This window comes from Paraburkholderia fungorum (genome assembly GCF_003610895.1).
In the GTDB taxonomy this organism is placed as follows: domain Bacteria; phylum Pseudomonadota; class Gammaproteobacteria; order Burkholderiales; family Burkholderiaceae; genus Paraburkholderia; species Paraburkholderia fungorum_B.
The window spans coordinates 54,494-108,446 of record NZ_MCAS01000015.1; the positions used below are offsets into that span (position 1 = coordinate 54,494).

Genomic DNA, 53,953 nt, shown 5'->3' on the forward strand with positions numbered 1-53,953 from the left:
CGAGTCGTAAGAACCGCCGGAAAGCGCGCGTTCCTTCGTGCATCGCCACCGCGGGTGCGGCGAGATGATTCGTCGTGCAGTACGTTGCGTCGCATGTCGAAAACAGCCTAACGCCTTGGGCCCACGGCAAGCGGCGTGAAATCGAAACCTAGCGCCACGCGAGGCTCATCATGACCGTTCACAGCCATCTCAGTTCAACCCGCTTTTCTTCGCTCGCACCCATGCCGGCGGCGGAAAAGCCCGCCACTTCAAACACCGCAGCGGTGACGCCGCAGGCACCGGAGTCGGTGAGCGAGGCGCAGCCGCCATCGGCACTGCCATCGCTGCCGTCGGGGCTCGTCGGGCATCACGTCAACACCACCGCCTGACGCATCGAGGCCCGTGTGTCGACCCCAAGCATTCCTGACCGTTTCATCCGTGTCACTGCGTGGTTGACGCTCGGCGCGGTGCTGCTGCCACTCGGCGGCTGCGCCGTCGCCGCGCTGCCGTGCCGGCTGACGTCGGCCACGCTGAAAGTCATCCCGGTCGTCGGCCATGCCGCGGCTACACCGTTCGACATGTGTTCATCCGCCATCGACTGAATCATGACACTCAAACGGACTGTCTTCGCGCTGGCGCTATTGGGCTTCATGTTTTCGCTGGGTGCCCATACCCAGGCCCATGCGCAGCCCGTTGCACGCGCCGCGAATGCGGCCAGCGCCGTGTCAAAGGGCACGCTCCCCGAGACACGCCGGCGTTCGCAGGACACGCCGTTTGCGTTTCGCGGCATCGCGCTCGGCACCACGCTGGACGAATTTCGCGCCGGCTCGACCGTGCGCGCCACGCCGCTCGGCAGTGTGCCCGTGTGCGAGACGGACGTGCAGGCGGGCGCGCTTGGCATGCGGCTGAAATCGCGCGAGAGTCTGACGGTTGCGTGCCGCTGGGCCCATCGCGCCGACGACGGCTGGGCCGTGTCACAAGCGGTCGTCGACGGTGCGCCGGCTCTGGAGCATGTGCTGCGCTTTGCGCGTATCGACGGCCAGAGCGCCCTGCGCCTGTATGAGATTTCTTTCGTGATCGACGAGATCACCGCCGAAGATTTGCGCGACGCGCTCGCGGATCGTTATGGCGCGCCGCGGCTGGTGACGCAAAGCGTGTCGTCGCCGGGTGCGTTGCCGGTCTACGTGTGGGACAACGCCGTGAGTTCGATCACCTTGTGCTTTCTGCCTGGCACTCGCAACGGCACGCTCACCTATCTGCTGAAGGGCTCGGACGCATGGGTGAAATCGGTCGTGCGGCAATGGCAGGCAAGCGGTGCCGAGGCGGGTTGATGTGCCGCCTCATGTGCCGCTCTGGTTGCGGGTTCATGCGCGGTCCTGATTGCGTCGTTGAGCGAAGCATCGGCAGCGCGACCGCACGGTCCGCTTTCAATCCGGCCAATCCGGCCAAGGAGCATGTATGACTGCGCTACGTCTCACTGTCGCGCTAGGCGCGGCGTCCTGTCTTGCGGCTTGCGGCAGCAGCCAGCAGCCGTCGATCGTTGAAACGCCGATGTCGCCGCCAATTGCATCGGCGCCGCTGAACGTCAATACGCAGGGTGCGATCTATCAGGCCGGCGCGCCGTTGCTGCTTTACGAAACGCCGCGTGCCCAGCATATCGGCGACGTGCTGACGATCCGTCTGTCGGAGTCATACAGCGGCAACAATAGTTCGACTGCGGCCGCGAGCCGTTCGAGCAGCATCACCGCGACCGCGGCCGATCAATCGACCAACGCCGCCGCGCGGCTTGCGAGGCTGTTCAACGTCGGCTCGGCCAGTACCGACTACAAAGGGCAGGGCAGTCTCACCGATACCAGCGGTATGACCGGCACACTGGCCGTGACCGTGATCGGCACGATGTCGACCGGCAATCTGGTGGTGTCGGGTGAGAAGGTGATCGCGATGAGCGGCAACCGCGACCGCTTGCGCCTGTCGGGTATCGTCAATCCGAAGGATATCGAAGCAGGTAACTATGTGGCGTCGAGCAAGGTCGCCAATGCACGCATCGAACAGGCCGGCGTGGGGATGGTGTCCGACGCGACCACGATGGGCTGGCTGCAGAGGATGTTTCTGAGCGTGCTGACTTTCTGAACCGGATTGCGGCGTGCACGCGAACTGCGCGACACGCCGGCCACCTTCTCCCTTGTGTATTACGCAAGCGGCGGCGCGTTGCGTTCCGCCGCACCGATTTCACCGTCCGGTACGAACACATAGCCGCGTCCCCAGACCGTTTGCACATAGCGCGGCTCGGACGGATCCACCTCGATCAGCCGCCGCAAACGCCAGATCGATACATCAAGGCTGCGATTGCGGTGCGCCTCGCTATTGCCGTGCAGTTTTTCCAGCAACTGCGCGCGGGTGAGCACCGTCATCGCATGCGTGACGAACACCTTGAGCATCGCGAATTCGCTCGAACGCAGCGGAATGCGCTCGCCGTCGCGACGCAATTCGCGCGCCGGAAAATTGACCTCGAAACGGCCGAAGCGGTAGGGCGCGCGTTGCTCCGGCGCACTCGGCGCAATCGCGCCACGGCGGCGCAGCACCGTGCGAATCCGCGCGACCAGTTCGCTCGGTTCGAATGGCTTGCCGAGATAGTCGTCGGCGCCGAGTTCGAGGCCGATCACGCGGTCGATCGGATCGGCGCGCGCGGTCAGCAGGATCACGGGAATGTCGTCGCCGGCGACGCGCAATGCGCGCAGCGCGCTGATGCCGTCGAGCTCCGGCATCATGATGTCGAGCACGACCAGCGCGGGACGCTCGTTCTGCAACGCGCGCTGCAGCGCCATGCCGTGTTCGAGCGTGGACACCTGGAAGCCACGCCCCAGCAGATATTCGCTGACGAGCTCGCGTACGACGGGGTCGTCGTCGACGACCAGAATGGATTGGTTCATCCAGGTCATCTTAGTCATCCGCGCGAGCAGCGCAAAGCGCGTAACGCTTTCGAATCCTTTCTCGCGTAAGAGAAAGCAAGCAGGCGCGAGGCCTGTTTCCTCTAGTTTGCGAGTGATGTCTGCATGGTCTGCATCGGTTGCGGGCCGAGGTCGGTTTGATCGACCACCATCTTGTCGATCAGACCATTGAGCTTGGTCGATGCCGTGGAGAAGCGGTCGGTGTTGAGACCGCCGGTCTGGTAGCGCGCGGTGACGAGAATGCGCCCATGCTGGATCAGCGTCAGATCGATGATCGACAGATACTGGATCGTTTCATCGCTAAACGAGCGGCGGCCGTAGTCGATCGCTGCGTTGTAGACGAGGCGCGCCTCGCATCCAGCGGGCGAGGTGCCCGGATTGTAGACGTCCGAACGAATGCCGCGCCGCTCGAGCGCGAGCTGCAGTGCCGGCACGAAATCGCCGACCGACACCGTTTGATTCACTTCGATGCAGACGTTGTGCACGTCCGCCCGCCGGCCGTTGATGAAGGTCGGCGACGAGTAGTTCGCCGCGATCGCGTAGCCCGCCTGAATCACGGAGCCGGTGGCGTCGGCCGCGGAGATCAGCGTCCATGCGCAGCCGTTCAGGCTCAATGCGAGGGTAGCCGAGGCGGCAAGCCGGGCGCCGGGCCGCCGCAACATGACCCACGCGGCCAGAGATGTTCGCGTGAAAGCGTAAGCGCGCAAGCTCGGCATAGAGGTCATGATGCGGTGCCTGGTGGCGGTGAAGATGTGCAGCGTCACGAAGGAGCGTGACGGATAGCGGCGGCCGGCGGCAAGCGAGGTCCGCGCTCAGCGGGTCACGCGCAGGCGCAATTCGTTTTGCCCTTGCACGCTTGCGGTGACGCTCACGCGCCGGTCGTCGGTGGTCACGATGAAATGCTGACGCGTCGGCGTGTTGACGTCGTGCACGACGTTCGGAAAGCAGGCGGCGATATCGGCGCCAAATTCCTCGAGCGGATCGTTGACCACGCCGTCGGCTTGCCAGTGCGCGCGCCAGTGGCAATCGTAGGCGTGCGTGTTGGCGCGGCAGTCGTCCGCGGCCGACACGCCCGGCAGTTGCGCGGCGGGTTGTGCGTGCAGTTGCTTGAAGTCGGGTGCGCCGACGATGTGTTTGAGCGCGGGGCAAACGTCCGCTGGCTCGTTGGGCTGGGCGGCAAGCGCTGCGTGCGTGGCGCTCGCGAGCAGCAGCGCGGCGCCAAGAGCGAGCGCTGCGCGCTGGGTCAAAGGATGGGAGCGGCGATCGAATGACATGTGCGGAGAGTCCGGTAGCAGTGAGGGGCGTGGCGGACCGGAGGTGGTACGGCCCGCACGACTATCGTCGCTGCTACGAGGGTTTTTCAAAGCGGCGAACAGCTTGCCCGCTTCGCAAATGCTTCCGAACTCTTTTCGCGTGTTTCCGGATGTTGCGGCGTGCCGTTTAGCCGAGCGTGAGGCCGCCGTCGATATGGATCACCTGGCCGGTGATGTGACGCGCTTCGTCGGAGAGCAGGAACGCGATCAGCGCGGCGATATCCGCGGGCTCGGCGACGTGACCGAGCGGCGTTGCTTCGGCGGCGCGGGTCCATACCGATGCATTATCGGCACTTGGGCCGCGATCTTTACGGGTGTAGCCAGGCGCCACGCAATTGACTGTCACGCCATGCGCCGCCAGTTCGGCGGCTGCGGTTTTGGCCAGCGATTCGAGCGCCGCTTTCGCGGCCGCCGTAGCGGCGAATGGTGCGTCCACGCGATAGCGATGGGCGACGAACGAACTGAGCGCCACCACACGACCCCGCTCCGAGGTGGCCAATGCGGGCGTTGCACGCTTGACGAGCGCGGCGAATGCGGCCGGCATAGCGGCGAAGGCGGCGCTGAATGCATCCGCATCGAGTGCGTTGAGCGTTTGCCGTTGCGCGTGGCCGGCGTTCGCGACCAGTTGATCCAGCGCGCCGAAATTCGCGAGCGTTTGATGAACGACGTGTTCGGCGGCGCCGCGTTCGGCCAGATCGGCGAACACCGTCGCGCAGCGCGCGCCGTTCGCGCCGCAATCGGCGGCGACTTGTGCGAGACGCCGGCGCGCTTCGTCGTCGGCGCCGCGTGCGTGCAGCATGAGCGCGGTGCCCGGCGCGGCGATGCGCCGGGCCAGTGCCGCGCCGATGCCGGAGCCCGCGCCGGTGATCAGGACGACCCGCTCGAACCCGGCGCCGCCCGTGCCAATCGTGCTGCTCGCGTCATCGGTGCTGCTCATGTCGCTCTCGCTGTACGGGTTGCTGATGCTGTTTGTGCTGTTCGTGCTGCTTAAGCGGCGATCGGTTCGCCCGAGCGCTCGACGTCGAGTGTATCGGCATGGAACACCGCCAGCGATTCACGATGCGCGACACTGACGATCGCCGCCTTCGGCAGACGCTCAGTGAACAGGTGATAGAGACGCGCTTCGTTTTCAGCATCGAGCGCGCTGGTTGCTTCGTCGAGGAACAGGTAGTCCGGCTTGTGCAACAGCACGCGGGCACCGGCGAGACGCTGTTGTTCGCCCGGCGAGAGGATGCGCGTCCAGTGTCCTGATTCCTGCAGACGCTCGGCGTATTCCGACAGGCGGCAGGTGACGAGCGCTTCACGGCATTCCTCGTCAGTGTAGGTGTCCGCAGAAGACGGATAGGTGAGCGCGGCCTTCAGCGTGCCGATCGGCATGTAGCTGACCTGCGGGATGAACATCATGCGCGCGTTGACCGGTGCATCGATCGAGCCGTCACCGAACGGCCACAAGCCGGCGAGCGCGCGCATCAGCGTGCTCTTGCCCGAGCCGGACGGACCCCGCACCAGCCAGCGCGAGCCCGGCGTGATCGCGATATCGCGGATACGCGACAGCGGGTTGCCGTTCGGCAGCGCAAGCTGGAGGCCGTCCGTGGTCAGCTTGTCTTCGTCGACGAAATGCAGGTTGATGCCGCCATGCGCGGTGGCGGGCGAGACCGATTCCTTCAGACGCGGCGCGTGCACGATGCGCTTGAATTCACGCAACCGGTTCACGGTGGCGCGCCATTCGACCAGGGTGCCGTAACTATTGATGAACCACGAAAACGAATCGCTGACGGTGCCGAATGCACTCGAAATCTGCATCAGTACGCCGAACGAGAAAGCGCCCGCGAAGTAGCGCGGCGCGGCCACGACGATCGGAAAGATGATCGCGATCTGACCATAGAAGCTCAGCACGAAGGTGAGCCGCTTGGTGTACTTCATCACCTGCCACCAGTTGTCGCGGATGCGGCCGAACAGCGAGTGCGCGTTCGTCTTCTCCGTTTCCATGCCGTTGTAGAAGGCAATCTGCTCGGCGTTTTCACGCAGACGGATCAGGCCGAAACGGAAATCCGCCTCGACTTTCTGCGCCTGGTAGTTGATCGGCACGAGCGGGTGGCCGACCTTCTGGATGATCAGCGAGCCGACCACGGCGTAGAGCGCGGCGGCCCAAACCATGTAGCCCGGAATCTGTATCGGCATGCCGCCGAGCGAAATGGTCAGCGCGCCGGCCAGCGACCACAGGATGGTAATGAACGAGACCAGCGTGACGACCGTGGAGAGCAGATCGAGCGTCAGCGAGAGCGTGGTGGTGGCGAACGATTGCAGGTCGTCGCTGATCCGCTGGTCGGGGTTGTCGGCGAGCCGGTCGCGCTCGATCCGGTAGAAGGCGCTGTCGCGCAGCCATTCGTCGAGATAGCGCGTGGTCAGCCACTGGCGCCAGCGGAAGCCGAGCATCTGGCGCAGATAGCGGCCATACACGGCAAGAATGATGAAGCCGAACGCGAGCCCCGTGAACACCATCAGCAGGTGCGGGAAGTCGTGCACATTCTTGGTCTGCAGCGCGTTGTAGAAGTCGGCGCTCCAGCGGTTCAGGCGCACGTTGATCCACACGACGAGCAGATTCATCACGATGATCGCGATGAGCAGCCCCCACGCCGTTTTTCGTTCTTCGGAGACCCAATAAGGTTTGATCAGGCTCCAGGCGGAGACTTTTTCGTCCGGCGGCAGCGCGGGGCTGGAAGCGGTATTCGATGTCATGAGCATCCTGATGAAGTGCTGGCCCATCTGGCCGGCCCATCTCGGGCCGACCCCACGGCGGTTTGCGGTACGTGCCCCGGGCGTCGTGCTCGACGAACCCACGCCCGGGTGAGCGCCTGATTCTGGCGTGAAGCCCTTAAATGAAAATTAATTTCCGCCCAGCGGTCTCGCCTTGATGCCGCTGTCGCGCATGCGGCGAGGCGACGCTCGCGGCATCCGGTGGAGGCATTGTGCCAGAGCGCTGGCTTCGGCCATATTGGCTGATTGAAAGAGGGGGCTGGATCAAATGCGCCCGGGTTGCGTGGGCCGCTGGTTTGCGGGTGCCGCGCCTTTTATGGTCTAATGACCTTCGACGAAACAGGGGTGCTTTGCCCACAGGCTGCGTGATTCTCATGCAGCGGCGGCGAGGCTGAGAGAGACCCTTTGCACCCGATCCGGGTAATACCGGCGCGGGAAGTTTCCGGAAGCAGCCACTCTTCCATTCCCCGCTGGGCGGCGTCCGTCATATTTGACGCGCGTTGTGCCCGGCCGGCCTCACCCGCCGGTTTCGTCCTGGGTACGTGCGTTTTGGGCCGTACAGAAAGGACTCGATGACCGCCTATTCTTCAGACATGTGTTTTGCTTCTCGCCACGTTGCCGTCGATCGCGTCGGCGCGCCGTGCTGGTGTAGCCTTGCTTGCCGTTGCAGCTCGGAGTGGGCGCGATGAATCGCCACGCTCAACCCGATTTCGCGGTGCTCGGCGGTGGACTGTGCGGGCGTCTGGTCGCTTGGCGTCTCGCCGGGGCTGGGCATCGCGTGGCGCTCTATGAGCGTGGCGATGCCGCAGGCTCACAAGCCGCGGCCTGGGTTGCCGCCGCCATGCTGGCGCCGCTGGCCGAAGCCGCCAGCGCCGAACTGCTGATTACACGCCTTGGTGCAAGTTCGCTCGAGACGTGGCCGCAAGTGCTGGCCGAATTGCCCGAACCGGTGTTCTTTCAGCGCAATGGCACGCTCGTCGTGTGGCATCACGCCGACCGGACCGAAGCACCCTTGTTCGAACGCCGTGTGCGCTCGAACGCGCCTGCCGAATTGCTCGACGGCGGCTTCGTGACGCTGGCCGGCGCTCAGCTGGGCGCCGCCGAACCCGCGCTGGCGGGCCGCTTCAATCAGGGCTGGCTGCTGCCGCGTGAAGGCCAGCTGGATAACCGTCAGGTGCTGTCCGCGCTTGCAGCGGGCCTGGCCCAGCGTGGCGTCGAAACACACTGGAACACGCCCGTCGACGATCACGCGTTGCCGCCCGCGCGCGTCACGATCGACTGCCGGGGTTTGGGCGCGAAGCCCGTGCTGCCCACGCTGCGTGGCATTCGTGGCGAAGTCGCCCGCGTGCACGCGCCCGGTATCAAGCTGACGCGGCCGGTGCGGCTGCTGCATCCGCGCTATCCGCTGTATATCGCGCCGAAGCAGGATGATCTCTACGTGATCGGCGCAACCGAGGTGGAAGGCGAGGACATGTCGCCGGTCAGCGTGCGCTCGGCGCTCGAGTTATTGAGCGCGGCGTTCTCGGTGCATCCCGGTTTCGGCGAGGCACGTATCCTCGAACTGAATTCGCAGTGCCGCCCGACTTTGCCGGACCACCGTCCGGCTTTGCTGTGGGATGGCGCGCAGACGCTGCGCGTGAACGGCCTGTACCGGCACGGTTACATGATCGTGCCCGAAGTCGCCGACGAAGCCGCGCGCTTTGCCGCGGCGCTGCTCGACGGCCGCATCGGCGACGCCGACGCCTTCGCCGACTGGCAAAGCGCCGCGCGCTGGAGCGAGCTGTTTCAACTGGACTCCACGCGGGAACCGGCATGAGCGCCGCGCCGCTCCCGCTATCGATTGAACCGTATTCGAACACCATGGACATTCATATCAATCAGAAGCCGTTGTCGTTGCCCGAAGGCGCGACTGTCGCCGATGCGCTCGCCGCGTTCGGCGCGCGTCCGCCGTTCGCGGTCGCACTGAACGGCGATTTTGTCGCGCGCACCCAGCATGCGGCGCGCGCGCTGCAGCCGGGCGACAAGCTCGATGTCGTGCAACCCGTGGCCGGCGGTTAAGCCCGCGCCACGCTTTGCCGGAGAACAGGACTATGCAAATGACTGCCCCCCAAACCGCCGACGCGCTTACGCTCTACGGCCAAACTTTCGCGAGCCGCGTGCTGCTTGGCACGTCGCGCTATCCGTCGCTGCAATCGCTGTCCGACTCGATCGACGCGGCGCGGCCCGGCATGGTGACCGTTGCGCTGCGCCGGCAAATGAACGAAGGCGGCGCCGAAGCCGGCTTCTTCGACCTGCTCAAGCGCCACGGTGTGCCGCTTTTGCCCAACACCGCCGGCTGTCTGACGATCGGCGAGGCGGTGACGACCGCGCACATGGCGCGTGAAATCTTCGAAACCGACTGGATCAAGCTCGAACTGATCGGCGACGACTACACGTTGCAGCCCGATCCGGTCGGCCTGATCGAAGCGGCCACGCGGTTGATCAAGGACGGCTTCAAGGTGCTGCCGTACTGCACCGAAGATCTCGTGATCGGCCGCCGTCTGCTGGATGCGGGCTGCGAGGCGCTGATGCCGTGGGGCGCGCCGATCGGCACCGGCAAGGGCGTCATCAATCCGTACGGCCTGCGTGTGTTGCGTGAACGCCTGCCGGATGTGCCGCTGATCGTCGACGCCGGCCTCGGCGTGCCGTCGCACGCGGCGCAAGTGATGGAGTGGGGCTTCGACGGCGTGTTGCTGAACACCGCCGTTTCGCAGGCAACCCACCCTGACGCGATGGCGCGTGCTTTCGCGCTGGGCGTCGAAGCGGGTCGCCAGGCTTTTCTGGCGGGGCCGATGGCCGAGCGCGAAAGCGCGCACGCGAGCACGCCGGTGGTCGGCATGCCGTTCTGGCATCAAGACGGGAGCGCCGCATGACACAAACTCTGCCTTTGACCGGCCGCGACCTGTTCTGGCCGCCTGCCGATGAGCTCACCGAGGCCGCCGAGCGGATCCGCGCCCGCCTGGGCGACTGGCCGCCAACGCATGCGCCGTGGCGCATCTGCCTGACTGCGCCGGACCAGCCGAATGGCGGAGACCTGATCGTTGTCGCTGACGCGCAGCAGCACGGCGAGCAGGTGGCGCGCTGGCTGGTGCAGGGCGCCGGCGTGATCGTCGCCGCCGAGAACACGGCAACGCTTCATCTGGGCGGCGAGAAGTACGGCCTGGAAGGCCGTCTGGCGGAAGACTGGATACCCGCGCTGGCGGCGTTTCTGGACTGCGGTTTCGATCCGCACGACGCGCTGGTGCTGGCGCTGGCGTGGCGCGACGGCGACGAAACCAGGGCGGACGACGCATTTCCGGCCGATATCGCCCATTTCCCGCGTCTCCTCGGCCTGCCGGCTGCCCCGGCTCAAGCGTTCGCGCGTTGTCCGGAGCGGCTCGGCCTGTATCCGGTGCTGCCGAGCGCGGAATGGGTCGAACGGGTGGCGGCCTTCGGCGTAAAAACGATCCAGTTGCGCCGCAAATCGGCCGAGCCCGCCGAAGAACTGAAGCGCGAAGTCGCTCGCTCGGTCGCTGCCGGCCGCGAGCACGATGCCCAGGTTTTCATCAACGATCACTGGCAAGCCGCGTTGGAAGCGGGTGCTTATGGCGTTCACCTTGGCCAGGAAGACGTGCACACGGCCGATTTGCCGGCGCTTGCCAGCGCCGGCATCCGGCTCGGCCTGTCGACACACGGTTTCTACGAGATTCTGAAAGCACTGCACTTCCGGCCCAGCTATATTGCTTTGGGCGCCGTGTTCCCAACAACCACCAAGGTTATGCCGACCGCGCCGCAGGGTCTCAAGCGTCTGGTGCGGTATGTCCGCCTGCTCGACGGCGTCGTGCCGCTGGTGGCGATCGGCGGGATCGATCTGCAGGTGCTGCCCCAGGTGCTGGCGACGGGCGTGGGCTGTGCGGCCGTGGTGCGCGCCGTGACCGAGGCCGCCGACCCGGCTGCCGCGGTTTCTGCGTTGCAACATGCGTTTACGCAATAATCGTCAAGTTCAGTAAAGGGACAGGGCACCTCACGGCAGCTTTTGCATGATGGCCCTATAATTCGGCCTTCCGTGTAAAAGGACTGTCAGTTTCGTGTCTTCCTCCCCCGAGACCTTACTCGAGCTGCGCGACGTCGACTTCGGTTATGGCGACCGGCTCGTCCTGTCGAACCTGAATCTGCGCTTCAAGCGCGGCCAGGTCGTCGCGGTCATGGGCGGCTCGGGTTGCGGCAAAACCACGGTGCTGCGCCTGATCGGCGGTCTGGTGCGCGCGCAGCGCGGCCAGATCCTGTTTCAAGGCCAGGACATCGGCCAGCAAACACGCGACGGCCTCTACGCGCTGCGCCGCAAGATGGGCATGCTGTTCCAGTTCGGCGCGCTGTTCACCGACATGTCGGTGTTCGAAAACGTCGCGTTCGCGCTGCGCGAGCACACCGACCTTCCCGAGGAGCTGATCCGCGACCTCGTCTTGATGAAACTCAACGCAGTCGGGCTGCGTGGCGCGCGCGATCTGGCGCCGTCGGAGATTTCGGGCGGTATGGCGCGGCGTGTGGCGCTGGCGCGGGCGATTGCGCTCGACCCCGAGCTCATGATGTACGACGAGCCGTTCGCCGGCCTCGATCCCATCTCGCTCGGCATTACCGCGAACCTGATTCGCGCGCTGAATCAGGCACTTGGTGCTACGTCGATCCTGGTCACGCACGACGTGCCGGAGTCGTTCGCCATTGCCGACTATGTTTATTTCCTCGCCAATGGCGGGGTGCATGCCGAAGGCACGCCGGCCGAGCTGCGCGCCTCGACCGATGCGACCGTGCGCCAGTTCATCGACGGCGCGCCGGACGGCCCGTTCAAATTCCACTACCCCAGTCAGACGCCGCTCGCGGCGGACTTCGGCATTGGCGGAGGTCAGTCATGATCAGTGCGTTGGGCCGCTCGGTGATCGACGGGCTGGGCACGGCCGGCTATGCCACGCGTTTCTTCTTCCGGCTGCTGCTCGAGTTTTTCCCACTATTGCGCCGGCCGCGTCTTGTCACGAAGCAGATCCACTTCGTGGGTAATTATTCGCTGGTGATCATCGCCGTGTCGGGGCTGTTTGTCGGCTTCGTGCTCGGCTTGCAGGGCTACTACACGCTGAACCGTTACGGTTCGGAGCAGGCGTTGGGGCTGCTGGTCGCGCTTTCGCTGGTGCGCGAACTCGGGCCGGTGGTCACGGCGCTGCTGTTCGCGGGCCGCGCCGGCACGTCGCTCACGGCCGAGATCGGTTTGATGAAGGCGGGCGAGCAACTCACCGCAATGGAAATGATGGCGGTGGACCCGGTGAAGGTGGTGGTGGCGCCGCGGTTGTGGGCCGGCATCATTTCCATGCCGATTCTGGCCGCGATTTTCAGCGCGGTCGGCGTGCTTGGCGGTTATGTGGTCGGCGTGCTGCTGATCGGCGTCGACTCAGGCGCGTTCTGGTCGCAGATGCAAGGCGGTGTCGATGTCTGGCGCGATGTGGGCGCCGGGGTCATCAAGAGCGTGGTGTTCGGCCTTGCGGTGACCTTCGTGGCGCTGTTTCAGGGCTACGAAGCCAAGCCGACGCCGGAAGGTGTGTCGCGCGCCACGACCAAGACCGTCGTGTACGCGTCGCTTGCGGTGCTCGGCCTCGATTTTCTGTTGACCGCACTGATGTTCAGCTAAAACTGCGCTGTGCGTTTTCGCTCAGCGGGCGCGCCTTGGCTTGCGCGTGAGCGGAGCGGCAGCAGCGTGGCGGATTCACTTTGGGATGACGATGAAAAAGACTGCTCTCGACTTCTGGGTCGGCCTGTTCGTGGTGTTGGGTTTCGTGGCGTTGCTGTTTCTCGCGCTGAAGGCCGGCAACATGAGCTCGTTGTCGTTTCAGGCAACGTACCCGGTCAAGCTCAAATTCGACAATATCGGCGGATTGAAAGCGCGCGCACCGGTGAAGAGCGCGGGCGTGACGGTCGGCCGGGTCGATTCGATCGGCTTTGACAGCAATTCCTATCAGGCTGTTGTCACGATCGACATCGACAAGCAATACCCGTTTCCGAAAGACACGTCGGCGAAGATCCTGACTTCGGGTCTGCTCGGCGAGCAATACATCGGGCTCGAACCCGGTGGCGATAGCGAGATGCTTAAGGCAGGTGACACGATTTCGATGACGCAATCGGCGATCGTGCTGGAAAACCTGATCGGACAATTCCTGTATAGCAAGGCCGCGGATTCGGGTGCGTCCAAGCCGGGCACGGGTTCGGCTGCTCCGGCGGCCGCTCCGGCCACGGCGCCCGCGCCGGTGGCGCCGACTTCGCCCGCCTCCGGCGCGGCCGGTCAATAAGGAGAATAAGAATGCAGACCTTACGAAAACGAGGCGTGCGCACCGTCCAGATAGCAACGTTCGCGCTGGCGGCCGCTACGCTCGCCGGCTGTTCGACCGTGCAGACGCCGACCAAGGGCGACCCGCTCGAGGGCTTGAACCGCACCATCTTCACCGTCAACGACAAGCTCGACCAGTACGCGTTGAAGCCGGTCGCCAAGGGTTACGTCTTTATCACGCCGCAGCCGGTGCGCGACAGCGTCACCAACTTCTTCTCGAATATCGGCGACGTCTACATTGCGGCGAACAACCTGCTGCAATTGAAGATCACCGATGGCGTCGAAGACATCATGCGGATCGTGATCAACACGGTGTTCGGCGTCGGCGGTCTGTTCGATGTGGCGACGCTCGCCAAGCTGCCCAAGCACGACAACGACCTGGGTCTGACGCTTGGCCACTACGGCGTGCCGGCGGGGCCGTACCTCGTGCTGCCGCTGTTCGGGCCAAGCACGGTGCGCGACGCGGTCGGCTCCATCGGCAATTACTATGTGAATCCGCTCAGCTACATTCATCCGGACGGTCTGAGCTGGGCGCTGTACGGCCTGAACGTGGTCAACACGCGCGCCAATCTGTTGAGCGCGAGCGACGTGCTGGAAGGCGCCGCGCTGGACAAGTACTCGTTCGTGCGCAACGCGTATCTGCAACGCCGTCAGTATCTGTTGTCGGACAGCAAGCATTCGCAGGCGCTGCCTAACTACGGGGATGAAGCACCGTTGCCGAAGTATGAGGACGTGGACAGCGGCGCGGCCGCGACGCCGCCGCAAGGCGCTTCGGCCACTGGCGCCGCCACGGGTGCGACCGGCACGGCGGCAGCACCGGAAGCCGCGTCCGGCAGCTCCGGAACGCCGCCGCTCGATCTGAACGGCGGTCCGGAAACCACGCAGATTCCGGCTGGCCAGTTGGTGCCGCCGCAGCGTTTCAACTTCCCGTCATTCAAATTGCGTTGATCGTGCAGCCGTAACACCTCGAAACGACTCTCGCAGTTTGCGCATGGATTGCTGCTGAACTCGCGTGTTAATGTCGGCTCAAACGGTTGCACTATTTTTAAGGCAAGGCTCGATATGAAAAAATTCTTCCTGATTCCGTTGTTTGCCGCGCTGTTTTCGTTCGTCAGTGCCGGTGCCTCGGCACAAACGGTCGACTCCAGTTCGCCCGACACCCTGATCAAGACCGTCACGCAGCAAGTGGTCGATGCGGTGCGCGCCGACAAGTCGATCCAGCAAGGCGACATTTCTCACATTACCCAGCTCGTCAACGAAAAGATCCTGCCGTACACCGATTTCCGCCGCACCACGCAACTGGCGATGGGCCGGAACTGGCGCACCGCGACGCCGGAGCAGCAGAACGCCGTGGTCGAGCAGTTCAAGATGCTGCTGATCCGCACGTACTCGGGCGCGCTCGCCCAGGTCCGCGACCAGCAGATCCAGTACAAGCCGTTCCGCATGAATCCTGACGACACCGATACGGTGGTGCGCTCGGTGGTCATGAACAACGGCTCGCCGATCGAACTCGACTACCGTCTGTACAAGACGCCGCAAGGCTGGCGCGTGTATGACATCAATGTGCTTGGCGCATGGCTGATCCAGGCGTATCAGCAGCAGTTCAACGAGCAGATCCAGCAGAAGGGCGTGGACGGACTGATCCAGTTCCTCACGCAGCGTAACCAGCAACTCGCCGCGGGCAAGCAGTCGTGAGCGAAGTGCTGAACGCCGTCGCAAGCCGCTTCGAAAGCGGCGCGACGCTGACCCACGAGAGCGCGAAGGCCGCGTTCGAGGCGGGTTTGCAGCGTATCGCCGCAGGCGCGACCGGCGTGGATTGCGCGCCGCTCGCGCAATTCGATTCGACCGCGCTTGCCGTCCTGCTCGCATGGGAGCGTGCCGCCCAGGCACGCGGCGTCGTGTTCGAGATCGTCAACCTGCCGGCTGGTCTCGCCAGCCTCGCACAAGCCTACGGCGTCGACACCCTGTTGGGTCGACCGCAGTGAGCGCTCTAGCGCTTACGCGGGTCCCATGCCGCTTGCAGCGCGCGCGACATTGACGCTTTCATAGCGTCACTTCCAATCGCCCCGGCTCAGCCGGGGCTGCCGATTTTTGCCCTATAATCAAACGTTTTTCGGGGCACATAACCGGCCCCAATTTCGTCCCTTCCAGCATTTTTGCGCCCCCTCAGGGCTCCTTTAGGCGCCGCGACGCACGCGGCCCATAGTCATGTCAGCCATAGAAATTCGTAACGTCAAGAAGCGCTACAAGGACTTGCAAGCGCTCAAGGGCGTCAGCCTCACGGTGGAAGAAGGCGAGTTCTTCGGACTGCTCGGTCCGAACGGCGCGGGCAAGACGACGCTTATCAGCATACTTGCCGGTCTCGCGCGCGCGGACGAAGGCAGCATCGCGGTGCGCGGACACGACGTAGTTCGCGACTTCCGCGACGCGCGTCGCGCGCTCGGCGTGGTGCCGCAGGAGCTCGTGTTCGATCCGTTCTTCACCGTGCGCGAAACCTTGCGCATCCAGTCTGGCTACTACGGGCTGCGCAATAACGACGCGTGGATCGACGAGATCATGGCCAATCTCGACCTCACCGACAAAGCCGACGCCAACATGCGCGCGCTGTCGGGCGGCATGAAGCGCCGTGTGCTCGTGGCGCAGGCGCTGGTGCACCGGCCGCCCGTGATCGTGCTGGATGAGCCGACTGCGGGCGTCGACGTCGAATTGCGTCAAACCTTGTGGAAATTCATCTCGCGCCTGAACCGCGAGGGCCACACGATCGTGCTGACCACGCACTACCTGGAAGAAGCCGAATCGCTGTGCGACCGCATCGCCATGTTGCGGCGCGGCGAGGTCGTGGCGCTTGAGCGCACGAGCGCGCTGTTGCAACGCTTTGCCGGCATGCAGTTGTTCCTGCGCTTTACTGAAGGCGTGTTGCCAGCCGAGCTGCGTCCCCTCGAAGTGGACAGCGGTACGGGTAACGGCAATGGCCGCCAGCATCTGCTGCGCCTCGCGAGCTATGACGACGTTGAGCGGATCCTCGCGCAGTGCCGTGCGGCGGGCTGTACATTCGAAGAAATCGAGGTCCGCAAGGCCGACCTCGAAGACGTGTTCGTTCAGGTGATGAACGGTCCGGAAGTGATCGAGGGGCTTGCATGAGCGGCTACAGTGGTTTCAGCACGCTGTTTTACAAGGAAATTCTGCGGTTCTGGAAGGTCGCGTTCCAGACCGTGCTGGCGCCGGTCATCACCGCGTTGCTGTATCTGACGATTTTCGGCCACGCGTTGCGCGGTCACGTTCAGGTCTATCCGGGTGTCGAATACACGAGCTTCCTGATTCCCGGCCTCGTGATGATGAGCGTATTGCAGAATGCCTTTGCGAATAGCTCGTCCTCGCTGATCCAGTCGAAGATCACCGGCAACCTGGTGTTCGTTCTGCTGCCACCGCTCTCGCACTACGAAATGTTCGGCGCGTATGTGCTCGCCGCTGTGGCGCGGGGTCTGGCCGTCGGCTTCGGCGTATTCATCGTGACGATCTGGTTCGTGCCGGTCAGCTTCAGCGTGCCGCTTTACATCATCGCGTTCGCCATTTTCGGCGCGGCGATCCTCGGCACGCTCGGTTTGATTGCCGGCATCTGGGCCGAAAAATTCGATCAGCTTGCGGCATTTCAAAACTTTCTGATTATGCCGCTCACGTTCCTCTCGGGCGTGTTCTACTCGACGCACACGCTGCCGCCGGTGTGGCGCGAAGTGTCGCGGCTCAATCCCTTTTTCTACATGATCGACGGCTTTCGCTACGGTTTCTTCGGGATGTCGGATATCGATCCGCTCGAAAGCCTTGCGATCGTTGCCGGTTTCTTTGTGGTGCTGGCCGTGGTGGCGATGCGCATGCTCGCCTCCGGCTACAAACTGCGCCACTGATCAGGAGCTTCTCTCATGTTGCCGACTCCCGAACAGGTCAAGCAATACATCGCGGCAGGGCTTGCTTGCCAGCATCTCGAAGTCGAGGGCGACGGTCAGCATTTCTTCGCGACCATCGTTTCGCCGAGCTTCGAAGGCAAGCGTTTGATCGCGCGCCATCAACTCGTGTATGCGGCGCTCGGCGACCGCATGCGCGAAGAAATCCACGCGCTCAGCATGAAGACGCTGACGCCCGCCGAATGGCAGAACGCGTAATCTGGAAATTTAGTGCGAATTACTCAAGAAGGGCGCGACGCCGGTAGCGGCGCGTCGAACACAGTCAAAGCGGGCCCGGCTGAAGTCCGGGTCAATCAGGAAGTGACAGGCATGGATAAACTCGTCATTGAAGGTGGCTTCCCGCTGTCGGGGGAAGTCGTCGTCTCAGGCGCGAAGAACGCGGCGTTGCCGATCCTGTGCGCGAGTTTGCTCAGCGCGGAACCGGTGCATCTGGACAACGTGCCCGATTTGCAGGACGTGCGCACGATGCTGAAGCTGCTCGCCCAGATGGGCGTGCGCATCGAGAGCGGCGCGGGGTGCGTGTCGCTGGATGCATCGAAGGTCGATAACCTCGTCGCACCGTACGAAATGGTGAAGACCATGCGGGCGTCGATTCTGGTGCTCGGCCCGCTGGTGGCGCGCTTCGGTCACGCCAAGGTATCGCTGCCGGGCGGCTGCGCAATCGGCGCGCGTCCGGTGGATCAGCACATCAAGGGCCTGCAGGCCATGGGCGCTGAAATCACGATCGAGCACGGCTTTATCGAAGCGCGTGCGAAGCGTCTGAAGGGCGCCCGCATCGTGACCGACATGATTACGGTGACGGGTACCGAAAACCTGCTGATGGCGGCGGTGCTTGCCGAGGGCGAGACAGTCATCGAAAACGCCGCGCGTGAGCCGGAAGTGGGTGACCTCGCGCATCTGCTGGTCGCGATGGGCGCGAAGATCGAAGGCATCGGCACCGACCGTCTGGTGATTCAGGGCGTCGACAAGCTGCACGGCGCGAAGCACACGGTGATTCCGGATCGGATCGAAGCCGGTACGTTCCTGTGCGCGGTGGCTGCTGCCGGCGGCGACGTCACCTTGCGTAAAGTGCGTCCGCTGATCCTTGAAGCCGTGACCGAAAAGCTGCGCGAAGCCGGCGTCACGATCGAAGAGGGCGACGACTGGATGCGCGTGCGCATGGACAAGCGTCCGAGCGCCGTGAGCTTTCGCACCTCCGAATACCCCGCATTCCCGACCGACATGCAGGCGCAGTTCATGGCGCTCAATACGATCGCGGACGGCACCTCGCAAGTCGTCGAGACGATCTTCGAGAACCGCTATATGCACGTGCAGGAATTGAACCGCCTGGGCGCGAGCATCACGATCGACGGCAACGCCGCACTCGTGACCGGCGTCGAAAAGCTATCCGGCGCGAAGGTGATGGCAACCGACCTGCGGGCCTCGGCAAGCCTCGTGATCGCTGCGCTGCGTGCGGAAGGCGAAACGCTGATCGACCGTATCTATCACCTGGATCGCGGCTACGACCGCATGGAGACCAAGCTCAACGCCATTGGCGCCAAGGTGCGCCGTATCGCCGGGAGCCAGGCATGAGCGCAATGCCGCAAACCTCGTCTTCGCCGGCCGTGAGCGCGCCGCTTACGCTGGCTTTGTCGAAAGGGCGTATCTTCGAAGAGACGCTGCCGTTGCTCGCCGCCGCGGGCATTGAAGTTGCTGAAGATCCGGAAACCTCGCGCAAGCTGATTCTGCCCACCACGGACGCGAACCTGCGCGTGATCATCGTGCGCGCCACGGACGTGCCGACCTATGTCGAATACGGCGCGGCCGACTTCGGCGTGGCAGGCAAAGACGTATTGCTCGAGCACGGCGGCAGCGGCCTCTATCAGCCGGTTGACCTGGACATCGCGCGGTGCCGGATGTCGGTCGCGGTGGCGGCCGGTTTCGATTACGCGAACGCGGTGCGCCAAGGTGCCCGCCTGCGTGTGGCGACCAAGTACGTTGAAACCGCGCGTGAGCATTTCGCCGCCAAGGGCGTGCACGTCGACCTGATCAAGCTGTACGGTTCGATGGAACTGGCGCCGCTGGTCGGCCTCGCCGACGCGATCGTCGACCTGGTGAGTTCGGGCAATACTTTGCGCGCCAACAATCTTGTCGAGGTGGAGGAGATCATGCAGATTTCGTCGCGCCTCGTTGTGAACCAGGCGGCGCTGAAGCTCAAGCGCGCCGCGCTGCGGCCGATCCTCGACGCGTTCGAACGCGCGTCGAAGGCCGGCTCAGCGGCGGCCTGAATCGTTTGACCACGTGGGTGGTCAAACTTTTAACGCGCGCCTTACCGAAACGGATACCCGTATGTCTATCAAGATTCGCAAACTCGATTCCAGCGCGCCCGACTTTCACAAGGCGCTGCACGCGGTGCTCGCGTTCGAGGCGAGCGAGGACGAAGCAATCGAGCGCTCGGTTGCGCAGATTCTGAACGACGTGAAGGCACGTGGCGACGCCGCGGTGCTCGAGTACACGACCCGCTTCGACCGTGTCGAGGCGAAGAGCGTCGAGGCGCTCGAGTTGCCGATGTCCGAACTCGAAGCTGCGCTCGAAAGCCTGGAGCCGAAGCGCCGCGCGGCGCTCGAAGCGGCGGCGGCGCGCGTGCGCGGTTACCACGAGAAGCAGAAGATCGAGTGCGGCAGCCATAGCTGGCAGTACACGGAAGCCGACGGCACCGTGCTCGGCCAGAAGGTCACGCCGCTGGACCGCGCCGGTATCTACGTGCCGGGTGGCAAGGCGGCGTATCCGTCGTCGGTGCTGATGAACGCGATTCCGGCGCGCGTGGCCGGCGTGCGCGAAATCGTCATGGTCGTGCCTACGCCGGATGGCGTGAAGAATCCGCTGGTGCTGGCGGCTGCGTTGCTGGGCGGCGTGGATCGCGTGTTTACGATCGGCGGCGCGCAGGCGGTGGCCGCATTGGCGTACGGCACGGAAACGGTGCCCGCGGTCGACAAGATCTGCGGTCCGGGCAACGCCTATGTCGCGTCGGCCAAGCGCCGCGTGTTCGGCACGGTCGGGATCGACATGATCGCCGGACCGTCGGAAATTCTCGTGCTGTGCGACGGCACGACGGACCCGCGCTGGATCGCGATGGACCTGTTCTCGCAAGCCGAGCACGACGAGCTCGCGCAATCCATCCTGCTCTGCCCGGACGACGCATTCATCGCCCGTGTGCGCGACGCGATCAACGAACTGCTGCCTACCATGCCGCGTCAGGACGTGATCCGCGCGTCGCTCGAAGGCCGTGGTGCGCTGATCAAGGTGCGCGATATGGCCGAAGCCTGCGCGATCGCCAACGACATCGCCCCGGAACACCTGGAAATCTCCGCGCTGGAGCCGCATCAATGGGGCCAGTTGATCCGCCATGCCGGCGCGATCTTCCTCGGCCGCTACACCAGCGAAAGTCTCGGCGACTACTGCGCCGGGCCGAATCACGTGTTGCCTACGTCGCGTACCGCACGGTTCTCGTCGCCGTTGGGCGTCTATGATTTTTTCAAGCGTTCGAGCGTGATCGAAGTCAGTGCGGACGGTGCGCAGACGCTTGGCGAGATTGCCGCCGAACTCGCTTACGGCGAAGGCCTGCAGGCGCACGCCCGCAGCGCCGAATACCGGATGCGGCAAGGCAGTGGCGAGCGTGGCTGACCGGTCAGGCGCCGGGCGGGCATCGAAGCGGTGCCCGCGAACTTCACCGACGGATTTCGCGCGGTTTTCCGTTAAATAACGACAATACAGACCAATCCGGTGCAATCCGCAGGCCGCCGATACCCGGCCGGCGTCGTTCATGCGGCCCGGTCCACTGACTTATGACGACACCTCAAGACATCATCCGCCGCGACGTGCTCGCGATGACGAGCTACCCGGTTCCTGACGCCACGGGCTACATCAAGCTCGATGCGATGGAAAATCCGTTTCCGCTGCCGCCGGTGCTTGCCGCGCATCTGGGCGAGCATCTGGCCGGCGTGGCGCTGAACCGCTACCCGGCGCCGCGCCCGGAAGCGCTGATCGAAAAGATCAAGCGTGTCATGGGCGTGCCCGCGGGGTGTGAGGTGCTGCTCGGCAACGGCTCGGATGAAATCATCAGCATGGTGTCGGTAGCGTGCGCGAAGCCGGGCGCCAAGGTGCTTGCGCCGGTGCCGGGTTTCGTGATGTATCAGATGTCGGCGAAGCTGGCGAACCTGGAATTCATCGGCGTGCCGCTGAAGCCCGATTTCACGCTCGACACCGAAGCGATGCTGGCGGCGATCGCCGAGCATGAACCGGCGATCGTCTATCTGGCCTATCCGAACAACCCGACCGGCACGCTGTACGACGACGCGGACATGGAGCGCATCATCGCCGCGGCGAGCAAAAGCCTGGTGGTGATCGACGAGGCGTACCAGCCGTTTGCGCAGCAAAGCTGGTTGCCGCGCGCCGATACGTTCGACAACGTCGTGGTGATGCGTACCGTCTCCAAGCTCGGTCTGGCCGGCATCCGCCTCGGTTATCTGGTCGGCAAGCCGGCCTGGCTTACCGAATTCGACAAGGTGCGGCCGCCCTACAACACCAACGTGCTGACGCAAGCCGCCGCCGATTTCCTGCTCGACCACGTCGACGTGCTTGACACCCAGGCCGCGCAATTGCGCGAAGAACGTACCAGACTCGCGCAAGCCGTGGCCCAATTGCCGGGTGCCGAAGTGTTCCCGAGCGCCGGCAACTTCCTGCTGGTGCGGGTGCCTGACGCATCCGTTATGTTCGAAACGCTGCTGGCAGCACGGGTTTTGATCAAAAACGTGAGTAAAATGCACCCATTGCTGGTCAATTGCGTGCGTTTGACCGTCGGTTCGCCCGAAGAAAACGCCCAGTTGATCGCCGGACTGAAACTCGTGTTGCACTGAACGGCACGCTAAATGGCCGCGTGAGTGCTTTTCCCCCAGGGCGAAAAGCGCGCGCGGCCCGCCGTTTTCCTATCCCACATACCTATCGCTTTCTAGCTAGATTCGAGGAATTACCATGCGCCTTGCGGAAGTCGTTCGCAACACCAGCGAAACGCAGATCCGTGTGAAGATCAATCTGGACGGCACCGGTCAGCAGAAGCTGGCCACCGGTGTGCCGTTTCTTGATCACATGCTCGACCAGATCGCACGGCATGGCCTGTTCGATCTCGACATCGAAGCGCATGGCGACCTCGAAATCGACGACCACCATACGGTCGAAGACGTCGGCATCACGCTCGGCCAGGCGGTCGCGAAGGCAATCGGAGACCGTAAGGGCATTCGCCGCTACGGTCATTCCTACGTGCCGCTCGACGAAGCGCTGTCGCGCGTTGTGATCGACTTTTCCGGCCGTCCGGGCCTCGAATTCCACGTGCCGTTCACGCGCGCGCGCATTGGTACGTTCGACGTCGATCTCTCCATCGAATTTTTCCGCGGCTTCGTGAATCACGCCGGCGTCACGCTGCATATCGACAATCTGCGCGGCCTGAACGCCCATCATCAGATGGAAACGGTGTTCAAGGCGTTCGGGCGCGCGTTGCGCATGGCCGTCGAGATGGACGAACGCGCGGCGGGACAGATTCCGTCGACCAAGGGCAGCCTTTAAGCGCCCATTTACCAGCCTCGAGACCAGGACCGGCTGCGCTTGCCCGCATCCGGTGTGCGATGGACATTCTGAAGTCGTTTATTTCGCTGCTGGCGCTGATCAATCCGGTCGGCGCCATCCCGTTCTTCATGAGCCTGACGGCGCATCAGAGCGATGTGGAGCGGCGCAGAACCATCCGTATCGCAGCGATTTCGGTGTTTTGCGTGATTGCGGTGACCACGCTGCTCGGGCAGCAGATCATCAGTTTCTTTGGCATTTCGGTCGGGTCGCTCGAGGTCGGCGGCGGAATCATCATGCTGCTGATGGCGATCAACATGCTGAACGCGCAGATCGGCAACAGCCGTTCGACCCCGGAAGAGCGTCACGAAGCCGAGCAGAAGGACAACATCGCGGTCGTGCCGCTGGCGATTCCGCTGTTGACCGGTCCAGGCGCGATCAGCACCACGATCATTTATGCGGCCGGTTCGGCGCACTGGTACGACCGGTTGAGCCTCGTGGCGATCGGCGCGGTATTGGCGGCGATCTGCTTTTTTTCGCTGCGCCTTGCTGAACCGATTGCCCGCTGGGTAGGTCGCACGGGGATCAACATCGGCACGCGGCTCATGGGTTTGATGTTATCGGCGCTGGCGGTGGAATTCATCGTCGATGGATTGAAGGCATTGCTGCCTAACTTGAAATGAAAACTTCGATAGCGATTGTGGATTACGGAATGGGCAACCTGCGCTCGGTTGCGCAGGCATTGCGCAAAGCTGCGCCGGAGGCGGACGTGGCGATCGTCGATCAGCCCGAAGCGATCCGCTCGGCCGACCGTGTGGTGCTGCCCGGTCAGGGCGCCATGCCCGACTGCATGCGCAGTCTGGCCGAATCCGGCCTGCAGGAAGCGGTCATTGAAGCCTCGCGCAGCAAGCCGCTGATGGGCGTATGCGTGGGCGAGCAGATGTTGTTCGACTGGAGCGCCGAGGGCGATACGCCCGGTTTGGGCCTGTTGCCGGGTAAAGTGCTGCGCTTCGACCTGGAAGGCCAGGTGCAGGACGACGGTTCGCGCTTCAAGGTGCCGCAAATGGGCTGGAACCGCGTGCGTCAGGCGCTGCCGCATCCGTTGTGGGACGGCGTCGCGGATAACGCATTTTTCTACTTCGTGCACAGCTATTACGTCGTGCCGGACAACGCCGCCCATACCACGGGCGAAACGGTGTACGGTGTGCCCTTTACCTCGGCGGTGGCGCGGGATAACATCTTCGCGACCCAATTTCACCCGGAAAAGAGCGCCGAGGCGGGGCTGCGCGTGTATCGCAACTTCGTGCACTGGAACCCGTGAGCGCCTTTTTTCGTTTCGTTGCCGTGCGCCGTTCCGCGACATGCGGAGCGGCTGCCGCGCGCCAACACCGCAGCACGACGAATTCCTCGCGCGAGGGCGCCCGGCAAGGGTGCCGAAAGAGTTGTACTAAACTAGCGGAACGGCGTTACGGCGAGCTGGCTGACCAGCCGCTGTCGCCAACCTTCAACCACCTCCCAGACAACACCCGATTGCTATGCTGCTGATTCCCGCCATCGACCTGAAAGATGGTCAGTGTGTACGCCTCAAACAGGGCGATATGGACCAGGCGACGATATTTTCCGAGGAACCGGCGGCAATGGCCCGACATTGGGTCGACCGCGGCGCTCGCCGTCTGCATCTCGTCGATCTGAATGGCGCATTCGCCGGCAAGCCAAAGAACGAAGACGCGATTCGCGCGATCATCGAGGAAGTGGGCGGCGAGATTCCCGTCCAGCTGGGCGGCGGTATCCGCGACCTGAACACGATCGAGCGCTATCTGGACGACGGTTTGTCCTACGTCATCATCGGCACGGCTGCGGTGAAGAATCCGGGTTTCCTGCAGGATGCGTGCACGGCTTTCGGCGGCCACATCATCGTCGGGCTGGATGCGAAAGACGGCAAGGTTGCCACCGACGGCTGGAGCAAGCTGACCGGCCATGAAGTGGCCGATCTGGCGCGCAAGTTCGAGGATTACGGCTGCGAGTCGATCATCTACACGGACATCGGCCGTGACGGCATGCTGCAAGGCATCAACATCGAAGCAACGGTGCGTCTCGCGCGCGCGGTGAAGATTCCGGTGATCGCGAGCGGCGGCTTGTCGAACCTCACAGACATCGAGTCGCTGTGCGAAGTCGAAGGCGAGGGCATCGAAGGCGTGATCTGCGGCCGGGCGATCTACTCGGGCGATCTGGATTTCGCCGCGGCGCAAACCCTCGCGGACCGCTTGCGCGAATCGGACGACGCTTAAGGTTCAAGGCCTGAAGCGTCGCGATCAACCCGGAATCGACGCGGCAGCGGACCTGAAAGCGGACGCGGCGGTGCGTTCCGGCGGCGCGTCAAACCGCATCTTGTGTTTGCACAGTTGCGGCCTGACGCGCGTCGCCGCGCCGGCACAGCGCCGCTCGTGAAGCATCAGACGAGCGGCCTCATCAGCGGTATTGGCAGAATTGCAAGATCATGGCTCTAGCTAAACGCATCATCCCCTGTCTCGACGTCACGGCTGGCCGCGTGGTCAAGGGCGTCAACTTCGTTGAACTGCGCGACGCCGGCGACCCGGTCGAAATCGCGCGCCGTTACGACGACCAGGGCGCCGACGAACTCACCTTCCTCGACATCACCGCCACCTCCGACCAGCGCGATCTGATCCTGCCGATCATCGAAGCGGTTGCCTCCCAGGTGTTCATTCCGTTGACGGTCGGCGGCGGCGTGCGCGCTGTCGAAGACGTGCGGCGGCTGTTGAACGCGGGCGCGGACAAGATCAGCATGAACTCGTCGGCGGTCGCGAATCCGCAACTCGTGCGCGACGCGACGGACAAATACGGCTCGCAATGCATCGTCGTTGCCATCGACGCGAAGCGCGTTTCCGCGGCGGGCGAGGCGCCGCGCTGGGAAGTCTTCACGCATGGCGGGCGCAAGGCTACCGGCCTCGAAGCTGTCGAATGGGCGCGCAAGATGGCCGAACTGGGCGCCGGTGAAATCCTGCTGACCAGCATGGACCGCGACGGCACCAAGAGCGGCTTCGATCTCGCGCTCACGCGCGCCGTATCCGATGCGGTGTCGGTTCCGGTGATCGCCTCGGGCGGTGTCGGGTCGTTGCAGCATCTGGCCGACGGCATTAAGGACGGTCACGCGGATGCCGTACTGGCCGCCAGCATCTTCCACTACGGTGAGCACACCGTGGGCGAGGCCAAGCGCTTCATGGCCGATCAAGGCATTTCGGTGAGGTTGTGACGTGGTGAATTCCTCGGCAGCAGATTGGCTCGACAAGGTCAGGTGGGACGCGAACGGCCTCGTGCCGGTGATCGCGCAGGAGGCGTCGAGCAACGACGTTCTGATGTTCGCGTGGATGAACCGCGAAGCCCTGGCGAAAACCATTGAATTGGGCCGCGCGGTGTACTTTTCGCGCTCGCGCCAGCGCCTGTGGTTCAAGGGCGAAGAATCCGGCCACGTTCAGCATGTGCATGAAGTGCGGCTCGATTGCGACGAAGACGTCGTGCTGTTGAAGGTCGAGCAGGTGTCGGGCATTGCGTGCCACACCGGCCGTCACTCGTGCTTTTTCCAGAAATTCGAAGGCACGGTTGAAGATGGCGGCTGGGTCGCCGTCGATCCCGTGTTGAAAGATCCCGAACACATCTACAAATGACGCAATCCACGGAATCATCCTCGTCCACCGGGGACACGCTGCTGCGCCTCGCGGCCATCATCGACAGCCGCAAGGGCGGCGATCCGGATATCTCGTACGTGTCGCGCCTGTTCCACAAGGGCGACGACGCGATTCTCAAGAAGATCGGCGAAGAGGCCACCGAAGTCGTGCTGGCCGCCAAAGACACACGCCACGGCGGTGCACCGAAAGCGCTGGTCGGCGAAGTGGCGGACCTCTGGTTTCACTGCCTCGTCATGCTGTCGCACTTCGACCTGAGTCCGGCCGACGTGCTGGCCGAACTCGAGCGCCGCGAAGGCTTGTCCGGCATCGAGGAAAAGGCGCTGCGCAAGAGCCGCGAGCGCGAGGAGAACGGCGACTGATTGTCGCCACCTTGTCGCAAGCGTCTTGAAGTGGCGAGCGTCGGCACCCACATTGCACTGAACACATAGGATCGCATCCTCGGGAGGACGCAAGCATGGAACAGTCGCAAGGAAATTATCCGCCGCCGGTCTACCGCAACGCGATCGAGCCCGAGCGCGAACGCAGTCTGCGCACGCTCACACATGTGCTGTATGCGCTGTACGCGGTGCACTGGTTGACGGGTGGTCTGACGATTCTGATCGCGATCATCATCAACTATGTGAAGCGGCCCGATGTGGCGGGTACGCCTTACGAGGCGCATTTCGAGTGGCAGATCCGCTCATTCTGGATGGCCTTGCTGGGTTATGCGATCGGCGGCCTGCTGCTGTTCGTGTTGATCGGCATTCCGGTTCTGTGGGCCGTCAGCATCTGGATGTTGTACCGTATTATCAAAGGCTGGTTGTATCTGTACGATAACAAGCCGTTCGCGAATCCGCGTGGGTGGGTTTGAGTCGAGTCCGGTTACGGCCGGCGGGACCGCACCGCGCTGGGTGAGCTAGCCACACTGTGTCAGGAATACGATGAGCCACGACCCAAACTGCCTGTTCTGCAAGATCGCCACCGGCGAGATCCCGTCGACCAAAGTTCACGAAGACGAAGAGTTTGTTGCCTTCCGCGACATCCGTCCGGCCGCTGAAACGCATGTACTGGTGATTCCTCGCAAGCACGTCGCCACGTTGTCGAATTGCACCGAAAGCGAGGCACCGCTGCTTGGTAGAATGCTTATTTTAGTAGCGCGTTTGGCTGAACAGCTGGGTGTGGCATACACCGGCGGCGAAACCGGGTTTCGCACGGTAATCAACACGGGGCCGGGCGGCGGGCAAGAGGTGTATCACCTGCACGCGCACATCCTCGCGGGGCCGCGTCCGTGGCAGCGAATGGGCTGACAAAAAACGCGCGTTGCGAAGCGCACGGCGAGTTTTGGCGGTCGACACTTGCAGCGCATGATTTTTACTGAACTGTAATGATGGCGACCTGATCGCCGGGTCAGAATGACACACCGTGTCGCGGGTTGAATCGAAACAGCTCGCGGCAACGTATAGATGGAGCGTACGCGCTTCGATTCACGCCGCAAGGCGCACGAGTTTTGCCGCATCACGGTGCGGTGTCGGGGTTAAGGAGAGTAGTCATGGGTTCGTTGAGTATTTGGCATTGGCTGATCGTGTTGTTGATCGTAGCGCTCGTGTTTGGCACGAAGAAGCTGCGCAATATCGGTACCGATCTGGGTGGCGCGGTGAAGGGCTTCAAGGAAGGCATGAAGGAAGCCGAAACGCCCGCAGGCGAAGCGCAGCAGCGCGAACTGCCGCGTAACGGCACCGTGGATGTGGATGCGAAGGAAAAGACGCCGCGTTCCGGCGATTACCGCTAAGCCGCGGCCCAACCGCGTTACTGACGGACACTCCACTTCATGCTGGACCTCGGTCTAACCAAGATGGCGCTGATCGGCGTCGTCGCGCTGGTCGTACTCGGGCCTGAGCGCCTGCCTCGCGTCGCCCGCACGGCCGGCGCGTTGTTCGGCCGCGCACAGCGGTATATCAACGACGTGAAGGCGGAAGTTACCCGCGAAATCGAACTCGACGAATTGCGCCGCATGAAAACCGAGTTCGAAACGGCGGCGAGCAACGTCGAAACCGGCGTTCAGGAGAGTCTGCGCAAGCATGAGTCCGAGCTGAACGACGCGTGGAATAGCGGCACGTCGGTGTCGCCGAGCATTGCTGGCGGCGCGTTTGAGGATGCCGGCAATTCACCCTGGCAGACCAGTACACCGCCGTCAGGCCCCAAACGCAAGAACTGGCGCGTCAAGCAGACCGCCATGCCTACGTGGTACAAACGCGCCACCGCGCGCCGCACGCGCGTGCAATCAGGCGCTGCGCGCGTGGCGCGGCATACACCGGCCACCATGCGTCGTCCGACGCGGTTCTTCTGATGATCAGAACGACAATCTCTAACCGAGGGCCGGTGTGAGCGACCCCCAGCAAACCCAGGACGAAGGCACTGAAGAGACCTTCATTTCCCACCTCGTTGAATTGCGCGACCGGATCATCCGCGCTGGCCTTGCCGTCATCGTGGTGTTTGTCGGACTCGTATATTGGGCACCGGATATCTTCCGGCTGTTGGCGCGGCCCTTGATGCAGAATCTGCCGAAGGACGGCAAGATGATCGTCACCGACGTCACCGGCTCGTTCTTCGTGCCGATGAAGGTGACCATGCTGGTCGCCTTCGTGATCGCGCTGCCAATCGTGCTGTACCAGATCTGGGCGTTTGTCGCGCCGGGTCTGTATCAGCATGAGAAGAAGCTGGTCGGGCCGCTGGTGGGCAGCAGTTACACGCTGTTCCTGTGCGGCATGGCGTTCGCGTATTTCGTGGTGTTTCCGACCATCTTTCGTGTGATGGCGCATTACAACGCGCCGCTCGGCGCGGAGATGACCACCGACATCGACAACTATCTGAGCTTCGTGCTCACCATGTTCCTTGCATTCGGCGTGACGTTTGAAGTGCCGATTGTCGTGGTGCTGCTGGTCCGCATGAACGTGCTGACCATCAAGAAGCTCAAGGAAATCCGTCCGTATGTGATCGTGGGCGCGTTCGTGATCTCGGCGGTAGTGACGCCGCCGGATGTGTTCTCTCAGCTGATCCTGGCGATTCCGCTGATCGTGCTGTACGAGGCGGGCATCATCGCGGCGCGGTTGATTGTCGGCAAGCAGAAACCGGTGGTTGCCGACGAGAGTCCGCCGGGTTGAGCGCCTCCAGATAAAACAAAAAAGGGCAGTCCATCACGGACTGCCCTTTTTGTTTTGTGGTGCGCCGGTGTTGGCCGCTATCTCTTTCTCAACCGCCGTCGTCGTCCTGGTCGCCGCCGCCGCCGTTATCTTCCGCCGGTTGCTTCGGCGGTGGCGGGCGCTTGCCGATGGTTACGTCCAGGTCCATGTCGCGGCTCTTGCGCACCAGGTGAACCTTCGCTGCCGTACCTGGCTTGATCTGCGCGATGACATTCAGGAGGCGCGTGGTGTCGGTGATTTCCTGGCCGTTCACGCTCACCAGGATATCGCCCGGCTTGATGCCGGCACGGTCGGCCGGACCGTTCTTCAGGACACCCGCGACAATCGCCCCCGATTTCTGCTGAAGCCCAAACGATTCGGCGATCTCCGGCGTCACGTCTTGTGGCTCCACACCGATCCAGCCGCGCGTGACGGAGCCCGTTGTGATGATGCTCTCCAGCACGCTGCGCGCGGTCGAGACGGGAATCGCAAAGCCGATGCCGAGCGAGCCGCCCGAGCGCGAATAGATGGCGGTATTGATGCCGAGCAAATTGCCGTTCACATCGACCAGCGCACCGCCGGAGTTGCCCGGATTGATGGCCGCGTCGGTCTGAATGAAGTTTTCGAACGTATTGATGCCGAGGTGATTGCGTCCGAGCGCGCTGACAATGCCCATGGTCACTGTCTGGCCGACACCGAACGGGTTGCCGATCGCCAGCACCACATCGCCCACGCGCGTCTGGTCCATACGACCGAGCGTGATGGTAGGCAGATCGGTCATGTTGACCTTCAGCACAGCCAGATCCGTCTCAGGATCGACGCCAATTACCTTCGCCTCGGTGGTGCGACCATCGGCCAGGGCGATTTCGATCTGATCGGCGCCGTCCACGACGTGCTGGTTCGTTAGAATGTAACCTTCCGAACTCACTATCACACCCGAGCCAAGATTCGATGCGGGTTGTTCCTGCTGCTTGCCTTTGTTCTTGTCACCAAAGAAGTAGCGGAACAGCGGATCTTTCGCGCGCGGATCGGGCGGCAGTGAGCCATCCTTGCTGGAGAACACGTTGACCACCGCGGGCATGGCTTTTTGCGCCGCGTCTGCATACGACGCCTGGGCGGGGCCCGTGCCGATGCCTGGCGCCACTTCCCGAAGGGCGACGATCGGTTCGGCAAGCTGCTTGCCGAATTGCCCTTGACGCTGGAGCCACTGCGGTTTGAGGGTCGCAATGATGAACATCAGCGCCAACAGCACAGTCACCGCTTGGGCAAAGAACAGCCAAAAGCGTCTAAGCATCTGAAGACTAGAGGTTTATATGGATCGGATCGAACTTGAATTGTACTTGAACAATCTTCTTGAAACCGCGCGCTTCAAGGACTATTGCCCCAATGGATTGCAGGTGGAGGGGCGTCGCAAAATCAACAAGCTCGCGACCGGCGTGACGGCTTCAGTGGCCTTCCTCGAGGCCGCGCTCGACTGGGGCGCGGACGCGGTGCTGGTCCATCACGGCTACTTCTGGCGCAACGAGGCGCCGCAAATCACCGGGCGCAAACACGCGCGCCTGAAGCTGCTGATCGCCAACGACCTGAGCCTGTTCGCCTATCACCTGCCGCTCGACGACCATCCCGAGTTCGGCAACAACGCGCAGATCGGCGAAAAAATGGGCTGGATCAGCGACGCGCGCTTCGGCGAGAACGATCTCGGCTGGCTCGCCACCTTCCCGATGCCGATCACGCTCGCGCATTTCACCGCGCAAGTCGAGCAGACGCTCGGGCGCACGCCGCTCGTATTCGGCGACCCGGATCGCGAACTGCGCCGGGTGGGCTGGTGCACGGGCGCCGCGCAAGGCATGTTCGAGGCCGCGATCAATGCCGGCGCCGACGTCTACCTGACGGGCGAAGTGTCGGAGTCGGTGATGCATACCGCGGCGGAAAGCGGCGTGGCGTTTCTCGCAGCCGGCCATCACGCCACCGAGCGTTTCGGCGTGCAGGCGGTGGGCAAGCATCTATCCGAGCAGTTCGATATCGAACACCTGTTTATCGATATCCCTAATCCGGTTTGAATTGAAAATCGGCATTAGATAAGAAAAAGGCACGAATAACGCAGAGGACGCTTAAAAGGAGGTGTAAAAAAGTTTGCGATCCGTACGGAGAAACCCTGAGTTATCAAGGGGTTCGCACGGTTTTTGGCAATCGGCCCTTGTAAATGGCGACTCCATTCGCGCAAACTAGCGGCGGTAGAAGAGACGTGAAGGAAAAATCCAACTCAGAAGTGGGGCGTGTGATGCGAGACAAGGAAGATGAACGCGTCGACGGCAGCCGCCGTACCTGGCTGATAGCGACGACCGTAGCAGGTGGCATAGGAGGCGTTGCCACTGTCGTACCCTTTGTTAGTTCGTTTGCACCATCTGAAAAGGCCAAGGCAGCCGGAGCCCCGGTCGAAGTCGATATCAGTGATCTCAAACCCGGCGACATGAAAACCGTTGCCTGGCGCGGCAAGCCGGTGTGGATCATCAATCGCACCGACCGGATGCTTGCCGATGTCCAGAAAGCCGATAACGAAGTAGCGGATCCCCACACCAAGAATCCTTTTTCGATGCCGTTGCCGGAGTACTGCAACAACGAATACCGTTCACGCACCGATCACAAGAATCTTTTCGTCGCCGTCGCCGTGTGCACCCATCTGGGCTGCACGCCGACGCCGCGCTTCCAGGAGGGGCCGCAGCCCAATCTTCCAGACGACTGGCCAGGCGGTTTCCTGTGCCCTTGCCACGGCTCGACCTATGACATGGCCGGCCGCGTCTTCAAGAACAAACCTGCGCCGCAGAACCTCGACATCCCGCCTTATATGTTCACGTCGGCCACCAGCCTCGTGATCGGCAAGGACGAGAAAGGAGAAGCGTAATGGCGATCGAGCATGAAGTAGAGACAACCGGGCTGGTTGGCTGGATCGACCGGCGCTTCCCCATGACGTCCACATGGAAGAAGCACGTTTCCGAGTACTACGCGCCGAAGAACTTCAACTTCTGGTACTTCTTCGGTTCGCTCGCGCTGCTGGTGCTGGTCAATCAGATCGTCACCGGCATTTTCCTCACCATGAACTACAAGCCCGACTCGACGCTCGCGTTTGCGTCGGTCGAGTACATCATGCGCGAGGTGCCGTGGGGCTGGCTGATCCGTTACATGCACTCCACGGGCGCGTCGATGTTCTTCGTCGTCGTGTATCTGCACATGTTCCGCGGGCTGATGTACGGCTCGTACCGCAAACCGCGCGAACTGGTGTGGGTGTTTGGCTGCGCGATCTTTCTGTGCCTGATGGCGGAGGCGTTTTTCGGCTACCTGCTGCCGTGGGGCCAGATGTCGTTCTGGGGCGCGCAGGTGATCGTGAACCTGTTCTCGGCGATTCCGTTTATCGGGCCGGATCTGTCGCTGTGGATTCGCGGCGACTATGTCGTGTCGGACGTGACGCTGAACCGCTTCTTCGCGTTTCACGTGATCGCGATTCCGCTGGTGCTGATCGGCCTCGTGGTCGCTCACCTGGTGGCGCTGCATGAGGTGGGTTCGAACAACCCCGACGGCATCGAGATCAAGGCGAAGAAGGGCGCGGACGGCATTCCGCTCGACGGCATTCCGTTCCACCCGTACTACTCCGTGCACGACTTCATGGGCGTGTCGGTGTTCCTCCTGATCTTCGCGGCGATTATTTTCTTCGCGCCGGAGATGGGTGGGTATTTCCTTGAAGCCAATAACTTCATTCCCGCCAATCCGCTGCAAACACCGCAGGAAATTGCGCCGGTGTGGTACTTCACGGCGTTCTATGCGATGCTGCGCGCCACCACCGATCCGTTCAAGATCGTGCTGATGATCATCGTCGCGTTGCTCGGCCTGTATGCGCTGGTGCGCGCGCGCGGCAAGTGGAAGCTCGGCTTGCCGGTGCTCGCGGTGCTGGTGGTGCTGGCCATGGCGTTCACCGAATCGAAGTTCTGGGGCGTGGTGGTGATGGGCGGCGCGGTGATCTCGCTGTTCTTCCTGCCGTGGCTCGACCGCTCGCCGGTGAAGTCGATCCGTTACCGGCCGTTTTTTCACAAGGTGTTCTACGGGATCTTCGTGCTCGCTTTCCTGACGTTGGGCTTCCTCGGCACTAAACCGCCGTCACCCGCCTCGACGTTGATTGCTCAGGTGTGCGCGCTGATCTACTTCGCGTTTTTCCTCGGTATGCCCGTCTGGACGCGGCTTGGCACGTTCAAGCAGCCGCCCGAGCGGGTGCGGTTCAAGCCCCACTAATCGCGAGCCAGGAGAACACGAAGATGAAAAAACTGCTTTCGACGTGCGCGCTGATCGGCGCGACACTGCTCGCGGTGCTGGCCGGACCGGCGCACGCGGACGAGAATTTCCCTCTCGACCGCGCGCCCGATAACGCGGAGAATTTTGCTTCGTTGCAGCACGGCGCACAATTGTTTGTAAACTACTGCCTGAATTGTCACAGCGCGAATCTGATGCGCTACAGCCGGCTGACCGACCTCGGCATTACGCCGAGCGAAATCCAGTCGAACCTGTTGTTCAGCACGGACAAGATCGGCAACACCATGACCGTGGCGATGCGTCCGGACGACGCAAAAGCGTGGTTCGGCGCGGCTCCGCCGGACTTGTCGGTGGAAGCGCGGGCGCGTGGCAAGGACTGGCTGTACACGTATCTGCGCAGTTTCTACCGCGACAATACGCGGCCGACCGGCTGGAACAATCTGGTGTATGAAAACGTGAGCATGCCTCACGTGTTGTGGCAACTTCAGGGGCAACGTACTGCGAAGTTCGGTGACGAAGTCGACGAAAAAACAGGCGAGACGGTGCACAAATTTGTTGGCTACCAACAGGTCACGCCGGGGACGATGTCGCCGGTAGATTATGATTCTGCTGTGGCCGACCTCGTGTCGTACCTGTCATGGATGTCCGAACCGACTCAGAAAACCCGCAAGCAGCTTGGCGTGTGGGTACTGATGTTCCTCGGCGTCCTGAGCTTTTTCGCCTGGCGACTGAACGCCGCGTACTGGAAAGATATCAAATAATCACGCCGTCATCCGGCGTGGGGCCGGCGCCAGGAAAAGCCTGTTGAACGGTTTTTCCGCGCGCTGGCCTTTCAGCTTTTTGAGGAAACGTAAATATGATGGTTCTGTATTCCGGCACAACTTGCCCGTTCTCCCAGCGCTGCCGGCTGGTGTTGTTCGAAAAGGGCATGGACTTCGAGATCCGCGACGTCGACCTGTTTAACAAGCCGGAAGACATCGCCGTGATGAATCCGTACGGTCAGGTGCCGATTCTCGTCGAACGGGACCTGATTCTGTACGAATCGAACATCATCAACGAGTACATCGACGAGCGCTTCCCGCACCCGCAACTGATGCCGGCCGATCCGGTCCAGCGCGCGCGTGCCCGTCTGTTCCTGCTCAACTTCGAAAAGGAACTGTTTGTTCACGTCGGCACGCTCGAGAACGAAAAGGGCAAGGCCGCTGAGAAGAATCACGAGAAGGCGCGTCTCGCCATCCGTGATCGTCTGACGCAGCTTGCGCCGATCTTCCTGAAGAACAAGTACATGCTCGGCGAAGAGTTCTCCATGCTCGACGTCGCGATCGCGCCGTTGCTGTGGCGTCTGGATCACTACGGCATCGAGTTGTCGAAGAACGCTGCTCCGCTCATGAAGTACGCCGAGCGCATTTTCAGCCGCCCGGCCTATATCGAAGCGCTGACGCCTTCGGAAAAGGTGATGCGTCGTTGAGTTTGGCTTTGGGGTGAGGGCGCCGCGTCTCGATTGTTTTCCGTGCGCGCCCAAACCCGGTAAGAGGACTGTTGATGCAAGAGATTTCCACCAAGCCGTATCTGTTGCGCGCGCTGTACGAGTGGTGCACGGATAACGGTTACACGCCGCATATTGCGGTCCGGGTCGACAATCAGACGCGCGTGCCGCGTCAGTTCGTCCGTGACAACGAGATCGTGTTGAACATCAGCTTCGAGGCGACCAGCCAGTTGCAGATGGGCAACGAATGGATCGAGTTCAGCGCGCGCTTCTCCGGCAAGTCGCACAAGATCGAAGTGCCGATCACGAATATTCTCGCGATCTACGCACGCGAAAATGGCCAGGGCATGGCGTTCCCGGTCGAATCGGCGGGCGGCGAGGCGCAGGATTCAGGCGCGGACGCGGAACTGGCGGACGAAGCCGAATCGCCGGTGGCGCCCATCAGCGCGGGGCCGCGCGCCGTCGAGACGTCGTCTTCCGCTGCGGATGCGGCTGCCGCGAAGGCGGATAGCGTTGCCGACGAGCCGCAGCCTGACGATGACGGTTCGAAAGGTGGCGGAAGGGCTCGCCTCAAGATCGTGAAATGAAGTAGAATCACGGCCTCATGCCGGCTTAGCTCATCAGGTAGAGCGCTTGACTTGTAATCATGAGGTGGCGGGTTCGAGTCCTGCAGCCGGCACCAGTAGTGCGAAAACGGGTTTCTGAAGAATTTCAGAAACCCGTTTTTTATTTGGGGCGGGAATCAGGCGAGCTGGCTGGGTTCGCGCTCTGCGGTCCTTGCTGCACGCGGCAGAAGAGGCGAGCGCTTGCTGAACGGGGATGTTGGGTGAGACCGGAAAAGGGCTCATTTTCACCATATCTCATTCACCTTGTCGATTGTGGACATTTCAGTCTACGTCGATCTGGTTATTTCCTCTCAGACCAGGTCAGACGGCCCGTTCCGGGCGATCGCCGACAGATACCGTCCCGCGAACCCGGCCGGGAGAGGTACTATTCGGGCGTCAGTCGGCATCACAATCAGTCACTCCGGCGGGCAACGCCCCCGAGGCGCGAGAAGTTTCACCGCGTCACTCCTGCAACACAGACCCCACCTTCATCATGACCAGCCCCGCAACCATCACCTGGCCCGAAGCCGACGGCCCCCGTTCCGCGCGTTGGCGCTCCGAAGCCGCAGTGCCGCCGCCCAAGCGTGTCGTCGTCGCGGATGACCGCACGACCGCCGACTCGGCCTATCGCCTCGCGTGCGAGGGTACGGCGTTGCTGTGGAATGGCGACTTCCAGAACGCCCGCCAACTGTTGCAGGCGGTCACGCGCCGGCTGGAACGCAAACCGCGCAAGCAGGGCGAAACGCCGCTCGACGCGTTCAACCTGCATCGTCAGGCGCAGTCGCAACGTGCCCGTACGCTCGGCATGATTCTGATCCCGCTCGACGCCGCTTACGGCATCCCGCTGCGCCGTGCGCCTGAAGTGCAGCAAGCCTGCGTCGAAACCTACGGGCCGTCCGCCGACGAACCTTCGGTCGTGTCGCTGCGCGAATTGCTTGGGCTGATCGGTGCGCACGAGTGGCGCAAGAAGGGCGTCGAAATCCCGGCGCTCGGCGAGCGCATCCATCCGCACTACGGCGTGTTTTCGCCGGTGCGCGGTGAGTATGTGGATCTGGTTGCGCGCACACCCCTGCCGTCTTTGAACAAGGCGTTCGATATCGGCACCGGTACCGGCGTGCTGGCCGCGCTGCTCGCCAGGCGCGGCGTGAAGAAAATCGTCGCAACCGACCAGGACCCGCGTGCGCTTGCCTGCGCGCGCGAGAACATCACGCGGCTTGGCTACGATCAGCAAGTGGAGATCGTGCAGGCCGATCTGTTTCCGGAGGGCCGCGCACCGCTGGTGGTCTGCAATCCGCCGTGGGTGCCGGCGCGACCCGCATCGCCGATTGAATACGCCATCTACGATTCGGAAAGCCGCATGCTGCTCGGTTTTCTGAACGGCCTGGCGGAGCATTTGTCGCCGGGCGGTGAAGGCTGGCTAATCATGTCGGATTTCGCTGAGCATCTCGGTTTGCGTACGCGCGAGTGGCTGCTTGCCGCGATCGAAAAGGCCGGCTTGACTGTGGTCGGCCGCGAGGATATCCGTCCGCGGCACCCGAAGTCGACCGACGAAAGCGACGCGCTGCACGCGGCGCGGGTGGCTGAACTGACGTCGCTCTGGCGTCTGAAGGCGCGCTAAAGACCACCACTGAGTGATGACGCGCAATCGGGGTGCGATCACGCTCGGCAATCACGCGCTGCCAAAGCGTGGCGCATCAGATCGGCACGCCGCGCGCCTCGAGATAGGCCAGCGCGCCGCGTCCGGCGACGAGTCCGCTGGCGAAGCAGGCGGTGAGCAGATAGCCGCCGGTCGGCGCTTCCCAGTCGAGCATCTCGCCCGCGCAAAACACACCAGGCAGGCGCTCGATCATCAAATGCTTGTCCAGGGCTTCAAACGGCACCCCACCCGCCGTGCTGATCGCTTCTGCGATCGGCCGGGCGCGCGTGAGCCGGACCGGCAGCGCCTTGATCGCGTGCGCCAGACCGTGCGCGTCGGCAAAGGCTTCCTTCGACAGCATCTCGTGCAGCAAAGCCAGTTTTACGCCGCTTATACCGATTCTGCCGTGCAGGTGAGTCGACATGGAACGCGAGCCGCGCGGTCGCGTGACTTCGGCGATGACACGCTCCAACGTCAAGCCTGGCGCCAGGTCCAGAGCGATCGTGACGTCGCCGTCGGCGAGAATTCGCTCCCGGATAGCGGCAGACAGCGCGTAAATCAGGCTCCCTTCAAGGCCCGTTTCGGTCAGAAGTATTTCACCTTGTCGATTGTGGACTTTATTGTCTACGTCGGTGAGCGTGATGGCCACGGATTTCACGGGCTGGCCGGCGAAACGCTCGCGCAGATAAGGGCTCCAGTCGGTATCGAAGCCGCAGTTCGCGGGCCGCAAGGGTGTTACCGGCACCTCGCGCGCGTTCAGCAGCGGCACCCAGGCGGCGTCCGATCCGAGCCGCGGCCAGCTTGCGCCGCCAAGCGCGAACACCACGGCGTCGGGGCTCACGCGCTGCTCGCCTTCGGGTGTGGCGAAGCGCAAGTGGTATGCAGCATCGCCGTTATCGGTGTCCCACCCGGTCCACTTGTGGCGCATGTGAAAGCGCACGCCGGCCTCCCGCAACCGATGCAGCCACGCGCGCAACATCGGCGCCGCTTTCATGTCGGTCGGAAAAACCCGTCCCGAACTGCCGACGAACGTTTCGATACCCAGTCCATGCAACCAGGCCCGCAAGGCGTCCGGGCCGAACGTGTCGAGTAGCGGCGCGATCTGCTCGCGGCGCGCGCCGTAACGGTCAAGAAACGGCTCGAGCGGTTCCGAATGCGTGATGTTCATGCCGCCTTTGCCGGCCATCAGGAATTTGCGGCCCACTGAGGGCATGGCGTCGTAGACGTCGACCTGTACACCTTGCCGGGCGAGCGCCTCGGCGGCCATCAAGCCGGCGGGGCCGCCGCCGATCACGGCGACGCGGGCGGAATCGAAGGAGGATGACATGCAGTCCTGCGGATGAGCGGAAGGGCGGCGCGTCGACTCAATCAGACAATCATTCGGCGCGAAGGGCGCTATTTTCACACCGCGGGCAGCACAGGGCAAACGGGCGGCCGCGCCCCGGATCCGGCGGCCGAAAAATACTGGGTTCGGGCGGTTTCGACTCCGCCCGGTTTGCGCTCGCGGCTTTCCAATCGCCGCACGCAAACTATACTTTTCAAACACCTTCCATCGGACGCAGTGCGCGTCTTCCCCGCGTCAAACTCACCCCGCCAATATCATTGCGCCCGACGTTGCCCGTGCTGCCGCGTCGCGGCTGGCGAGGCGGTCTGCGCGCCTGCAGTCCGTTTGGATGTTTCGACGTTTGATCAAGGAGATTGCCATGACTCGCAAATACATCGACTGCCGCGAGTTTCCGAGCGAAATGCATTGTACGGTTGCCCTATCCGCCGACAGCGAAAGCGAATTGCTCGACGCGGCTGTGCAGCATGCCGTGACGGTGCACAAACACGCGGACTCGCCGGAGCTGCGCTCACAGCTCAAGACGTTGTTTCATGACGGCACGCCACCGGTCGAGGCACCGCGCGCGTGATGCGCCGTCCTTCGTCCTGAGGAAAGAGGCGGGTGACCGGTTCGAACGGTGGGGAGCTGCTCGAACCGGTCGCGGCGTGGCTTAGGGCGTCTTAACCCGGATAGGCCTCATCCACCTTCAGGCCGGCCAGCTTGAAAATGACCCGCAGCGTTTGCGGTTTGATGTCGCGGCGCGAAGCGAGCGTCGTCATCACGAAGTCGAGCACTTTCGCGTATTTGAGCATTGTCAGGCAGGTTTCCATGTCGACGCTGCCGTCGCGCATGACTTCGGCCAGCCGCAGCATTTCGGTGGAAATATCGCGCGCCATTTCCAGTTCGAGCTGCTGCTTTTCCGACCACGCGGGCGCGGCGGTGAGCTTCGCCATCATTTCCTGAAATTTCTGTTCGACGTTTCCGTTGGGTACCGTGTCCATCGCTGCCTCTTCTATTTTCCAGGCGCGCGTCCGTTTGATGTCGCGGCGCGCTGCTGGTTACGTAACGTTCGGCCCGTGTTCCGGGACCGTCCTCCCCACATGCATTCGGTTCGCGTGATCGACGCCACGGCCGGCAGCCTCTTGTTATGCGCGATACGGCTTACGCCATCGGGTGAGCCGGCCCGCAAGATGCTTTCAAGCCACGTTGGAAACGTTCCGCGTAGTGCGTTTTACGCACGAAGTGTTCCAGGTTTGTGGCGTTTCTTGCGTACTCGACACGGCTCCTCAGGTGAGCGGGGCGCGCTTTGGGTAAACTGGCAGCAACTTTTCCTTTTTTCCGTCATCTGTCGCACGTTCGCGTTGCAATCGATGGCGGTCCCCACGATGTCCAGCAAAACCCACGAAATCCGTCCGAACCAATCCGTCGAGCTGTTAAAAGAGCTCCACATCCTGACGCGCGACGGCAAGATGAACCAGGACAGCCGTCGCAAGCTGAAGCAGGTCTACCACCTGTTCCAGTTCATCGAGCCGCTGCTGAAAGACCTCAAGGACCAGCAGGGCGCGGTGACGCTCGTCGACCATGGCGCGGGCAAGTCATACCTAGGTTTTATCCTGTACGACCTTTTCTTCAAGGAGTTTCAGGACGCCGCGGGTGGTGCGTCGCACATTTACGGCATCGAAACGCGCGAGGAGCTGGTGACGAAATCCGAGGAACTGGCCAGCCGGCTGGGCTTCACGGGGATGTCGTTCCTGAATTTGTCGGTGGCGGAGTCGATCACGTCCGAGCGTTTGCCGGCGCAAATCGATATCGTGACTGCGCTGCATGCGTGTAATACCGCGACTGACGACGCGCTCCGCTTTGCGCTGCAAAAGCACGCCAAGTACATCGTGGTGGTGCCGTGTTGCCAGGCTGAGGTGGCGGGGGTTTTACGGCAGAACAAAGGTAAATCGCTGGGCAATGCGCTCACCGAGATCTGGCGGCATCCGTTGCATACCCGGGAATTTGGAAGCCAGATTACTAACGTGCTGCGCTGCTTGCAGCTGGAAGCGCACGGTTATCAGGTGAGCGTGACCGAGCTGGTGGGCTGGGAGCATTCCATGAAGAATGAACTGATCATTGCCCAGTTCAAGGATCTGCCGAGACGCAGGCCGGCTGAGCGGCTCAATGAAGTGATGGAAACGCTTGGGATCGAAGCGCTGAAGGAAAGGTTTTTTGTCCCAGCCTGATCTGGTTTGTCGCGGTGGCTTTTTCATAGTCACCGCGCGGGCTACATTTTCATCAGATCGTTCCAGCCTTTGAGACCGATCCGCCGAAGGGTGTCCTGATTTCGCTCATAAATCGCTTCCGCATCGGGGAAAGCCTGAACCGCCCGTTCAATACTGTCTTCGCGAAGCAGATGGAAAATCGGATAAGGCGCCCGATTCGTATAATTCTCGATATCGTCGGGCTCGCTGCCTTCAAACTGATAATGCGGGTGAAAGCTCGCAATCTGGATAATGCCTTCCAGCCGAAGTTGTTTGATCATTCTTTCGGCAAAAAACAGGCAGTCGTTATAGTCGAGAAAATCGCCGAGCGCCCGCGGTAAAACCAGAAGCGTGGTATCCACGGTTTCAGGACTTGCCGCAACCAGCGCCTGAATCTCGGTTTCGAGATCGGTTAAAACCCCTTCCATATCCACCGCGTCGCTCACGGCGTAGCGAATTTGCTCCTTCACGTGCACGGCCTTGGCAAAGGGGCACAAATTGAGCCCGATCACGGCCTTCGTCAGCCAGTGACGGGTGACGGCGATAACGGCATCATGGGATTCGGCAGGCGACGACATGGCACGCAGCAAAAGGGGAAAACGCCATTCTAACGGCGCGCAACGGCGCCGATCCGTAGCCTGCCGCAACCCAAGGGCAAAAACCTCAACGGGCCGCCGACCCGCCGCATGCCGCGGCGATCAACTGCGCGGCCACCTTCGGTGCGGCAAGAATCGGCCCGCAGCCCGGGCCGTACGTCTGACTGGCCGCGTACACGCCTTCGATCATCAAACCCAGGCCGTCGGCCAACGCCACGGGATCGTCGGCGCCTGCCGCGGTTGTCAGTTCCAGAAGCCGCGCCATCAGCCGTTCCTTGTTGCGAAACACGAATTGCCGGGCGGGATGCTCCACATCCGGAAACTCCACCGCCACGTTGACGAAAGGGCAGCCGCGGTAGTCGTCGATCGAGGCACGCACCGCCAGATCGTCGAAATATTGTTGAAGCTGCTTCGCCGGCTCGCCTGGATGTTTCGCGAAGCTCCGCTCCACGTAGCCGAAGAACTGCTCGTCCTTGCTCTCCAGATAAGCCATCACCAGTTCGTCCTTCGACGAAAACTGGCGGTACAGACTCATCTTGTTCACGCCGGCGCGCTCGACCACCGCGTCGACACCGACCGTGCGTACTCCCTCGCGATAAAACAGTTCGTCCGCCGCGCGCAGCAGATGCTGCTGCGCCTGCGGGCCGGCTGTCTGCGCGCCGCGCACTCGCCGAGTGCCGGCTGGCTTGCGGGTTTCACTGTCGGACATGGCATGCCACCTGAATTGAATTAACGCCTTGACATGTTACCGACCAGTAACTAAGATCGCAACACCTATTGTGACTGATCTGTCACAAGTCCTTTACCGAAGTCGTAATAATACGAGCGACGCGGCCTGTGGGGCAGGCGTCGATTGGAGAACCGATGAACTGGGCAGCGAGACTGATTGGCGGACGTTTCCACTACGGCTGGTTGACCGTGGCGGTGGTATTTCTGGTGCTGTTGGCGGCGGCGGGCACCCGTGCCACGCCGAGCGTGATGATGGTGCCGCTGGAGCATCAATTCGGCTGGAGCCGCGCGACGATCTCGCTCGCGATCTCCGTCAACATTGCGCTCTACGGATTGATGGGACCGTTCGCGGCCGCGGCGATGCAGCGCTTCGGTGTGCGTCCTACCTTGCTGATCGCGCTCGGCACGATGGCGGCTGGCGTGGCGCTGTCGTCGCTGATGACGCATCCGTGGCAGATGATCCTGGTCTGGGGCGTGATGGTCGGCGGCGCGACGGGCGTGGCGGCGCTATCGTTGTCGGCGACGGTGGTGACGCGCTGGTTCACCACCCATCGTGGTCTCGTGATGGGGATTCTTACTGCCAGTTCGGCGACCGGCCAGTTGGTGTTCCTGCCGATGCTCGCGGCGATCGCCGAGCACTATGGTTGGCGTCAGGTGGTATGGGTCGTGGCGGGCGCGGCCGCGATCGTCTTGCCGCTGGTCGCGTTTCTGTTGCCGGAGCGGCCTGCGGACATGAAGCTGCGCCCATTCGGCGAACCGGCCGACGCGCCGGTTTCCGCGACCGTGACGAAGCAGAATCCGCTGGCTATTGCCTTCGGCACGCTCGCCATGGCCAGCAAGACGCGTGATTTCTGGCTGCTGTTTTTCAGTTTCTTCATCTGCGGCGCGAGTACCAATGGTTACGTCGGCACGCACCTGATCGCAATGTGCGGCGACTACGGCATGACCGAAGTGCAGGGCGCTTCTCTGCTGGCCGCAATGGGCATCTTCGATCTGTTTGGCACGACGCTGTCGGGCTGGCTGTCGGACCGCTTCAATAGCCGCGTGCTGCTGTTCTGGTACTACGGTTTGCGCGGTTTGTCGTTGATGTACCTGCCCCACGCTTTCGGCATCGATTTCTTCGGCCTGCCGTTGTTCGCGGTGTTCTACGGACTCGACTGGATCGCCACCGTGCCGCCCACCGTGCGTCTCGCGACCGATGTCTACGGCAAGGAAGCGGCCCCGGTCGTGTTCGGCTGGGTGGTTGCCGGCCATCAGCTTGGCGCAGCGTTCGCGGCGCTCGGCGCTGGCATGTTGCGCGCGAGTCTCGGCACGTACACGGTGGCGTCGATGATTTCTGGCGGGTTGTGCCTGGTCGCCGCGGTGATCGTGCTGAGGATCAACCGGCCGGCCAAGGTACCGCAGCCGCAAGCGGTGTGAAGCCGCGCCGCTGCGCGCGGCTAACGAAGGGAACCTGGCAAGCGGCTCCATATGGAGCCGTTTGTCATTAGCTCCGATGCGCAAACTAACTGCGCACTTGTTGGAGCGCGAGCGGCCCAGCCCGGTTATGCTATGAACCCCCGGGCAGCCGCCCGTCGATCATGAATTTCGACCGAGAGAAGCGCATGACCAACAAACCCGCCCCTACCGCAGTTGCCATTCACGAGTTGATTGCAGGTCGCTGGAGCCCGCGCGCGTATTCGAGCGAGCCGGTGAGCCGCGAAGATCTGCATTCGGTGCTCGAAGCGGCACGCTGGGCGCCGTCTTCGTATAACGCTCAACCGTGGCGTTTTCTCGTATTCGACCGCAGCGTCGATGAAGTCTCGTTCAAGCAGGCCTTTGCCACGCTGGTGCCGTTCAACCAGGGCTGGAATGCGCCGGCGCCGGTGCTGATCGCGGTGACCACGCACACGCTCACCAACAAGGGCGAAGTGAACCGCTGCGCGCCGTACGACGCAGGCGCCGCGGCGATGGCGCTGGTGCTGCAGGCGCATGCGCTCGGCCTCGCCGCGCATCAGATGAGCGGCTTCGATCCGAACGCATTCCGCACGACGTTCAAGTTGCCGACAGACGTCGACGTGATCGCGATCATTTCGCTTGGCCATTATGGCGACGTCGACAAGCTCGATCCGGTGTTGCGCGAGCGCGAAAAGTCGGTGCGTCAGCGTTTGCCGCTTGCCGAGATCGCCTATGGCGGTGGCTGGAAGAAGCCGCTCTGAACATGTAGCGGCCCAGGTGGTGATAAAAAACGCGCGGCCTCAGTTCAGGCCGCGCGTTTTTTTATTTCGCATTGTTCGCGACACGTTAAGGCGCGTGGCGTGTTCGCCGCCCTCCACGCTGCTCGAAGCGCATCGCTCAATCCGCGCCCTCCATGACGCTCGAGAGCGGCGCGGCGACACTCTCAAGCGGCTTGCGCTCCGCATCCACGCCCCAGATCGCGGCGATCACCGCTGCGGCGAGCATCAGGCCCGAGCCGACCAGATAGCCCACGAACACTTCGCTGCGCTGATGCGTATCGATCAGCCGGCCGAAGAATGCCGGGCCGATGATGCCCCCCAGCGCGGTGCCGAACGCGTAGAACACCGCGATCGCCAGCGCGCGGATTTCCAGCGGAAACGACTCGCTGACGGTCAGATACGCCGAACTCGCCGCCGCCGAGGCGAAGAAGAAAACCACCATCCACGCAATCGTCTGGGTCACGACGGTGAGTATTTGCTGCTCGAACAGGTAACCGCTTACCGTCAGCAGGATGCCGGACAGCGCGTAAGTCGTGGCGATCATCTTGCGCCGCCCGATTACGTCGAAGAGCCGGCCGAGCACCAGCGGTCCAAGGAAGTTGCCGAGCGCGAACGGCAGCAGATACCAGCCGATATGATCGCCGGGCACCTGATAGAAATCGGTCAGCACCAACGCGTAGGTGAAAAAAATCGCGTTGTAGAAGAACGCCTGCGCGGTCATCAACGACAGGCCGACCAGCGCGCGTCGCCGGTGCACATTGAAAAGCGTGTGAAACACCTCGCGCAGCGGCGTATGTCCGCGTGCTCTCAGCTTGAGCCGGGTGAGGTCATCGTCGCCGAGTGTATGGCCCTCGTCGCGAAAACGCGTTTCGATGCCCTCGACGATTGAGCGCGCGTCGCGTTCGCCGCCGTGCGTCAGCAGCCAGCGCGGGCTCTCGGGCACCCAGATGCGCATCGGCAGAATCGCCAGCGCCAGCACCGCGCCGATGAAAAAGCACGCGCGCCAGCCCCAGTCGCCCGGTAGCAGAGCCGGGTCGAGCAGAACCAGCGAGCCCGCCGCGCCGAGTCCCGCGCCGACCCAGAACGTGCCGTTGATGCCGAGGTCGGTCCAGCCGCGCACCCGCGCCGGCGTGAACTCCTGAATGGTCGAATTGATCGCTGTATATTCGCCGCCGATGCCCGCGCCCGTGAGAAAGCGAAACAGCAGGAAACTGGCGAGATTCCACGAAAAAGCGGTCGCCGCAGTGGCAGCGAGATACAGCGCGAGTGTGATGAAAAACAGCTTGCGACGGCCGAGCCGGTCGGTCAGCCAGCCGAAGCCGAGTGCGCCGAGCACGGCGCCGGCAATGTACGCGCTGCCGGCGAGGCCCACGTCGGCGTTGGTAAAGCGCAACGACGGGCTGGACTTCAACGCGCTTGCCACGGCGCCCGCCAGCGTAACTTCAAGTCCGTCCAGCAGCCACGTCACGCCCAGCGCGACAACGATCAGCGAATGGAAGCGCCCCCACGGCAAACGGTCGAGCCGTGAGGGCAGATCGGTTTCAATAACGGTAGCGTTTTTCTCGTGGACAGCGGCGATAGGCGGCGCGCTCATTGCTGCAAGTCTCCTGATTATCGAAATTTGGCGGCGTATCCTGTTGGATTGAGCAATTTTTGTTCCGTCGAGCGGACCTGAGGCACGGTTGTGGGCGTCCCGGAAAGCGTCAGTTGATGCTGATCGGGCTTTCGTGATACAAAGCCGCTCCCCTTTCTGTCCGCGCCAGCCGTGAGCGGCGATTCCTGCCATGAACTATTGCGCGATTGACTTCGGTACTTCCAATTCGGCTGTAGCCGTCCCTGACGGCGCTGCGCTTAGACTTGCGCCTGTCGAGGGCGCCTACACGACGCTGCCGACCGCCGTCTTTTTCAACACCGACGAAAATACCCGGGAGTTCGGGCGCTCGGCGTTGGCGGCTTATATCGACGGTTTCGACGGCCGTCTGATGCGTTCGATGAAAAGTATTCTCGGCTCGCCGCTCGCCGAGAATTCGACCGATCTCGGCGACGGCTCGGCGATCAAGTACACGGACATCATCGCGATCTTCGTCGACCATCTGAAGCGCTCGGCGGAAAAGAGCACCGGCGGGTCAATCAGCCGCGCCGTGCTGGGCCGCCCGGTGTTTTTCGTCGACGACGATCCGCGCGCGGACCAGATGGCGCAGCAGCAACTCGAAGCGGCGGCGCGTTCGGTCGGCTTGCGGGAGATCCACTTTCAGTATGAACCGATCGCAGCGGCGTTCGACTACGAATCGCATCTGACGCAAGAGGGCCTCGTGCTGGTGGCCGACATCGGCGGCGGCACGTCGGACTTTTCGCTGGTGCGGGTGGGGCCGGAGCGGATGCAGCGCGTCGAGCGTAAAGACGACGTGTTGGCGCATCACGGCGTGCACGTCGCAGGTACTGATTTCGACCGCCGTGTCGAACTGGTGACGATCCTGCGCGAACTCGGCTATCAGACGCTCGACCCGGAAGGCCGCGAGATTCCGAGCCGGATCTATTTCGATCTGGCCACCTGGCATCTGATCAATACCGTCTACGCGCCGAAGCGCGTGAGCGAACTTACGCTCATGCGGCATCTGTTCACCGAGGTCAAGCATCACGACCGCCTGATGCGCGTCGTGGAGCGCCGCCTGGGACATGCCTTGGCGGCTCATGCGGAAGAGGCGAAGATCGGCGTGGCGGCGGGCGGCGAGACCGTGATCGATCTCGACGAGGTGGAAGACGACCTGCGCCTCGCGTTCGACGAAGCGCAGCTTATCAAGGCCGGGCAGGACGAGACGCAGCGCATCGTGCAGGCGGCGCGCGACACGGTGCAGGCGGCTGGCGTGGCCCCGCGCGACGTCAACGCGATTTACTTCACCGGTGGCTCGACGGGTCTGGCGTTTCTGTCGGGTGCATTGGCGGCGGCATTTCCCGATGCAAAAGCAGTATTCGGCGACCGTCTTGCCAGCGTTGCGACAGGTCTCGGTATTCACGCGCGGCGTCTGTTCGGATAAAAGACTTATCAATCGCATACTGCGAAGATAATCACCGCATGCAGTTACAACGGATATAAAAAAACCCCGCCGAAGCGGGGTTTTTTGCGTCCAGAAGGAAGCGTGCTTGCTTACACCGGCTTGATGTTAGCAGCTTGCTTGCCCTTCGGGCCCGTCTTCACTTCAAACGTAACCTTTTGGTTTTCTTGCAGCGTCTTGAAGCCTTCCGTGCGGATTTCCGAGAAATGCGCGAACAGATCTTCGCCGCCGCCGTCCGGCGTGATGAAGCCAAAGCCCTTTGCGTCATTGAACCACTTGACGGTACCGGTTTCCATATTACTTGTTCCTAAAGATGGTAAATAAGGCCGAAGCCCAATGGGTGCGCATGAAAATCAAGGAAGGGGGTAATGGGACCAACCGGAGTACCGTTGATGGGCGAACTACGAAAGACCAATTCACTCGCCGCTTGAAATCCTGCCCGAACGTTATACGGCGATTTCGGGAGAAGGTCAACACTCTCATCCCAACTTTACAAAATTTTGATCGACTGGCGTAAAAATTGCTTACAAACCTTGCTATTCGCTCGAGAATTTTGCCAGGGAGAACCCTTAGTTCTGCTGCAGCGTCGGGGTGCAACCGTTAAACTACGCGCCGCGCGTCGGTTGCACCTGTTTAGAATGGACCGTCGCGTATGTATGCGCGTCACCCGTCCCCAGCGCCACAAGCGATGTCACGCGGTGCCGGCATGGTTCTGCGGCAAACTTGCATGGGGTCGAAGTAAGTGCTAAAGCACTAACTCCGGCTGACACACGGTGTATGGGACCAGAGTAAGCGTTACAACGCCGGCGCTGGTCGACACAGGAGAAGATGTGAAAAGTTCTATACAACGGAACATCGGGCCAGTCGCGCTGTTGCTGACCGGTTTGGGTTCGATCATCGGATCGGGCTGGCTGTTCGGCGCGTGGAAGGCTGCAAAAATTGCCGGGCCTGCAGCCATTTGTGCATGGGTGATCGGTGCGGTGGTGATTCTCGCAATTGCACTGACCTACGCCGAACTGGGCGCGATGTTCCCGGAGTCAGGCGGCATGGTGCGCTACGCGCGCTATTCGCACGGCGCGCTGGTTGGTTTCATTAGCGCGTGGGCGAACTGGATCGCTATTGTCTCGGTGATTCCAATCGAAGCTGAAGCTTCCATTCAATATATGAGTACCTGGCCGTATCCATGGGCGCATGCGCTATTCGTGGATGGGTCATTAACGACCAATGGGCTATTGCTGTCAGCGGCCCTGGTGATCATTTACTTCCTGCTGAACTACTGGGGCGTCAAGCTGTTTGCGCGCGCCAATTCGGCAATCACGATTTTCAAGTTCCTGATTCCGGGTGCGACGATCGCGGGTCTCATGCTGACGGGCTTCCACAAGGAAAACTTCGGCGAAGCGAGCACCTTCGCGCCGTACGGCTGGTCGGCTGTGCTGACGGCCGTGTCGACGAGCGGTATCGTGTTCGCGTTCAACGGTTTCCAGAGCCCGATCAACCTCGCGGGTGAAGCGCGCAATCCGGCCAAGAGCGTGCCGTTCGCGGTGATCGGCTCGATCCTGCTGGCGCTGGTGATCTACGTGCTGCTGCAGGTCGCGTATATCGGCGCGGTGAATCCGAGCGACGTGATGAAGGGCTGGAGCCACTTCAACTTCGCCTCGCCGTTTGCCGAACTGGCAATCGCGTTGAACCTGAACTGGCTGGCTATCCTGCTGTACGTCGACGCGTTTGTCAGCCCGAGCGGTACCGGCACGACCTACATGGCGACCACTACGCGCATGATCTACGCCATGGAGCGCAACAACACGATGCCGAAGATGTTCGGCAACGTGCACCCGTTCTACGGCGTGCCGCGCCAGGCAATGTGGTTCAACCTGCTGGTGTCGTTCATTTTCCTGTTTTTCTTCCGCGGCTGGAGTTCGTTGGCGGCGGTGATCTCGGTCGCGACCGTGATCTCGTACCTGACTGGCCCGATCAGCCTGATGGCACTGCGCCGCGCGGCGACGGATCTGGAGCGCCCGCTGCACATTCCCGGCATGAAGCTGATTGCGCCGTTCGCTTTCGTGTGCGCGTCGCTGATCCTGTACTGGGCGAAGTGGCCGCTGACCGGCGAAATCATTCTGCTGATGATTGTCGCGCTGCCGGTCTACTTTTACTTCCAGGCGAAGTCGGGTTTCGGCGGCTGGGGGCGTGACCTGAAGGCCGCATGGTGGCTCGTGGCCTACCTGCCGGTGATGGCGATCCTGTCGCTGATCGGCAGCAAGGAATTCGGCGGCCGCGGTCTTCTGCCGTACGGCTGGGACATGCTGGTGGTGGCCGTGTTCTCGCTGGTGTTCTACTACTGGGGCGTCCATAGCGGTTACCGCTCGGACTACCTCGAAGAGCGTCAGACGCACGACGAAGTGCTCGAAGGCATGGGCGCGCATTAAGTCTTAAGCCTGGCTGCCGGACCGCCCTGGTCCGGCGCCGCATGAAAAAAGCCCGCCTGAGAAACTCAGGCGGGCTTTTTTGTTGGCGGCGTTACGGTCGTTTCGGTCCTGAATGGGCGCTTTGGTGGCGCTTCGATAGCGCTCGGGTCGAGTCAGGCGGTGCCGAACACGTAATTCGTCATCGCGAGCGAGCGCTGATAGGTTCCGAGCGACTGGATGGTCAGCGAGTAATTGTCGTCCGCCGCACCCAGCGCCGCGAATACCGGCAGCAGGTGCTCGTCGGTCGGATGCATCAGCACCGCGTGCGGCGCCTGACGGCGGTAGTCGAGCAGCGCGTCGATGTCGTGTGCGGCGAGCCTGGCCTCGAACCAGTCGGTGAATTCGGCCACGCGCGGATCAGCGTCTTCCGGGCGCGCGGAAAAATCCGCCGCGCGCAGGTTATGCGTGATCTGGCCGGAACCGATCACCATCACGCCGTTGTCTTTCAGCGAGCGCAGCGCGCGACCCACGCGGAAGTGATGGGCGGCGTCCATGTGCGGCTGGATCGACAACTGTGCGACGGGCACGTCGGCTTGCGGGAACATCAGCAGCATCGGCACCCAGGCACCGTGATCGAGTCCATGCGGTTCGCCGGCGGTGAGGATGCCGTGCTCGCCGAGCAGTGCGGCGGCCTGGCGAGCCACATCGGGTGCGCCCGGGGCAGGGTATTGAATCTCGTACAACTGACGCGGGAAGCCGTAGAAATCGTGAATGGTTTCCGGTGCCGTGGACGTGCTTGCCACCGGCTGCGCTGTGCCCCAGTGGGCCGACAGCATCAGCACGGCTTCGGGCCGCGGCAATTGCGCCGACAACGTGCCGAATTCGGCGGACGGCAGCGAAGGGTCGATCGGCAGCGTAGGCGCGCCGTGGGAGAGGAACAGCGACGGTAAGCGATTCATGGCAGCAACTTCGCCGCGGGAGCGCGGCGTGGAAGTGGGGTTGCTATCAATATAGGTCCGTACTTCCGTTTGATAAACGGGTGAAAACGGAATTGATTGTGTCGCAGGTGTTATTAATGACCGTGTGGCGCGGTGTGGCGATTCGCGCCACGCATTGAGCAGGCGGCTTATGCTCCGCCGGTTATTCCTGCGTGCCGCGCAATCCTTGCCATACCGGCGACATGGCCGGTCCCAGCGCGAAGAGGTCCAGTACACGCGCCACCGTGTGATCGACCATTTCGTCGATTGTGGCGGGCTGGTTGTAGAAAGCGGGCAAGGGCGGGAAGATCACGCCGCCCATTTCGGTGACGGCCGTCATGTTGCGCAGATGCGCGAGATTGAACGGCGTTTCGCGCACGAGAAGCACGAGCCGGCGGCGCTCCTTGAGCGTGACATCGGCGGCGCGGGTGATCAGGTTGTCGGAAAAACCGTGCGCGACGCTTGCAAGCGTCTTCATCGAGCAGGGTGCGACGACCATGCCTTCGGTGGCAAACGAGCCGGACGCGATACTCGCGCCGACATCGCGCACCGAGTGGACGACATCCGCGAGCGGATGCACGTCTTCTTTGCTCAACTGGAGTTCGTGCTGGATATTGAGCCAGCCCGCGCTCGAAATCAGCAGATGGCTCTCGACGCCGCCCAGCCTGCGCAACGTCTCGAGCAGCCGGATGCCGTAGATGGCGCCGGTCGCGCCGGTGATCGCAACGATCAGCCGGCGTGGCGCCGCAGCGCGTGTTTCCATGGCTCGCGGCGCCCTAACGATGGACGACGAACGTTCAGGCCGCAGCGAACAGTTGCTGCAGTTCGCCCGATTCGTACATTTCCATCATGATGTCCGAGCCGCCGACGAATTCGCCCTTCACGTAGAGCTGCGGAATGGTCGGCCAGTTCGAGAACTGCTTGATGCCCTGGCGGACTTCGTCGTCTTCGAGCACGTTGACGGTCTTGATTTCGCCGACGCCGCACGCTTTCAGGATCTGGATGGCGCGGCCGGAGAAGCCGCACATCGGGAACTGGGCGGTGCCCTTCATGAAGAGCACGACGTTGTTTTCGTCGACGATTTGCTTGATGCGTTGTTGCGTATCCATGACTGACCTTGCGGTTCCGTTATGTGTAGGGAATAGGCTGAAATGATAGCGGATTTCGCTAAGACCGGCCGAGACTCGCTTGCCGCCCCGCCGATTCAGGCGGTTCATCGAGGTCAGCCGGGCCACTGCCCGCCGCTGATTCGCTCGATGCCGGCAAGATCGCGCTCCGAGCGGACCTGTGCAAAACCCTGCGCCGTCAGCAGGGCGCGCACGGCTTCGGCCTGATCGTATCCGTGTTCGATCCACAATACGCCGTTGGCGGCCAGACGTGCAGGTGCACCCGCAACGATCTGGCGGATCGCGCTGAGCCCGTCGGCTTCGTCGGTGAGCGCGCCGCGTGGTTCGAAGCGCAGATCGCCTTCCGTCAGATGCGGATCGCCGCTCGCGATATAGGGCGGATTGCTGACGATCACGTCAAAGCGCAGCGCCGTGTCGAGCGAGCCATACCAGTCGCTTTGCTGCAATGTCACGGCGCCGCCGGGGCGCCGGGCATCCAGCAGGCGTGCGGCGTTGCGTGCGGCCACTGCCAGCGCTTCGGCGGAGCGATCCAGCGCCCAGACCTGTGCATCGGGCCGCATCGACGCAATCGCCGCGGCAATCGCACCGGTGCCGGTGCCCAGATCGAGCACGCGCGGCCGCGAGATGTTTTCCAGCGCCGCCAACGCCGTTTCGACCAGCAATTCGGTTTCGGGACGTGGAATCAGCACGTCCGGCGTCACTTCAAAATCGAGCCCGAAAAATTCGCGCACGCCGACCAGTTGCGCCACCGGCTCACCGGCGACACGCCGCGCTTCCATGGCCCGGTAGCGCTCAACAATCGCGTGATCGAGCGCTTCTTCGCTGCGCGTAATCAACTGTGTATGCCGCCAGCCGAGCACGTGCGTGAGCAGAATCCGCGCTTCGAGCGGCGGCAGTGGCGAGGCGCGCAGGAGCGCGGCGGGCGTAACCGAGTCCATCCGCGCTTAGTCCGCGTCGCCCAGCGATGCCAGCAGCTCGGCCTGATGCTCGCTGACGAGAGCCGCGATCAATTCGTCGAGATCGCCGTCCATGATTGCGTCGAGGCGATACAGCGTCAGATTGATCCGGTGATCCGTCAGACGTCCTTGCGGGAAGTTGTAGGTGCGAATCCGCTCCGAACGATCGCCCGAACCGATCAGGCTCTTACGGGTTGCGGCTTCTTTCGCCTGCTGCTCGTGCGACTGCTTGTCCTTGATGCGCGCGGCCAGCACCTTCAGCGCACGATCCTTGTTCTTGTGCTGCGAGCGGTCGTCCTGACATTCCACCACGATGCCGGTGGGCAAGTGCGTGACGCGTACGGCCGAGTCCGTCTTGTTGATGTGCTGCCCGCCCGCGCCCGACGCGCGGAAGGTGTCGATGCGCAGATCGGCCGGATTGATCTCGACTTCGCCGATCTCGTCCGCTTCCGGCATGACCGCGACCGTGCACGCCGATGTGTGGATGCGGCCCTGCGTCT

Annotated in this window: 63 protein-coding genes, 1 tRNA gene and 1 riboswitch (1 of these 65 only partly in view); of the genes, 47 read left to right on the forward strand and 17 right to left on the reverse strand. The window is 62.6% G+C overall.

Annotated features, from left to right (window positions below; genetic code table 11):
• The first annotated feature begins 170 nt into the window (after positions 1–170).
• From BCY88_RS16575 to BCY88_RS16590, 4 genes are all read left to right on the forward strand, one after another.
• On the forward strand, positions 171–368 hold the full coding sequence (locus tag BCY88_RS16575) for a hypothetical protein (RefSeq protein ID WP_120345309.1): 198 nt from the start codon (positions 171–173) through the stop codon (positions 366–368).
• Between the two features lie 45 nt (positions 369–413).
• Complete coding sequence (locus BCY88_RS16580) at positions 414–581, forward strand: DUF6726 family protein (RefSeq protein ID WP_310796120.1); 168 nt, start codon at positions 414–416, stop codon at positions 579–581.
• Between the two features lie 3 nt (positions 582–584).
• Positions 585–1,310 carry a hypothetical protein gene (locus BCY88_RS16585; protein WP_120345311.1) on the forward strand — a complete coding sequence of 242 codons (726 nt, stop codon included), beginning with the start codon at positions 585–587 and terminating at the stop codon, positions 1,308–1,310.
• A 127-nt stretch (positions 1,311–1,437) separates the two neighbouring features.
• On the forward strand, positions 1,438–2,109 hold the full coding sequence (locus BCY88_RS16590; protein ID WP_120345312.1) for a flagellar basal body L-ring protein FlgH: 672 nt from the start codon (positions 1,438–1,440) through the stop codon (positions 2,107–2,109).
• Positions 2,110–2,168: 59 nt separating this feature from the next.
• Here the strand turns inward: BCY88_RS16590 and BCY88_RS16595 are convergent, their stop codons facing one another.
• From BCY88_RS16595 to BCY88_RS16615, 5 genes are all read right to left on the reverse strand, one after another.
• The gene (locus BCY88_RS16595; protein ID WP_120345391.1) at positions 2,169–2,909 is read right to left on the reverse strand and encodes a response regulator; all 741 of its coding nucleotides are present in this window, start codon (positions 2,907–2,909) and stop codon (positions 2,169–2,171) included.
• A 101-nt stretch (positions 2,910–3,010) separates the two neighbouring features.
• On the reverse strand, positions 3,011–3,652 hold the full coding sequence (locus tag BCY88_RS16600; protein ID WP_120345313.1) for a hypothetical protein: 642 nt from the start codon (positions 3,650–3,652) through the stop codon (positions 3,011–3,013).
• A gap of 87 nt (positions 3,653–3,739) precedes the next feature.
• Entirely contained in the window at positions 3,740–4,201 is a 462-nt protein-coding gene (locus tag BCY88_RS16605) for a hypothetical protein (protein WP_120345314.1), read from the reverse strand.
• A 166-nt stretch (positions 4,202–4,367) separates the two neighbouring features.
• On the reverse strand, positions 4,368–5,177 hold the full coding sequence (locus BCY88_RS16610; RefSeq protein WP_120345315.1) for an SDR family NAD(P)-dependent oxidoreductase: 810 nt from the start codon (positions 5,175–5,177) through the stop codon (positions 4,368–4,370).
• Between the two features lie 50 nt (positions 5,178–5,227).
• Positions 5,228–6,979, reverse strand: coding sequence for an ABC transporter ATP-binding protein/permease (locus tag BCY88_RS16615; RefSeq protein WP_120345392.1), 1,752 nt, complete (start codon positions 6,977–6,979; stop codon positions 5,228–5,230).
• A gap of 349 nt (positions 6,980–7,328) precedes the next feature.
• Positions 7,329–7,452, forward strand: a riboswitch (TPP riboswitch).
• A 230-nt stretch (positions 7,453–7,682) separates the two neighbouring features.
• Here BCY88_RS16615 and BCY88_RS16620 point away from each other — a divergent pair.
• The 29 genes from BCY88_RS16620 to tatC all read left to right on the forward strand — a co-directional run bounded on the left by BCY88_RS16620 (position 7,683) and on the right by tatC (position 29,780).
• Positions 7,683–8,813, forward strand: coding sequence for an FAD-dependent oxidoreductase (locus tag BCY88_RS16620; protein WP_120345316.1), 1,131 nt, complete (start codon positions 7,683–7,685; stop codon positions 8,811–8,813).
• A 44-nt stretch (positions 8,814–8,857) separates the two neighbouring features.
• On the forward strand, positions 8,858–9,055 hold the full coding sequence (gene thiS, locus BCY88_RS16625) for a sulfur carrier protein ThiS (RefSeq protein WP_028199627.1): 198 nt from the start codon (positions 8,858–8,860) through the stop codon (positions 9,053–9,055).
• A gap of 38 nt (positions 9,056–9,093) precedes the next feature.
• On the forward strand, positions 9,094–9,909 hold the full coding sequence (locus BCY88_RS16630; RefSeq protein WP_120345393.1) for a thiazole synthase: 816 nt from the start codon (positions 9,094–9,096) through the stop codon (positions 9,907–9,909).
• A complete protein-coding gene (gene thiE, locus BCY88_RS16635) occupies positions 9,906–11,009 on the forward strand; it encodes a thiamine phosphate synthase (RefSeq protein ID WP_120345317.1) in 1,104 nt (367 codons plus the stop codon). The genes BCY88_RS16630 and thiE overlap by 4 nt, the downstream gene beginning before the upstream one ends.
• Positions 11,010–11,103: 94 nt before the next feature.
• Positions 11,104–11,925, forward strand: a complete 822-nt coding sequence (locus tag BCY88_RS16640) for an ABC transporter ATP-binding protein (RefSeq protein ID WP_028199629.1) — start codon at positions 11,104–11,106, stop codon at positions 11,923–11,925.
• Entirely contained in the window at positions 11,922–12,689 is a 768-nt protein-coding gene (mlaE, locus tag BCY88_RS16645; RefSeq protein ID WP_120345318.1) for a lipid asymmetry maintenance ABC transporter permease subunit MlaE, read from the forward strand. The genes BCY88_RS16640 and mlaE overlap by 4 nt, the downstream gene beginning before the upstream one ends.
• A gap of 91 nt (positions 12,690–12,780) precedes the next feature.
• Positions 12,781–13,344, forward strand: coding sequence for an outer membrane lipid asymmetry maintenance protein MlaD (mlaD, locus tag BCY88_RS16650; RefSeq protein ID WP_120345394.1), 564 nt, complete (start codon positions 12,781–12,783; stop codon positions 13,342–13,344).
• A gap of 11 nt (positions 13,345–13,355) precedes the next feature.
• Positions 13,356–14,330, forward strand: a complete 975-nt coding sequence (locus BCY88_RS16655) for an MlaA family lipoprotein (protein ID WP_120345319.1) — start codon at positions 13,356–13,358, stop codon at positions 14,328–14,330.
• Positions 14,331–14,444: 114 nt separating this feature from the next.
• Positions 14,445–15,077: an MlaC/ttg2D family ABC transporter substrate-binding protein gene (locus BCY88_RS16660; protein ID WP_120345320.1), complete on the forward strand. Its 633-nt coding sequence runs from the start codon at positions 14,445–14,447 to the stop codon at positions 15,075–15,077.
• Complete coding sequence (locus BCY88_RS16665; RefSeq protein WP_120345321.1) at positions 15,074–15,367, forward strand: STAS domain-containing protein; 294 nt, start codon at positions 15,074–15,076, stop codon at positions 15,365–15,367. Before BCY88_RS16660 ends, BCY88_RS16665 begins: the two co-directional genes overlap by 4 nt.
• Before the next feature lie 223 nt (positions 15,368–15,590).
• Complete coding sequence (locus tag BCY88_RS16670) at positions 15,591–16,523, forward strand: ABC transporter ATP-binding protein (RefSeq protein ID WP_120345322.1); 933 nt, start codon at positions 15,591–15,593, stop codon at positions 16,521–16,523.
• Positions 16,520–17,284 (forward strand): ABC transporter permease, encoded by a 765-nt coding sequence (locus BCY88_RS16675; RefSeq protein WP_120345323.1) that lies wholly within the window; start codon positions 16,520–16,522, stop codon positions 17,282–17,284. Before BCY88_RS16670 ends, BCY88_RS16675 begins: the two co-directional genes overlap by 4 nt.
• Positions 17,285–17,299: 15 nt before the next feature.
• Positions 17,300–17,539, forward strand: a complete 240-nt coding sequence (locus BCY88_RS16680; RefSeq protein WP_028199637.1) for a BolA family protein — start codon at positions 17,300–17,302, stop codon at positions 17,537–17,539.
• A gap of 18 nt (positions 17,540–17,557) precedes the next feature.
• Positions 17,558–18,913, forward strand: coding sequence for a UDP-N-acetylglucosamine 1-carboxyvinyltransferase (gene murA / locus BCY88_RS16685; protein ID WP_404935698.1), 1,356 nt, complete (start codon positions 17,558–17,560; stop codon positions 18,911–18,913).
• Complete coding sequence (hisG, locus tag BCY88_RS16690) at positions 18,910–19,608, forward strand: ATP phosphoribosyltransferase (protein ID WP_120345325.1); 699 nt, start codon at positions 18,910–18,912, stop codon at positions 19,606–19,608. Before murA ends, hisG begins: the two co-directional genes overlap by 4 nt.
• A gap of 61 nt (positions 19,609–19,669) precedes the next feature.
• Positions 19,670–21,004, forward strand: coding sequence for a histidinol dehydrogenase (gene hisD / locus BCY88_RS16695; protein ID WP_120345326.1), 1,335 nt, complete (start codon positions 19,670–19,672; stop codon positions 21,002–21,004).
• A gap of 161 nt (positions 21,005–21,165) precedes the next feature.
• Complete coding sequence (gene hisC / locus BCY88_RS16700; RefSeq protein ID WP_120345327.1) at positions 21,166–22,236, forward strand: histidinol-phosphate transaminase; 1,071 nt, start codon at positions 21,166–21,168, stop codon at positions 22,234–22,236.
• A 115-nt stretch (positions 22,237–22,351) separates the two neighbouring features.
• Entirely contained in the window at positions 22,352–22,939 is a 588-nt protein-coding gene (gene hisB, locus BCY88_RS16705) for an imidazoleglycerol-phosphate dehydratase HisB (protein ID WP_054036619.1), read from the forward strand.
• A 59-nt stretch (positions 22,940–22,998) separates the two neighbouring features.
• On the forward strand, positions 22,999–23,619 hold the full coding sequence (locus BCY88_RS16710) for a YchE family NAAT transporter (RefSeq protein WP_028199643.1): 621 nt from the start codon (positions 22,999–23,001) through the stop codon (positions 23,617–23,619).
• A complete protein-coding gene (gene hisH, locus BCY88_RS16715; protein ID WP_028199644.1) occupies positions 23,616–24,257 on the forward strand; it encodes an imidazole glycerol phosphate synthase subunit HisH in 642 nt (213 codons plus the stop codon). The genes BCY88_RS16710 and hisH overlap by 4 nt, the downstream gene beginning before the upstream one ends.
• 214 nt (positions 24,258–24,471) lie before the next feature.
• Positions 24,472–25,224: a 1-(5-phosphoribosyl)-5-[(5-phosphoribosylamino)methylideneamino]imidazole-4-carboxamide isomerase gene (gene hisA / locus BCY88_RS16720; RefSeq protein ID WP_120345328.1), complete on the forward strand. Its 753-nt coding sequence runs from the start codon at positions 24,472–24,474 to the stop codon at positions 25,222–25,224.
• 209 nt (positions 25,225–25,433) lie between these two features.
• The gene (gene hisF / locus BCY88_RS16725) at positions 25,434–26,207 is read left to right on the forward strand and encodes an imidazole glycerol phosphate synthase subunit HisF (RefSeq protein WP_120345329.1); all 774 of its coding nucleotides are present in this window, start codon (positions 25,434–25,436) and stop codon (positions 26,205–26,207) included.
• 1 nt (position 26,208) lies between these two features.
• Complete coding sequence (hisI, locus tag BCY88_RS16730) at positions 26,209–26,619, forward strand: phosphoribosyl-AMP cyclohydrolase (protein ID WP_120345330.1); 411 nt, start codon at positions 26,209–26,211, stop codon at positions 26,617–26,619.
• Positions 26,616–26,999, forward strand: a complete 384-nt coding sequence (locus BCY88_RS16735; RefSeq protein WP_120345331.1) for a phosphoribosyl-ATP diphosphatase — start codon at positions 26,616–26,618, stop codon at positions 26,997–26,999. Before hisI ends, BCY88_RS16735 begins: the two co-directional genes overlap by 4 nt.
• A 95-nt stretch (positions 27,000–27,094) precedes the next feature.
• Positions 27,095–27,490, forward strand: coding sequence for a DUF4870 family protein (locus BCY88_RS16740; protein WP_120345332.1), 396 nt, complete (start codon positions 27,095–27,097; stop codon positions 27,488–27,490).
• Positions 27,491–27,560: 70 nt separating this feature from the next.
• Positions 27,561–27,926: a histidine triad nucleotide-binding protein gene (locus tag BCY88_RS16745; RefSeq protein WP_120345333.1), complete on the forward strand. Its 366-nt coding sequence runs from the start codon at positions 27,561–27,563 to the stop codon at positions 27,924–27,926.
• A gap of 242 nt (positions 27,927–28,168) precedes the next feature.
• Positions 28,169–28,408: a Sec-independent protein translocase subunit TatA gene (tatA, locus tag BCY88_RS16750; RefSeq protein WP_028199650.1), complete on the forward strand. Its 240-nt coding sequence runs from the start codon at positions 28,169–28,171 to the stop codon at positions 28,406–28,408.
• A gap of 39 nt (positions 28,409–28,447) precedes the next feature.
• Positions 28,448–28,966 carry a Sec-independent protein translocase protein TatB gene (gene tatB, locus BCY88_RS16755; protein ID WP_120345334.1) on the forward strand — a complete coding sequence of 173 codons (519 nt, stop codon included), beginning with the start codon at positions 28,448–28,450 and terminating at the stop codon, positions 28,964–28,966.
• A gap of 34 nt (positions 28,967–29,000) precedes the next feature.
• Positions 29,001–29,780 carry a twin-arginine translocase subunit TatC gene (gene tatC, locus BCY88_RS16760; protein WP_120345335.1) on the forward strand — a complete coding sequence of 260 codons (780 nt, stop codon included), beginning with the start codon at positions 29,001–29,003 and terminating at the stop codon, positions 29,778–29,780.
• 88 nt (positions 29,781–29,868) lie between these two features.
• On the opposite strand, the gene BCY88_RS16765 is transcribed toward tatC, so the two are convergent.
• Entirely contained in the window at positions 29,869–31,092 is a 1,224-nt protein-coding gene (locus BCY88_RS16765; RefSeq protein WP_120345336.1) for a Do family serine endopeptidase, read from the reverse strand.
• Between the two features lie 19 nt (positions 31,093–31,111).
• On the opposite strand from BCY88_RS16765, the gene BCY88_RS16770 reads away from it, so the two are divergent.
• The 8 genes from BCY88_RS16770 (at position 31,112) to BCY88_RS16805 (ending at position 37,806) form a co-directional block, all read left to right on the forward strand.
• Positions 31,112–31,858 (forward strand): Nif3-like dinuclear metal center hexameric protein, encoded by a 747-nt coding sequence (locus tag BCY88_RS16770; protein ID WP_120345337.1) that lies wholly within the window; start codon positions 31,112–31,114, stop codon positions 31,856–31,858.
• A 221-nt stretch (positions 31,859–32,079) separates the two neighbouring features.
• A complete protein-coding gene (petA, locus tag BCY88_RS16775; protein WP_120345338.1) occupies positions 32,080–32,700 on the forward strand; it encodes a ubiquinol-cytochrome c reductase iron-sulfur subunit in 621 nt (206 codons plus the stop codon).
• Positions 32,700–34,079 (forward strand): cytochrome b, encoded by a 1,380-nt coding sequence (locus BCY88_RS16780; protein ID WP_120345339.1) that lies wholly within the window; start codon positions 32,700–32,702, stop codon positions 34,077–34,079. Before petA ends, BCY88_RS16780 begins: the two co-directional genes overlap by 1 nt.
• A 23-nt stretch (positions 34,080–34,102) precedes the next feature.
• Positions 34,103–34,858 (forward strand): cytochrome c1, encoded by a 756-nt coding sequence (locus BCY88_RS16785; RefSeq protein ID WP_120345340.1) that lies wholly within the window; start codon positions 34,103–34,105, stop codon positions 34,856–34,858.
• 95 nt (positions 34,859–34,953) lie between these two features.
• Positions 34,954–35,565, forward strand: coding sequence for a glutathione S-transferase N-terminal domain-containing protein (locus BCY88_RS16790; RefSeq protein WP_006052302.1), 612 nt, complete (start codon positions 34,954–34,956; stop codon positions 35,563–35,565).
• Positions 35,566–35,639: 74 nt separating this feature from the next.
• Positions 35,640–36,170: a ClpXP protease specificity-enhancing factor gene (locus tag BCY88_RS16795; RefSeq protein WP_120345341.1), complete on the forward strand. Its 531-nt coding sequence runs from the start codon at positions 35,640–35,642 to the stop codon at positions 36,168–36,170.
• 19 nt (positions 36,171–36,189) lie between these two features.
• Positions 36,190–36,265 (forward strand) — tRNA-Thr (locus tag BCY88_RS16800).
• A 416-nt stretch (positions 36,266–36,681) separates the two neighbouring features.
• Positions 36,682–37,806 carry a methyltransferase gene (locus BCY88_RS16805; RefSeq protein WP_120345342.1) on the forward strand — a complete coding sequence of 375 codons (1,125 nt, stop codon included), beginning with the start codon at positions 36,682–36,684 and terminating at the stop codon, positions 37,804–37,806.
• Between the two features lie 76 nt (positions 37,807–37,882).
• Here the strand turns inward: BCY88_RS16805 and BCY88_RS16810 are convergent, their stop codons facing one another.
• Positions 37,883–39,151, reverse strand: coding sequence for a TIGR03862 family flavoprotein (locus BCY88_RS16810; RefSeq protein WP_120345343.1), 1,269 nt, complete (start codon positions 39,149–39,151; stop codon positions 37,883–37,885).
• A gap of 376 nt (positions 39,152–39,527) precedes the next feature.
• On the opposite strand from BCY88_RS16810, the gene BCY88_RS16815 reads away from it, so the two are divergent.
• Entirely contained in the window at positions 39,528–39,737 is a 210-nt protein-coding gene (locus tag BCY88_RS16815; protein WP_120345395.1) for a DUF1059 domain-containing protein, read from the forward strand.
• Between the two features lie 91 nt (positions 39,738–39,828).
• On the opposite strand, the gene BCY88_RS16820 is transcribed toward BCY88_RS16815, so the two are convergent.
• Positions 39,829–40,149 (reverse strand): type II toxin-antitoxin system HicA family toxin, encoded by a 321-nt coding sequence (locus BCY88_RS16820; protein WP_093643478.1) that lies wholly within the window; start codon positions 40,147–40,149, stop codon positions 39,829–39,831.
• 384 nt (positions 40,150–40,533) lie between these two features.
• On the opposite strand from BCY88_RS16820, the gene BCY88_RS16825 reads away from it, so the two are divergent.
• Entirely contained in the window at positions 40,534–41,376 is an 843-nt protein-coding gene (locus BCY88_RS16825) for a class I SAM-dependent methyltransferase (RefSeq protein WP_120345396.1), read from the forward strand.
• A gap of 41 nt (positions 41,377–41,417) precedes the next feature.
• Here the strand turns inward: BCY88_RS16825 and BCY88_RS16830 are convergent, their stop codons facing one another.
• Together BCY88_RS16830 and BCY88_RS16835 are read right to left on the reverse strand one after the other, a co-directional pair.
• Complete coding sequence (locus BCY88_RS16830) at positions 41,418–41,972, reverse strand: DUF1415 domain-containing protein (protein WP_120345344.1); 555 nt, start codon at positions 41,970–41,972, stop codon at positions 41,418–41,420.
• Positions 41,973–42,057: 85 nt separating this feature from the next.
• Positions 42,058–42,699, reverse strand: coding sequence for a TetR/AcrR family transcriptional regulator (locus BCY88_RS16835; RefSeq protein ID WP_120345345.1), 642 nt, complete (start codon positions 42,697–42,699; stop codon positions 42,058–42,060).
• A gap of 155 nt (positions 42,700–42,854) precedes the next feature.
• Here BCY88_RS16835 and BCY88_RS16840 point away from each other — a divergent pair, with 155 nt between their 5' ends.
• Entirely contained in the window at positions 42,855–44,138 is a 1,284-nt protein-coding gene (locus tag BCY88_RS16840) for an MFS transporter (protein WP_120345346.1), read from the forward strand.
• A 185-nt stretch (positions 44,139–44,323) separates the two neighbouring features.
• Positions 44,324–44,917: a nitroreductase family protein gene (locus BCY88_RS16845; protein ID WP_183081385.1), complete on the forward strand. Its 594-nt coding sequence runs from the start codon at positions 44,324–44,326 to the stop codon at positions 44,915–44,917.
• 136 nt (positions 44,918–45,053) lie between these two features.
• On the opposite strand, the gene BCY88_RS16850 is transcribed toward BCY88_RS16845, so the two are convergent.
• Positions 45,054–46,529, reverse strand: a complete 1,476-nt coding sequence (locus tag BCY88_RS16850; RefSeq protein WP_120345348.1) for an MFS transporter — start codon at positions 46,527–46,529, stop codon at positions 45,054–45,056.
• Between the two features lie 190 nt (positions 46,530–46,719).
• Here BCY88_RS16850 and BCY88_RS16855 point away from each other — a divergent pair, with 190 nt between their 5' ends.
• Positions 46,720–47,970: an Hsp70 family protein gene (locus BCY88_RS16855; RefSeq protein WP_120345349.1), complete on the forward strand. Its 1,251-nt coding sequence runs from the start codon at positions 46,720–46,722 to the stop codon at positions 47,968–47,970.
• A 110-nt stretch (positions 47,971–48,080) separates the two neighbouring features.
• On the opposite strand, the gene BCY88_RS16860 is transcribed toward BCY88_RS16855, so the two are convergent.
• Positions 48,081–48,284, reverse strand: a complete 204-nt coding sequence (locus BCY88_RS16860; RefSeq protein WP_007180251.1) for a cold-shock protein — start codon at positions 48,282–48,284, stop codon at positions 48,081–48,083.
• Positions 48,285–48,818: 534 nt separating this feature from the next.
• Here BCY88_RS16860 and BCY88_RS16865 point away from each other — a divergent pair.
• Complete coding sequence (locus BCY88_RS16865) at positions 48,819–50,414, forward strand: APC family permease (protein ID WP_120345350.1); 1,596 nt, start codon at positions 48,819–48,821, stop codon at positions 50,412–50,414.
• A gap of 152 nt (positions 50,415–50,566) precedes the next feature.
• Here BCY88_RS16865 and BCY88_RS16870 read toward each other — a convergent pair whose 3' ends face one another.
• From BCY88_RS16870 to prfA, 5 genes are all read right to left on the reverse strand, one after another.
• Positions 50,567–51,352, reverse strand: a complete 786-nt coding sequence (locus BCY88_RS16870) for a DODA-type extradiol aromatic ring-opening family dioxygenase (protein ID WP_120345351.1) — start codon at positions 51,350–51,352, stop codon at positions 50,567–50,569.
• A gap of 181 nt (positions 51,353–51,533) precedes the next feature.
• Entirely contained in the window at positions 51,534–52,133 is a 600-nt protein-coding gene (locus BCY88_RS16875) for a UbiX family flavin prenyltransferase (protein ID WP_120345352.1), read from the reverse strand.
• A gap of 34 nt (positions 52,134–52,167) precedes the next feature.
• Positions 52,168–52,479: a Grx4 family monothiol glutaredoxin gene (gene grxD, locus BCY88_RS16880; RefSeq protein WP_012434475.1), complete on the reverse strand. Its 312-nt coding sequence runs from the start codon at positions 52,477–52,479 to the stop codon at positions 52,168–52,170.
• 113 nt (positions 52,480–52,592) lie between these two features.
• The gene (gene prmC / locus BCY88_RS16885; protein ID WP_120345353.1) at positions 52,593–53,435 is read right to left on the reverse strand and encodes a peptide chain release factor N(5)-glutamine methyltransferase; all 843 of its coding nucleotides are present in this window, start codon (positions 53,433–53,435) and stop codon (positions 52,593–52,595) included.
• Between the two features lie 6 nt (positions 53,436–53,441).
• Positions 53,442–53,953 carry the 3' portion of a peptide chain release factor 1 gene (prfA, locus tag BCY88_RS16890; RefSeq protein ID WP_120345354.1) on the reverse strand. 571 nt of this gene lie beyond the right edge of the window, so 512 of the gene's 1,083 nt are visible here — the last part of the coding sequence; the start codon falls outside the window, past its right edge; the stop codon is at positions 53,442–53,444.

Coding starts and splice junctions, on each gene's coding strand:
- BCY88_RS16575 (WP_120345309.1), top strand. CDS start 171: ATGACCGTTCACAGCCATCTCAGTTCAACCCGCTTTTCTTCGCTCGCA.
- BCY88_RS16585 (WP_120345311.1), top strand. CDS start 585: ATGACACTCAAACGGACTGTCTTCGCGCTGGCGCTATTGGGCTTCATG.
- BCY88_RS16590 (WP_120345312.1), top strand. CDS start 1,438: ATGACTGCGCTACGTCTCACTGTCGCGCTAGGCGCGGCGTCCTGTCTT.
- BCY88_RS16595 (WP_120345391.1), bottom strand. CDS start 2,909: ATGAACCAATCCATTCTGGTCGTCGACGACGACCCCGTCGTACGCGAG.
- BCY88_RS16600 (WP_120345313.1), bottom strand. CDS start 3,652: ATGACCTCTATGCCGAGCTTGCGCGCTTACGCTTTCACGCGAACATCT.
- BCY88_RS16605 (WP_120345314.1), bottom strand. CDS start 4,201: ATGTCATTCGATCGCCGCTCCCATCCTTTGACCCAGCGCGCAGCGCTC.
- BCY88_RS16610 (WP_120345315.1), bottom strand. CDS start 5,177: ATGAGCAGCACCGATGACGCGAGCAGCACGATTGGCACGGGCGGCGCC.
- BCY88_RS16615 (WP_120345392.1), bottom strand. CDS start 6,979: ATGACATCGAATACCGCTTCCAGCCCCGCGCTGCCGCCGGACGAAAAA.
- BCY88_RS16620 (WP_120345316.1), top strand. CDS start 7,683: ATGAATCGCCACGCTCAACCCGATTTCGCGGTGCTCGGCGGTGGACTG.
- thiS (WP_028199627.1), top strand. CDS start 8,858: ATGGACATTCATATCAATCAGAAGCCGTTGTCGTTGCCCGAAGGCGCG.
- BCY88_RS16630 (WP_120345393.1), top strand. CDS start 9,094: ATGACTGCCCCCCAAACCGCCGACGCGCTTACGCTCTACGGCCAAACT.
- thiE (WP_120345317.1), top strand. CDS start 9,906: ATGACACAAACTCTGCCTTTGACCGGCCGCGACCTGTTCTGGCCGCCT.
- mlaE (WP_120345318.1), top strand. CDS start 11,922: ATGATCAGTGCGTTGGGCCGCTCGGTGATCGACGGGCTGGGCACGGCC.
- mlaD (WP_120345394.1), top strand. CDS start 12,781: ATGAAAAAGACTGCTCTCGACTTCTGGGTCGGCCTGTTCGTGGTGTTG.
- BCY88_RS16655 (WP_120345319.1), top strand. CDS start 13,356: ATGCAGACCTTACGAAAACGAGGCGTGCGCACCGTCCAGATAGCAACG.
- BCY88_RS16660 (WP_120345320.1), top strand. CDS start 14,445: ATGAAAAAATTCTTCCTGATTCCGTTGTTTGCCGCGCTGTTTTCGTTC.
- BCY88_RS16670 (WP_120345322.1), top strand. CDS start 15,591: ATGTCAGCCATAGAAATTCGTAACGTCAAGAAGCGCTACAAGGACTTG.
- BCY88_RS16675 (WP_120345323.1), top strand. CDS start 16,520: ATGAGCGGCTACAGTGGTTTCAGCACGCTGTTTTACAAGGAAATTCTG.
- BCY88_RS16680 (WP_028199637.1), top strand. CDS start 17,300: ATGTTGCCGACTCCCGAACAGGTCAAGCAATACATCGCGGCAGGGCTT.
- hisG (WP_120345325.1), top strand. CDS start 18,910: ATGAGCGCAATGCCGCAAACCTCGTCTTCGCCGGCCGTGAGCGCGCCG.
- hisD (WP_120345326.1), top strand. CDS start 19,670: ATGTCTATCAAGATTCGCAAACTCGATTCCAGCGCGCCCGACTTTCAC.
- hisC (WP_120345327.1), top strand. CDS start 21,166: ATGACGACACCTCAAGACATCATCCGCCGCGACGTGCTCGCGATGACG.
- hisB (WP_054036619.1), top strand. CDS start 22,352: ATGCGCCTTGCGGAAGTCGTTCGCAACACCAGCGAAACGCAGATCCGT.
- BCY88_RS16710 (WP_028199643.1), top strand. CDS start 22,999: ATGGACATTCTGAAGTCGTTTATTTCGCTGCTGGCGCTGATCAATCCG.
- hisH (WP_028199644.1), top strand. CDS start 23,616: ATGAAAACTTCGATAGCGATTGTGGATTACGGAATGGGCAACCTGCGC.
- hisA (WP_120345328.1), top strand. CDS start 24,472: ATGCTGCTGATTCCCGCCATCGACCTGAAAGATGGTCAGTGTGTACGC.
- hisF (WP_120345329.1), top strand. CDS start 25,434: ATGGCTCTAGCTAAACGCATCATCCCCTGTCTCGACGTCACGGCTGGC.
- BCY88_RS16735 (WP_120345331.1), top strand. CDS start 26,616: ATGACGCAATCCACGGAATCATCCTCGTCCACCGGGGACACGCTGCTG.
- BCY88_RS16740 (WP_120345332.1), top strand. CDS start 27,095: ATGGAACAGTCGCAAGGAAATTATCCGCCGCCGGTCTACCGCAACGCG.
- BCY88_RS16745 (WP_120345333.1), top strand. CDS start 27,561: ATGAGCCACGACCCAAACTGCCTGTTCTGCAAGATCGCCACCGGCGAG.
- tatA (WP_028199650.1), top strand. CDS start 28,169: ATGGGTTCGTTGAGTATTTGGCATTGGCTGATCGTGTTGTTGATCGTA.
- tatB (WP_120345334.1), top strand. CDS start 28,448: ATGCTGGACCTCGGTCTAACCAAGATGGCGCTGATCGGCGTCGTCGCG.
- BCY88_RS16765 (WP_120345336.1), bottom strand. CDS start 31,092: ATGCTTAGACGCTTTTGGCTGTTCTTTGCCCAAGCGGTGACTGTGCTG.
- BCY88_RS16770 (WP_120345337.1), top strand. CDS start 31,112: ATGGATCGGATCGAACTTGAATTGTACTTGAACAATCTTCTTGAAACC.
- petA (WP_120345338.1), top strand. CDS start 32,080: ATGCGAGACAAGGAAGATGAACGCGTCGACGGCAGCCGCCGTACCTGG.
- BCY88_RS16780 (WP_120345339.1), top strand. CDS start 32,700: ATGGCGATCGAGCATGAAGTAGAGACAACCGGGCTGGTTGGCTGGATC.
- BCY88_RS16785 (WP_120345340.1), top strand. CDS start 34,103: ATGAAAAAACTGCTTTCGACGTGCGCGCTGATCGGCGCGACACTGCTC.
- BCY88_RS16790 (WP_006052302.1), top strand. CDS start 34,954: ATGATGGTTCTGTATTCCGGCACAACTTGCCCGTTCTCCCAGCGCTGC.
- BCY88_RS16795 (WP_120345341.1), top strand. CDS start 35,640: ATGCAAGAGATTTCCACCAAGCCGTATCTGTTGCGCGCGCTGTACGAG.
- BCY88_RS16805 (WP_120345342.1), top strand. CDS start 36,682: ATGACCAGCCCCGCAACCATCACCTGGCCCGAAGCCGACGGCCCCCGT.
- BCY88_RS16810 (WP_120345343.1), bottom strand. CDS start 39,151: ATGTCATCCTCCTTCGATTCCGCCCGCGTCGCCGTGATCGGCGGCGGC.
- BCY88_RS16815 (WP_120345395.1), top strand. CDS start 39,528: ATGACTCGCAAATACATCGACTGCCGCGAGTTTCCGAGCGAAATGCAT.
- BCY88_RS16820 (WP_093643478.1), bottom strand. CDS start 40,149: ATGGACACGGTACCCAACGGAAACGTCGAACAGAAATTTCAGGAAATG.
- BCY88_RS16825 (WP_120345396.1), top strand. CDS start 40,534: ATGTCCAGCAAAACCCACGAAATCCGTCCGAACCAATCCGTCGAGCTG.
- BCY88_RS16830 (WP_120345344.1), bottom strand. CDS start 41,972: ATGTCGTCGCCTGCCGAATCCCATGATGCCGTTATCGCCGTCACCCGT.
- BCY88_RS16835 (WP_120345345.1), bottom strand. CDS start 42,699: ATGTCCGACAGTGAAACCCGCAAGCCAGCCGGCACTCGGCGAGTGCGC.
- BCY88_RS16840 (WP_120345346.1), top strand. CDS start 42,855: ATGAACTGGGCAGCGAGACTGATTGGCGGACGTTTCCACTACGGCTGG.
- BCY88_RS16845 (WP_183081385.1), top strand. CDS start 44,324: ATGACCAACAAACCCGCCCCTACCGCAGTTGCCATTCACGAGTTGATT.
- BCY88_RS16850 (WP_120345348.1), bottom strand. CDS start 46,529: ATGAGCGCGCCGCCTATCGCCGCTGTCCACGAGAAAAACGCTACCGTT.
- BCY88_RS16855 (WP_120345349.1), top strand. CDS start 46,720: ATGAACTATTGCGCGATTGACTTCGGTACTTCCAATTCGGCTGTAGCC.
- BCY88_RS16860 (WP_007180251.1), bottom strand. CDS start 48,284: ATGGAAACCGGTACCGTCAAGTGGTTCAATGACGCAAAGGGCTTTGGC.
- BCY88_RS16870 (WP_120345351.1), bottom strand. CDS start 51,352: ATGAATCGCTTACCGTCGCTGTTCCTCTCCCACGGCGCGCCTACGCTG.
- BCY88_RS16875 (WP_120345352.1), bottom strand. CDS start 52,133: ATGGAAACACGCGCTGCGGCGCCACGCCGGCTGATCGTTGCGATCACC.
- grxD (WP_012434475.1), bottom strand. CDS start 52,479: ATGGATACGCAACAACGCATCAAGCAAATCGTCGACGAAAACAACGTC.
- prmC (WP_120345353.1), bottom strand. CDS start 53,435: ATGGACTCGGTTACGCCCGCCGCGCTCCTGCGCGCCTCGCCACTGCCG.